This is a genomic window from Caulobacter sp. GW821-FHT12A07 (assembly GCF_058807655.1).
Genome location: NZ_JBXAQX010000016.1, coordinates 1 through 57,671, shown reverse-complemented (window position 1 = coordinate 57,671; position 57,671 = coordinate 1). Strand labels below are relative to the sequence as shown.

Annotated in this window: 45 protein-coding genes (1 of these 45 running past the window's edge); 14 read left to right on the top strand and 31 right to left on the bottom strand. The window is 69.6% G+C overall.

The genetic code is table 11. The features are described from left to right. Together AC1RRS_RS23615 and AC1RRS_RS23610 are read right to left on the bottom strand one after the other, a co-directional pair. Nucleotides 1–654, bottom strand: partial view of a glycoside hydrolase family 3 N-terminal domain-containing protein gene (locus AC1RRS_RS23615; RefSeq protein ID WP_492857325.1) — the 5' portion only. Its footprint begins 1,653 nt before the window's first position; only the first 654 of its 2,307 coding nucleotides appear in the window; it begins with the start codon at nt 652–654; its stop codon lies beyond the left edge, outside the window. Nucleotides 655–764: 110 nt separating this feature from the next. Continuing rightward, entirely contained in the window at nt 765–989 is a 225-nt protein-coding gene (locus AC1RRS_RS23610; RefSeq protein ID WP_492857323.1) for a hypothetical protein, read from the bottom strand. A 143-nt stretch (nt 990–1,132) separates the two neighbouring features. Between AC1RRS_RS23610 and AC1RRS_RS23605 the strand changes: the two genes are divergently transcribed. Beyond that, nucleotides 1,133–3,418, top strand: coding sequence for a glycoside hydrolase family 3 N-terminal domain-containing protein (locus AC1RRS_RS23605; RefSeq protein WP_492857322.1), 2,286 nt, complete (start codon nt 1,133–1,135; stop codon nt 3,416–3,418). Between the two features lie 62 nt (nt 3,419–3,480). Here the strand turns inward: AC1RRS_RS23605 and AC1RRS_RS23600 are convergent, their stop codons facing one another. Further along, a complete protein-coding gene (locus AC1RRS_RS23600) occupies nt 3,481–4,155 on the bottom strand; it encodes an aspartyl/asparaginyl beta-hydroxylase domain-containing protein (RefSeq protein WP_492857321.1) in 675 nt (224 codons plus the stop codon). A gap of 56 nt (nt 4,156–4,211) precedes the next feature. Between AC1RRS_RS23600 and AC1RRS_RS23595 the strand changes: the two genes are divergently transcribed. Next, nucleotides 4,212–5,381 carry an aspartyl beta-hydroxylase gene (locus AC1RRS_RS23595; protein WP_492857320.1) on the top strand — a complete coding sequence of 390 codons (1,170 nt, stop codon included), beginning with the start codon at nt 4,212–4,214 and terminating at the stop codon, nt 5,379–5,381. A gap of 105 nt (nt 5,382–5,486) precedes the next feature. Here AC1RRS_RS23595 and AC1RRS_RS23590 read toward each other — a convergent pair whose 3' ends face one another. The 3 genes from AC1RRS_RS23590 to AC1RRS_RS23580 are packed head-to-tail and all read right to left on the bottom strand — an operon-like array spanning nt 5,487 to nt 11,268. Beyond that, nucleotides 5,487–6,905, bottom strand: a complete 1,419-nt coding sequence (locus tag AC1RRS_RS23590; RefSeq protein ID WP_492857319.1) for an efflux transporter outer membrane subunit — start codon at nt 6,903–6,905, stop codon at nt 5,487–5,489. A 1-nt stretch (nt 6,906) separates the two neighbouring features. Next, the gene (locus AC1RRS_RS23585) at nt 6,907–10,101 is read right to left on the bottom strand and encodes an efflux RND transporter permease subunit (protein WP_492857318.1); all 3,195 of its coding nucleotides are present in this window, start codon (nt 10,099–10,101) and stop codon (nt 6,907–6,909) included. Nucleotides 10,102–10,113: 12 nt separating this feature from the next. Beyond that, a complete protein-coding gene (locus tag AC1RRS_RS23580; RefSeq protein WP_492857317.1) occupies nt 10,114–11,268 on the bottom strand; it encodes an efflux RND transporter periplasmic adaptor subunit in 1,155 nt (384 codons plus the stop codon). A gap of 190 nt (nt 11,269–11,458) precedes the next feature. Between AC1RRS_RS23580 and AC1RRS_RS23575 the strand changes: the two genes are divergently transcribed. Further along, nucleotides 11,459–12,055, top strand: a complete 597-nt coding sequence (locus AC1RRS_RS23575; RefSeq protein ID WP_110119296.1) for a TetR/AcrR family transcriptional regulator — start codon at nt 11,459–11,461, stop codon at nt 12,053–12,055. A 31-nt stretch (nt 12,056–12,086) separates the two neighbouring features. On the opposite strand, the gene AC1RRS_RS23570 is transcribed toward AC1RRS_RS23575, so the two are convergent. The 4 genes from AC1RRS_RS23570 to AC1RRS_RS23555 all read right to left on the bottom strand — a co-directional run bounded on the left by AC1RRS_RS23570 (nt 12,087) and on the right by AC1RRS_RS23555 (nt 17,131). Then, a complete protein-coding gene (locus AC1RRS_RS23570; protein WP_492857315.1) occupies nt 12,087–12,698 on the bottom strand; it encodes a hypothetical protein in 612 nt (203 codons plus the stop codon). 44 nt (nt 12,699–12,742) lie between these two features. Then, nucleotides 12,743–13,606: a rhamnogalacturonan acetylesterase gene (locus AC1RRS_RS23565; protein WP_492857314.1), complete on the bottom strand. Its 864-nt coding sequence runs from the start codon at nt 13,604–13,606 to the stop codon at nt 12,743–12,745. 135 nt (nt 13,607–13,741) lie between these two features. Beyond that, nucleotides 13,742–15,379 (bottom strand): family 43 glycosylhydrolase, encoded by a 1,638-nt coding sequence (locus AC1RRS_RS23560; RefSeq protein WP_492857313.1) that lies wholly within the window; start codon nt 15,377–15,379, stop codon nt 13,742–13,744. Between the two features lie 315 nt (nt 15,380–15,694). Then, on the bottom strand, nt 15,695–17,131 hold the full coding sequence (locus AC1RRS_RS23555) for a sugar porter family MFS transporter (protein WP_487292354.1): 1,437 nt from the start codon (nt 17,129–17,131) through the stop codon (nt 15,695–15,697). A gap of 401 nt (nt 17,132–17,532) precedes the next feature. Between AC1RRS_RS23555 and AC1RRS_RS23550 the strand changes: the two genes are divergently transcribed. Continuing rightward, nucleotides 17,533–19,689, top strand: a complete 2,157-nt coding sequence (locus tag AC1RRS_RS23550; RefSeq protein ID WP_492857312.1) for a TonB-dependent receptor domain-containing protein — start codon at nt 17,533–17,535, stop codon at nt 19,687–19,689. A gap of 125 nt (nt 19,690–19,814) precedes the next feature. Here AC1RRS_RS23550 and AC1RRS_RS23545 read toward each other — a convergent pair whose 3' ends face one another. Then, the gene (locus tag AC1RRS_RS23545; RefSeq protein WP_492857311.1) at nt 19,815–20,783 is read right to left on the bottom strand and encodes a magnesium and cobalt transport protein CorA; all 969 of its coding nucleotides are present in this window, start codon (nt 20,781–20,783) and stop codon (nt 19,815–19,817) included. Nucleotides 20,784–20,914: 131 nt separating this feature from the next. On the opposite strand from AC1RRS_RS23545, the gene AC1RRS_RS23540 reads away from it, so the two are divergent. Genes AC1RRS_RS23540 through AC1RRS_RS23525 form a run of 4 tightly spaced genes read left to right on the top strand, consistent with a single transcriptional unit; the run spans nt 20,915 to nt 22,903 of the window. Beyond that, nucleotides 20,915–21,208: a PadR family transcriptional regulator gene (locus AC1RRS_RS23540; protein WP_492857309.1), complete on the top strand. Its 294-nt coding sequence runs from the start codon at nt 20,915–20,917 to the stop codon at nt 21,206–21,208. Beyond that, nucleotides 21,208–21,771, top strand: coding sequence for a hypothetical protein (locus AC1RRS_RS23535; RefSeq protein WP_492857307.1), 564 nt, complete (start codon nt 21,208–21,210; stop codon nt 21,769–21,771). The genes AC1RRS_RS23540 and AC1RRS_RS23535 overlap by 1 nt, the downstream gene beginning before the upstream one ends. Next, nucleotides 21,768–22,340: a hypothetical protein gene (locus AC1RRS_RS23530; RefSeq protein ID WP_492857306.1), complete on the top strand. Its 573-nt coding sequence runs from the start codon at nt 21,768–21,770 to the stop codon at nt 22,338–22,340. The genes AC1RRS_RS23535 and AC1RRS_RS23530 overlap by 4 nt, the downstream gene beginning before the upstream one ends. Further along, nucleotides 22,337–22,903, top strand: coding sequence for a hypothetical protein (locus AC1RRS_RS23525; protein WP_492857305.1), 567 nt, complete (start codon nt 22,337–22,339; stop codon nt 22,901–22,903). Before AC1RRS_RS23530 ends, AC1RRS_RS23525 begins: the two co-directional genes overlap by 4 nt. Before the next feature lie 120 nt (nt 22,904–23,023). Here AC1RRS_RS23525 and AC1RRS_RS23520 read toward each other — a convergent pair whose 3' ends face one another. From AC1RRS_RS23520 to xylR, 6 genes are all read right to left on the bottom strand, one after another. Further along, entirely contained in the window at nt 23,024–24,592 is a 1,569-nt protein-coding gene (locus AC1RRS_RS23520) for a GH39 family glycosyl hydrolase (protein ID WP_492857304.1), read from the bottom strand. 146 nt (nt 24,593–24,738) lie between these two features. After that, on the bottom strand, nt 24,739–26,520 hold the full coding sequence (gene xylD, locus AC1RRS_RS23515) for a xylonate dehydratase XylD (protein WP_492857303.1): 1,782 nt from the start codon (nt 26,518–26,520) through the stop codon (nt 24,739–24,741). Then, nucleotides 26,507–27,376: an SMP-30/gluconolactonase/LRE family protein gene (locus tag AC1RRS_RS23510; protein WP_492857301.1), complete on the bottom strand. Its 870-nt coding sequence runs from the start codon at nt 27,374–27,376 to the stop codon at nt 26,507–26,509. Before AC1RRS_RS23510 ends, xylD begins: the two co-directional genes overlap by 14 nt. Before the next feature lie 144 nt (nt 27,377–27,520). Further along, nucleotides 27,521–28,267: a D-xylose 1-dehydrogenase gene (gene xylB, locus AC1RRS_RS23505; protein ID WP_492857299.1), complete on the bottom strand. Its 747-nt coding sequence runs from the start codon at nt 28,265–28,267 to the stop codon at nt 27,521–27,523. Between the two features lie 30 nt (nt 28,268–28,297). After that, nucleotides 28,298–29,452, bottom strand: coding sequence for a fumarylacetoacetate hydrolase family protein (locus AC1RRS_RS23500; RefSeq protein ID WP_492857297.1), 1,155 nt, complete (start codon nt 29,450–29,452; stop codon nt 28,298–28,300). A gap of 321 nt (nt 29,453–29,773) precedes the next feature. After that, entirely contained in the window at nt 29,774–30,829 is a 1,056-nt protein-coding gene (gene xylR / locus AC1RRS_RS23495) for a transcriptional regulatory XylR (protein ID WP_487292590.1), read from the bottom strand. A 102-nt stretch (nt 30,830–30,931) separates the two neighbouring features. Between xylR and mobA the strand changes: the two genes are divergently transcribed. Beyond that, nucleotides 30,932–31,456, top strand: coding sequence for a molybdenum cofactor guanylyltransferase (mobA, locus tag AC1RRS_RS23490; RefSeq protein ID WP_492857295.1), 525 nt, complete (start codon nt 30,932–30,934; stop codon nt 31,454–31,456). A 4-nt stretch (nt 31,457–31,460) separates the two neighbouring features. Here the strand turns inward: mobA and AC1RRS_RS23485 are convergent, their stop codons facing one another. The 5 genes from AC1RRS_RS23485 to AC1RRS_RS23465 all read right to left on the bottom strand — a co-directional run bounded on the left by AC1RRS_RS23485 (nt 31,461) and on the right by AC1RRS_RS23465 (nt 36,318). Beyond that, on the bottom strand, nt 31,461–33,011 hold the full coding sequence (locus tag AC1RRS_RS23485) for a flavodoxin domain-containing protein (RefSeq protein ID WP_492857294.1): 1,551 nt from the start codon (nt 33,009–33,011) through the stop codon (nt 31,461–31,463). Beyond that, nucleotides 33,008–34,012, bottom strand: a complete 1,005-nt coding sequence (locus AC1RRS_RS23480; protein ID WP_492857293.1) for an FAD:protein FMN transferase — start codon at nt 34,010–34,012, stop codon at nt 33,008–33,010. The genes AC1RRS_RS23485 and AC1RRS_RS23480 overlap by 4 nt, the downstream gene beginning before the upstream one ends. 167 nt (nt 34,013–34,179) lie before the next feature. After that, nucleotides 34,180–35,145, bottom strand: coding sequence for a DUF4198 domain-containing protein (locus tag AC1RRS_RS23475; protein WP_492857292.1), 966 nt, complete (start codon nt 35,143–35,145; stop codon nt 34,180–34,182). Nucleotides 35,146–35,159: 14 nt separating this feature from the next. Next, nucleotides 35,160–35,672: a DUF2271 domain-containing protein gene (locus AC1RRS_RS23470; protein WP_487291874.1), complete on the bottom strand. Its 513-nt coding sequence runs from the start codon at nt 35,670–35,672 to the stop codon at nt 35,160–35,162. 16 nt (nt 35,673–35,688) lie between these two features. Further along, entirely contained in the window at nt 35,689–36,318 is a 630-nt protein-coding gene (locus AC1RRS_RS23465; RefSeq protein WP_110119314.1) for a PepSY-associated TM helix domain-containing protein, read from the bottom strand. A gap of 357 nt (nt 36,319–36,675) precedes the next feature. Here AC1RRS_RS23465 and AC1RRS_RS23460 point away from each other — a divergent pair, with 357 nt between their 5' ends. From AC1RRS_RS23460 to AC1RRS_RS23440, 5 genes are all read left to right on the top strand, one after another. Then, complete coding sequence (locus tag AC1RRS_RS23460; protein ID WP_492857291.1) at nt 36,676–38,598, top strand: M61 family metallopeptidase; 1,923 nt, start codon at nt 36,676–36,678, stop codon at nt 38,596–38,598. Nucleotides 38,599–38,687: 89 nt separating this feature from the next. Next, nucleotides 38,688–40,487 carry a DUF885 domain-containing protein gene (locus AC1RRS_RS23455; RefSeq protein WP_492857290.1) on the top strand — a complete coding sequence of 600 codons (1,800 nt, stop codon included), beginning with the start codon at nt 38,688–38,690 and terminating at the stop codon, nt 40,485–40,487. 254 nt (nt 40,488–40,741) lie between these two features. Beyond that, a complete protein-coding gene (locus AC1RRS_RS23450; protein WP_492857289.1) occupies nt 40,742–43,153 on the top strand; it encodes a glycoside hydrolase family 3 N-terminal domain-containing protein in 2,412 nt (803 codons plus the stop codon). Nucleotides 43,154–43,308: 155 nt separating this feature from the next. Further along, nucleotides 43,309–45,228, top strand: coding sequence for a sialate O-acetylesterase (locus AC1RRS_RS23445; RefSeq protein ID WP_492857288.1), 1,920 nt, complete (start codon nt 43,309–43,311; stop codon nt 45,226–45,228). After that, nucleotides 45,225–48,065: a glycosyl hydrolase 115 family protein gene (locus AC1RRS_RS23440; protein WP_492857286.1), complete on the top strand. Its 2,841-nt coding sequence runs from the start codon at nt 45,225–45,227 to the stop codon at nt 48,063–48,065. The genes AC1RRS_RS23445 and AC1RRS_RS23440 overlap by 4 nt, the downstream gene beginning before the upstream one ends. Nucleotides 48,066–48,201: 136 nt before the next feature. Here the strand turns inward: AC1RRS_RS23440 and AC1RRS_RS23435 are convergent, their stop codons facing one another. The 9 genes from AC1RRS_RS23435 to AC1RRS_RS23395 form a co-directional block, all read right to left on the bottom strand. After that, nucleotides 48,202–48,915: an energy transducer TonB gene (locus tag AC1RRS_RS23435; protein WP_492857285.1), complete on the bottom strand. Its 714-nt coding sequence runs from the start codon at nt 48,913–48,915 to the stop codon at nt 48,202–48,204. Nucleotides 48,916–48,965: 50 nt separating this feature from the next. Continuing rightward, nucleotides 48,966–51,026, bottom strand: a complete 2,061-nt coding sequence (locus tag AC1RRS_RS23430; RefSeq protein ID WP_492857284.1) for a TonB-dependent receptor domain-containing protein — start codon at nt 51,024–51,026, stop codon at nt 48,966–48,968. Nucleotides 51,027–51,263: 237 nt separating this feature from the next. Continuing rightward, nucleotides 51,264–51,890: a peptide chain release factor H gene (gene prfH / locus AC1RRS_RS23425; RefSeq protein ID WP_492857283.1), complete on the bottom strand. Its 627-nt coding sequence runs from the start codon at nt 51,888–51,890 to the stop codon at nt 51,264–51,266. Continuing rightward, nucleotides 51,887–52,999 (bottom strand): RNA ligase RtcB family protein, encoded by a 1,113-nt coding sequence (locus tag AC1RRS_RS23420; RefSeq protein WP_492857282.1) that lies wholly within the window; start codon nt 52,997–52,999, stop codon nt 51,887–51,889. The genes prfH and AC1RRS_RS23420 overlap by 4 nt, the downstream gene beginning before the upstream one ends. After that, nucleotides 52,996–53,484: a hypothetical protein gene (locus tag AC1RRS_RS23415; protein ID WP_492857281.1), complete on the bottom strand. Its 489-nt coding sequence runs from the start codon at nt 53,482–53,484 to the stop codon at nt 52,996–52,998. Before AC1RRS_RS23415 ends, AC1RRS_RS23420 begins: the two co-directional genes overlap by 4 nt. 342 nt (nt 53,485–53,826) lie before the next feature. Next, nucleotides 53,827–53,973 carry a hypothetical protein gene (locus tag AC1RRS_RS23410; RefSeq protein WP_492857280.1) on the bottom strand — a complete coding sequence of 49 codons (147 nt, stop codon included), beginning with the start codon at nt 53,971–53,973 and terminating at the stop codon, nt 53,827–53,829. 41 nt (nt 53,974–54,014) lie between these two features. Then, nucleotides 54,015–55,811, bottom strand: coding sequence for a DUF885 domain-containing protein (locus AC1RRS_RS23405; RefSeq protein ID WP_492857279.1), 1,797 nt, complete (start codon nt 55,809–55,811; stop codon nt 54,015–54,017). Between the two features lie 102 nt (nt 55,812–55,913). After that, the gene (locus tag AC1RRS_RS23400; RefSeq protein ID WP_492857278.1) at nt 55,914–56,891 is read right to left on the bottom strand and encodes a zinc-binding dehydrogenase; all 978 of its coding nucleotides are present in this window, start codon (nt 56,889–56,891) and stop codon (nt 55,914–55,916) included. A 39-nt stretch (nt 56,892–56,930) separates the two neighbouring features. Next, on the bottom strand, nt 56,931–57,527 hold the full coding sequence (locus AC1RRS_RS23395) for a TetR/AcrR family transcriptional regulator (RefSeq protein ID WP_492857277.1): 597 nt from the start codon (nt 57,525–57,527) through the stop codon (nt 56,931–56,933). Nucleotides 57,528–57,671: the final 144 nt, after the last annotated feature.

The window sequence follows — 57,671 nt, the reverse complement described above, 5'->3', positions numbered from 1 at the left end:
CCCGAAGTGCTTGGCGCAGGCCAGGATGGAGTCCTTGCTCGACAGGCCTTCGCCCTGGAAGCCGCGCACCTGGGCCGTCGCCATCACCGAGCCGAGATAGGGGTCCTCGCCGGCCCCCTCGACGATGCGGCCCCAGCGCGGGTCGCGGGCGATGTCGACCATCGGGGCGAAGGTCCAGTGCAGGCCGCTGACCGCCGTCTCCACCGCCGCCATCCGCGCCGTCGCCCGCACGATCTCCGGATCGAAGGTCGCCGCCATGGCCAGGGGCACGGGGTAGAGGGTGCGAAAGCCGTGCACCACGTCGATGGCGAACAGCAGCGGAATCTTCAGCCGCGACTCCTCGACCGCCGTGCGTTGCAGCTCGCGCAGGAACGCCGCCCCGGCCACGTGCAGGTACGAGCCGACCCCGCCCTTGCGGACGAGGTCCAGCGCCGTGGCGTCGATCTTGGAATTGAGCGCCTTCTGCCGCCCGCCGGCCGGCTGGTGGGTCTGGCCGATCTTCTCGTCGAGGGTCATCTGCTTCAGCAGCGACCGGACGCGAGCCTCCTGGTCGGCGGCGAGGGCGGGGAGGGCGGGGGCGAGGCCCAGCGCGGCGGCGGCCAGCAGGGCGCGGCGGCTGGGTCCTTGGGCGCTGTTTGCCTGGGCGTCGTGCATGGGCCTCCCTCGATCGTCGAATGCGGTCGTTGGGCTGGGAGAGCACTATGCTTTGACAACGCTGTCAACGAAGTTGTGGCGACCGAGCGCCTCAACCCTTCGGCGACGCCTCAGGCCTCGCCCTGATGCTTGACGTGACCCTCGCTGACCTCGGTGCGGGAGAACACCTCTTCCTGGCCGTCGAGCAGCAGCTCCTCGGCGGCGACGTGGTCGCGTTCGGCCTCTTCGAGCACCTGGCGCAGGGCCTCGACCTCGGTGTCGGCCTCGACCAGCACGCTGCGCAGGGGGGCGTGGCCTTCGCCCAGTCGGATCTCGATGCGCCATTGGGCGGTCATGGTCGTGTCTCCCTTCAGCCAGACTGATAACGCAAGCGGACGGTTCAAGTTCGGAATGGGCTCGCCTGGCAGGTTGCGAGGCGTTGCGCGGCGGGCCGTCCTCGGCGAGGTTGCCCGCCGAAAGGTCAGTCGGAAGGGATTCTATGGATCGGCGTGAGGCGCGGCTTGAAGGGATCAGCCGTCGCGGACTGATGGCGGGCGGCGCCGGGATCGCGGGGCTGGCCCTGGCCGGCAAGGCGGCGGCGCAAGGCCGGGGCTCTGATCGCGTCGAGGCGCTGATCGCCCAGATGACCATCGAGGAGAAGGCCGGGCAGCTGTCCTGCTACGCCGACATGATCCGCCCGCCGGTGGGCGACATGAACCCGGCGGTGAACCTGCGCAACACCCAGCAGCTGCTGGCAGAGACCCGGGCGGGCAAGATCGGCACGCTGATGAACGGCGTCGGCGTCGAGGGCGCCCTGCTGGCCCAGACGGCGGCGGTGGAGCATTCGCGGCTGGGGATCCCGCTGCTGCTGGCGGCCGACGTCATCCACGGCTTCAAGACCGTCTATCCGATCCCGCTGGCCGAGGCGGCGTCCTTCGACCCGCCGCTGGCCGAGCGGACCGCCCGCGCGGCCGCGCAGGAGGCCACGGCCCACGGCCTGCATTGGACCTTCGCGCCGATGGTCGACGTGGCCCGCGACGAGCGCTGGGGCCGGGTGGCCGAGGGCTCGGGCGAGGATGTGTTCTTGGGCGAGGCGCTGGCCCAGGCCCGGGTGCGCGGCTTCCAGGGACCGGACCTGAAGTCGCCGGATTCGATGCTGGCCTGCGCCAAGCACTTCGCCGCCTACGGCGCGGTGGCCGCGGGCATGGACTACAACACCGTCGAGATCTCCGAGGCGACGCTGCGGGAGGTGCACCTGCCGCCGTTCCAGGCCGCCTTCGAGGCCGGGTGCCTGACGGCCATGTCGGCCTTCAACGACATCAACGGCGTGCCGGCCACGGCCAACAAGGCCCTGCTGACCGACCTGCTGCGCGGCGAGTGGAAGTTCCGCGGCGTGGTGATCTCCGACTACACCGCCGACCAGGAGCTGGTGGCCCACGGTTACGCCGCCGATGACCGCGACGCCGCGCGGCTGGCGATCCTGGCCGGCGTCGACATCAGCATGCAGAGCGGGCTCTACAGCCGCTACCTGCCCGAGCTGGTGGCCAGCGGCGCGGTGCCGATCGCGGTGGTCGACCAGGCCGTGCGCCGGGTGCTGATGCTGAAGGAGGCCATCGGCCTGTTCGATCAGCCGTTCCGCTCGATCGACCCCAAGGCCCAGGCCGCCCGCACGGCGACGCCGCAGATGCGCGCCCTCAGCCGCGAGGCCGGCGGCCGCTCGATCGTGCTGCTGAAGAACGACGGGAACCTCTTGCCGCTGCCGCGATCGGGCAAGCGCATCGCCCTGATCGGCCCCTTCGCCGAGGACCGCGACAACATCCTGGGACCGTGGGCCTTCTTCGGCGACAAGAGCCTGGGCGTGGATCTGGCCTCCGGCTTCCGCCAGGCGCTGGAGGATCCGAACCTCCTGCGCACCGCCAAGGGCTGCGAGGTCGAGGCCTCGATCCGCGGCGGGATCGAGGCGGCCGTGGCCGCGGCCCAGAGCGCCGACATCGTCGTGCTGGCGATCGGCGAGGGCCAGAACATGTCGGGCGAGGCCCAATCGCGCACCGACATCGGCGTTCCGCGACCCCAGATGCTGCTGGCCGAGGCCGTGGCCGCCGTCGGCAAGCCCACCGTCGTGCTGCTGCGTCACGGCCGGGCCCTGGTGCTGGACGGGGCGGTCAAGAACGCCCCGGCGATCCTGGCCACCTGGTTCCTGGGCACCGAGACCGGCCACGCCGTGGCCGACGTGGTGTTCGGGACGGTGAACCCCTCGGGCCGCCTGCCGGTCAGCTTTCCGTACGAGAGCGGCCAGCAGCCCTACGCCTACAATCACCGCACCACGGGTCGCCCCGCGCCCGCCGACAGCGAGATCCAGGAGTACAAGGCCCGCTGGCGGACGGTGAAGAACGAGGCGCTCTATCCGTTCGGCCACGGGCTTTCCTACACGACCTTCGCCCTGTCGGACCTGAAGCTGTCGACGACCAGCCTGGCCTGGAACGAGCCGCTGCGGATCACCGCCAAGGTGAAGAACACCGGCAAGCTGGCCGGGACCCACGTGGTGCAGCTCTATGTCCGCGACCGGGTGGCCAGCCGCACGCGGCCGGTGCGCGAGCTCAAGCGCTTCACGCGGGTGGACTTGAGGCCCGGCGAGACCCGGGAGGTGACCTTCGTCCTGCAGCGCGGGAGCCTGGCCTTCTACGGCGAGAACGGCTGGATCGCCGAGCCGGGGCTGTTCGACCTGTGGGTGGCCAACAGCTCGGTGGACGGGCTGAACGCGCAGTTCACGTTGCTGGGGGCGTAGCCAGGATCCTTCTTCCCTTGCGGGAGAAGGTGGCGACCGAAGGTCGACGGATGAGGGGTCTCTCAGACCTCGACGACCGCGCCTGGTCGGTCGGCTGTCGCAGCGGAGAGGGCTTTCGACCCCTCACCCGACCCGCTGCGCGGGCCACCCTCTCCCGCAAGGGGAGAGGGGAGCGGTTGCGCGAACAACCCCCGCACCCAGTCGTCGACCCGGCCGTCGATGACCAGGTGCACGCGGTCTTCCGTCCCGCGGTTGGCGACGCTGTGGGGGTCGGAGAGCTTGAGGTACCAGGCGCTGCCGGCTTCCATGACCACGCGGCGGTCGTTGAGGCGGAAGTCGACGTCGGGGTTGGTGACGACCGGCACGTGGAAGCGCACGTGGGTCGACTCGGCGTCGAGCTCGAGGTCGGTGTGGGTCTTGATCACCGAGCCGGCCGCCAGCTTCATCAGCCGGGCGCTGGTGACCGGCATCGGGAAGGCGGCGATCACCTCGCGGAAATAGGGGCAGGGGGCCAGGAACGGGGTGTCCTCGAACTCCGTGGCCTCGGGGTCGGAATAGATCATCATCACCGGATGGGTCGCGCCGGCCTTGCTGCGCAGGGGGATGACGCTCCAGTCGCCCTCGTAGTTCTGCTTCACGAAGTGGGCGATCCAGTCGGTGGAGGCGGCCAGGGTCTCGAGGTCCGCGCGCAGCCGGCCGGGATCGAAGGTCAGCGGCAGGCGAAGGCGGTCTGGCAATCTCATCGCCCGAGCCTATTGTGCCGCTTCTCAACCGACAAGGGCCGGGTCCAGGCGTGCAACTTCCAGAGGGCGAGGCCCTGATCGAGCGCCTGCTCAGCGAGCCGGGCGCCTGCGCGGACCTGGCGGGGCTGTTTCGCGATGCGGATTTCAGCGCGGCTTTGGAGAGGCTCGCCGCTGACTGGGGCCTGGCTTCGCCGGACGCCGTCGCCAGCGAGCGCCTGGAACAGCGGCTGTTCGTGCACCGCCCCGTCGCCCCGCCGGCCGGTTGGCTGCCGATCGCCGTCGCCCCGGGCGAGGACGCGGTCGACTGGGCCTTCTTCGGGGCGCGGCGGCTGACGGAGTCGTTCTTCGGCGAGAGCCTGCCGCCGGTGCGCTCCTCGCCCCTGAACCGCTTCCTGCGCCTGCGCACGCCGCTGGCGGCGCTGGAGGGACTGGCGGGACCGGCGCCGGACGGCCTCGTCTTCCACATGTCACGCTGCGGCTCGACCCTGGTGGGGCGGATGCTGGGCGCGGCGCAGGGCTCGACCGTGCTGTCGGAGGCCGCGCCGATCGACGCGGTGGTCCGTTCCGGGCTGCCGTGGGCGCGGCGGGTCGTGCTGTTGCGCGGCGTGGTCGCCGCCCTGGGGCGTCCGCGCGGCGCAGGCGATGCGCGGCTGTTCCTCAAGCTCGACTGCTGGCACGCGATGACGTTCGACCTGTTCCGCGAGGCCTTCCCGCGAACGCCGTGGGTCCACCTGCACCGCGCGCCGGAGGAGGTGCTGGTCTCGCATGCCCGGGACGTGGGCATGCAGATGGTCCCGCAGGTGGTGGCGCCGTCGGTGTTCGGCCTGGACGAGCCGGCCGTTCCCGACGCCGACTATCGCGCGCGGGTGCTGGCGGCGATCGGCGAGGCGATGCTGGCGGCCAAGGCGCGCGACGGGGCGGGGCTGCTGATCGGCTACGAGGCGCTGCCGGCGGCGGTGGCCGAGCGGATCCTGCCGCACTTTGGCTGGACGCCGACCAAGGAAGAGGCCGAGGCGATCGGCGCGGCCGCGGCGATCGACGCCAAGGCGGCCGGCCGGGTCTTCCGTCCTGACGGGGCGGGCAAGCGCGCGGAGGTGGATGTCGCGATCCGGACGGCCTGCGTCCGCTGGCTCGACAGCCTGCATGAGCGGCTGGAGGCAGGATCGATTGGAAATGAAGGGGAAGGGGTGGAAGGGGCGCGCCTGGGATTGGGGGGGTGACGCGCCCCTTCCTGGTCGCGACGTGTCCGGGGGTGGCCGCCGCGATCAACCCCGCACCGTCGCGCGGGGGTCTGGTGGGGGAGGGCCGAAGCCCTCCCCTTTGACTCAGGCCTTCGGAGCGCCGCTTTGGGGGGCGCCGCCGCCGAGGACCTTGTAGAGCGTGACCAGGTTGCTGGCGCGGGCCAGGCGCGCGTTGATCAGGCCCTGCTGGGCCGAATACTGCGTGCGCTGGGCGTCCAGCAGGGTCAGGGAGCTGTCCACGCCGCGGTCGTAGCGCAGCTTGGTCAGGCGCGCGGTGTCGGCGGCGGCGGCGGCCAGGCGTTCCTGGGCGGCCAGGCGGTCGCCGATGGTCGCCTGGGTCGCCAGGGCGTCGGCCACCTCGCGGAAGGCCGTCTGCACGGTCTTCTCGTAGGTCGCCACCGCGATCTTCTGGCTGGCCTTGGCGCCGTCCAGATTGGCCTTGTTGGCCCCGCCGGCGAAGATCGGCAGGGTGATGCTGGGCGCGAAGCTCCAGGCCTTGCCGCCGCTCTTGAACAGGTCGCCCAGGTCGGTGCTGGCGCTGCCGTACGAACCCGTCAGGCTGATCTGCGGGAAGAAGGCCGCGCGGGCCGCGCCGATGTTGGCTTCCGCCCCCATCAGGCTGTGCTCGGCCGACAGCACGTCCGGACGGCGGGTCAGCACGTCGGACGGCACGCCCGCCGGCAGATCGGGGAGGATCTGCGCGGTGATCAGGCCGCCGGCCGGCAGCAGGTCGGCCGGCACGTCGGTCCCGGCCAGCAGGCGCAGGGCGTTCTTGTCCTGCTCGACCTGGGCCGTGTAGGTCGCCACGTCCGAACGGGCGGTCTCGGCCAGGGTCTGCGAGGTGCGCAGGTCGATCTGCGAGACGGCGCCGGCGTCGAACTGGCGCTGGGTGAGGGCAAGGCTGTCCTCGCGGCTCTTCAGCGTGTCCTTGGCCAGGGCCAGCAGATCCTGGTCGGCGGCCAGGGTCAGCCAGGCGTTGGCCGTCTCGGCGATCAGGCTGATCTGGGTCGCGCGGGCGGTCTCGGCCGTCGACAGATAGCTCTGCAGGGCGACGTTCGACAGGCTGCGGACCCGGCCGAACAGGTCGACCTCGTAGGAGGTGACGCCGATGCCGGCCGAATAGGCCTCGACCTCGAGCGCCGAACCGGTCTGCGAGGTCGCCGCCGGGGTGTGGCTGCGGGTCTCGCTGAGCGAGGCGTTGACGCCCGGCAGCAGGTCGGCGCGCTGGACGCGGTAGGTCGCCCGGGCCTTGTCGATGTTGAGCACCGCGACCCGAAGGTCGCGGTTGTTGGCGAGCGCCAGCTCGATCGTCCCCGCCAGGCGGGGATCCTCGAAGACCTGTTTCCAGGCCAGGTCGCCGGCGCTCACGCTCGAACCGTTGGCCGAAGCCGTCGGCCAGGTGGTGGCGACCGGCAGGGCCGGACGCTCGTGCGGGGGAGCCAGGGTGCAGGCGGAAAGCGCGCTCGCCGCCAGCAGGGTGAGGGTCAGGTTACGAAGCAGCATCTCAGTGGCTCTCGGTCGGAGCAACGGGGGCCTCGTCGTGGTGACGGGGCTTGGGCTTGAAGATCCGTTCGACGATCACGAAGAACAGCGGGACGAAGAAGATCGCCAGGATGGTCGCCGACAGCATGCCGCCGATGACGCCGGTGCCGATCGCGTGCTGGCTCCCGGATCCAGCCCCGTTGGAGATCGCCAGCGGCAGAACGCCGAAGACGAAGGCCAGCGAGGTCATGATGATCGGACGCAGACGGATGCGGACGGCTTCCAGAGTGGCTTCCACCAGGTTTCCGGTGCGCTCGTAGATCTCCTTGGCGAACTCGACGATCAGGATGGCGTTCTTGGCCGCCAGGCCCATGGTCGTCAGCAGGCCCACCTGGAAGTAGATGTCGTTGGACAGGCCGCGCAGGGTGGTCGCCAGCAGGGCGCCGACGATGCCGAGCGGGATGACCATGATCACCGACAGCGGGATCGCCCAGCTCTCGTAGAGGGCGGCCAGCAGCAGGAACACCACCAGGATCGAGATGGCGTACAGGGCCGGAGCCTGGTTGCCCGCCTCGCGTTCCTGGGCCGACAGACCGGTCCATTCGAAGCTGATGCCGGCCGGCAGTTGGGCGGCGATCTTCTCCATGGCGTTCATCGCGTCGCCCGAGCTCTTGCCCGGGGCCGGCGAGCCCTGGATGTTCATCGACGACAGGCCGTTGTAGCGCTCCAGACGCGGCGAGCCGTAGATCCAGTGGGTCGTGGCGAAGGCCGAGAAGGGCACCATCTGGCCGGTGCTGTTGCGGACGTACCAGTTGTTGAGGTCTTCCGGCTTCATCCGGTACTGGGCGTCGGCCTGCAGATAGACCTTCTTGACCCGGCCGCGGTCGACGAAGTCGTTGATGTACGACCCGCCCCACGCGGCGCTGAGGGCCGCGTTGATGTCCGAGGTGGTCAGGCCCATCGCCCCGGCCTTGGCCTGGTCGATGTCGATCTTCAGCTGCGGGGTGTCTTCCTGGCCGTTGGGACGCACGCCGACCAGGTTGGGATCCTGGGCGGCCATGCCCAGAACCTGGTTGCGGGCGGCGGTGAGGGCGTCATGGCCCACGCCGCCGATGTCCTGCAGCTGGAAGTCGAAGCCCGACGAGGTGCCCAGTTCCGGCACCGCCGGCGGCACGACGGCGAACACCATCGCGTCGCGGATCTGGCCGAAGGCCCCCATGGCGCGACCGGCGACGGCCGCGGCCTTGAGGTTGGCGGCCTTGCGCTTGTCGAAGTCCTTCAGGCGGACGAAGGCGAGACCGGCGTTCTGGCCCGCGCCGCTGAAGCTGAAGCCCGAGACGGTGAACACCGACTGGACGGCGTCCTTCTCGCCTTCCAGGAAGTGGCTGCGGACCTGGTCCAGCACGCCCTGGGTGCGTTCCTCGGTGGCGCCCGGCGGCAGCTGGACGAGGGTGATCATGATCCCCTGGTCTTCTTCCGGCAGGAAGGCGCTGGGCAGGCGGACGAAGAGCAGGCCCATGACCAGGATGATCGCGCCGTAGATGGCCATCCAGCGGATGCTCTTGCCCAGGATGCCGCGGACGCTGTTCTGATAGCGGCCCGAGACGTCGTTGAAGCTGCGGTTGAACCAGTTGAAGAAGGTGTTGAAGACATTGACGATCGCGCCCAGCGGACCCTTGTGGTCGGTCTGGAGCGGCTCGCCGTGGCCGCGGCTCGACGGCTTCAGCATGGTGGCGCAGAGGGCCGGGGTCAGGATCAGGGCGACGATGACCGACAGGCCCATGGCCGAGACGATCGTGATCGAGAACTGACGGTAGATGACGCCCTGCGAGCCGCTGAAGAAGGCCATGGGCACGAACACCGCCGACAGCACCAGCGCGATGCCGATCAGGGCGCCGGTGATCTCGGTCATCGACTTGCGGGTCGCCTCGAGGGGCGAAAGCCCTTCCTCGCTCATCACCCGCTCGACGTTCTCGACCACGACGATGGCGTCGTCGACGAGCAGGCCGATGGCCAGCACCAGGCCGAACATGGTCAGGGTGTTGATGGAGTAGCCGAAGGCCGCGAGGATGCCGAAGGTGCCCAGCAGGACGACCGGAACGGCGATGGTCGGGATCAGGGTCGCGCGCCAGTTCTGCAGGAACAGGAACATGACGATGAAGACGAGGATGATCGCTTCGATCAGCGTCTTGATCACTTCGTGGATCGACAGCTCCACGAACGGCGTGGAGTCGTAGGGCACGACGTAGCGGTAGCTGGTCGGGAAGCTCTTCTCGAGCTGGGCCATGCGCTCCTTCACCGCCTTGGCGGTGTCGAGGGCGTTGGCGCCGGGGGCCAGCTTGATGGCCAGACCGGCGGCCGGCTTGCCGTTGAACTTGGCGTTCGAGACGTAGCTTTCGGCGCCCAGCTCGACGCGGGCGACGTCGCGCAGGTGGACGATGGCGCCGCCGGTGCTGTTCTTGACGATGATGTTCTCGAACTCTTCCGGCGTCTGCAGGCGCGACTGGGCCGTGATCGTGGCGTTCAGCGCGGTGCCCTGGACGTTGGGCGTGCCGCCCAGCTGACCGGCCGAGACCTGGGCGTTCTGCGCCGTGATGGCGCTCGAAACGTCGGCCGGGGTCAGGCTGTAGGAGGCCAGCTTGTTCGGGTCGAGCCAGATGCGCATGGCGTACTGGGCGCCGAACAGCTGCACGTCGCCCACGCCGTCGACGCGGCTCAGCGGGTCCTGGATGTTGGACGCGATGTAGTCGGCCAGGTCGGTGTTGGTGGTGCTGGCGTCCTCGGAATAGAGGCCGACGACCATCATGAAGTTACGGGCCGACTTGGCGACCGTCAGGCCTTGCTGCTGCACCTCTTGGGGAAGCAGGGCCTCGGCGCTCGACAGCTTGTTCTGCACCTGCACCTGGGCGATGTCGATGTCGGTGCCGGCCTTGAAGGTCAGGGTCGTGGTGGCCGAGCCGGAGCTGTCGCTGGTCGACGACATGTAGTCCAGCCCGTCCAGGCCCTTCATCTTCTGTTCGATGACCTGGGTGACGCTGTCTTCGACCGTCTTGGCCGAGGCGCCGGGATAGTTGGCGGAGACCGAGACCTGCGGCAGGGCGATCTCGGGATACTGGGCGATCGGCAGCGTGCGGATGGCGAGCGCCCCCGCCAGCATGATCACGATCGCGACGACCCACGCGAAGATGGGCCTGTCGATGAAGAAACGGGACAACATGACGGTCCGGCCTTAGCGTTGAGCGGTGATGACGGCGGCCTTCACGGGCGCGCCGGGACGGACCTTCTGCAGGCCTTCGACGATGACCTGGTCGCCGACCTTCAGGCCGGAGGTGACCAGCCACTTGTCGCCGACCGTCTGGCCGACGGTGATCGGACGGGTCTCGGCCGCGCCCTTGGCGTTGACGACGGTCACGGTGGCGGCGCCCTTCGGGTCGCGGCTGACGCCGGCCTGCGGGATCAGCACGCCGTTGGAGGCCACGCCCTTGCCCAGGGTGGCGCGCACGTACATGCCCGGCAGCAGGGTGCCGTTCGGGTTGTCGAAGGTGGCGCGCAGGCCGAACGAGCCGGTGGTCTGGTCGACGGTGACGTCGGCGAACTCCAGGCGGCCGGCGACCGGGTAGGTCGAGCCGTCTTCCAGCTTCAGGGTCACCTGGGCCGAGCCCGAGCGGCCGATCTGGCCGCCGGCCAGGTCGCGCTGCAATTGCAGCAGCTCGGCCGACGACTGGGTCAGGTCGACATAGATCTTGTCGAGGTTCTGGATGGTGGCCAGAGCCGTGGTCTGGCTGGCGGTGACCAGGGCGCCGGGGGTCACCGAGCTCTTGCCGATGCGGCCAGAGATCGGGGCGACCACGCGGGTCCAGCCGAGGTTGATGCGGGCGCTGTCGACGGCGGCCTTCTGGGCGGCGACGTTGGCGGCGGCTTGCTGAGCGGCGGCCTGCGCGTCGTCGTTGTCCTGCTTGGAGACGGCGTTGACGGCGACCAGCTCCTTGTAGCGGTCGGCCTTCAGCTTGGCGGCGGTGTAGGTCGCCTGGGCCTGGGCCAGGCCCGCCTGGGCGCTGTTGACCGCCGCCTGGAAGGTGGCCGGGTCGATCTGATAGAGCGGCTGGCCGGCGCGGACGTAGCCGCCTTCCTGGAACAGGCGGGCTTTCACGATGCCGCCGACCTGCGGACGCACTTCCGAGACCAGATAGGCCGAGGTGCGGCCCTGAAGTTCGCTGGTCAGGGTCACCGGCTCGGTCTTCACGACCACCACGCCCACGGGCGTCGGACCGCCCGCGCCCATGCCGCCCGCGGCTCCGCCCTTGCCTTGCCCGCAGGCGACGAGGGTGAGCGAGACAGCCGCCAGAAGAACCGCCGAAGCGGCGAGCGGACGTTTGATAGCCATGGATATCCCCGGAGCGTCAGAGCGCCGCAAGGAGGGAGGGACCCTTGACGACGCGCCTATGATGAACAATTTGAGAATGAACGTTCATTCTCAATTGCGCTGGACATAGGCCCGGGGTAAGGCGAAGTCAACACCCCGGCAGGCCGGCTCGGTTGACCTGACGGAAATGTAATGGAGAGCGAGACCCTCGATGGTCGACGTGAGTTCAAGCGCCAAGCCGACGCCCGAGGCGCGGCGGCAGCAGATTCTGGATGCGGCCTGCGACATCGTGCGTCGCTCGGGCTTCCATGGCGCCAGCATGGCCGAGATCGCCAAGGCCGCCGGCCTGAGCGTGGGGCAGATCTACCGCTATTTCGAGAACAAGGAAGCCATGGTCGCGGCGATCGTCGCCCAGGACCTGGCCGAGATGCGCGAGAAGTTCGCCGAGCTGGAAAGCCGGCCCGGCACGCTGCTCGACGCCATGCTCGAGCACATCGATGACGCCGTGGGCAAGTGCTACGACCCGCGCCGCGCGCCGCTGGTGCTCGAGGTGATGGCCGAGGCCTCGCGCAATCCCAAGGTCGCCGCCATCGTCCGCGCCGCCGACGAGCAGGAGCGCCTCCTGGCCCGCAGCATGCTGGAGCGCAGCCGCAAGCCCGAATGGAGCGACGAGGAGTTCGCTGCCCGCACCGAGATGATCGGCGCGATGTTCGACGGCCTGGTGATGCGCAGCGTCAACCACCCCGACCAGGACCGCACGGCCATCGCCCAGACGATGAAGGCGGTCCTCACCTGCCTGCTGGGGTAGGGGGTCCGTTTCCTGCGTCCTTCGAGACCTCCTAGGAGATCCACAGGCCCAGGCTGCCGACGATCCGCCAGTCGCCGTAGGGATCGCGCCGCATGAGGACGAGGCCGCCGAACCCCGCCAGCGGCGCTCCGGCGACGCCGGCATAGGCCAGGGCCTCGGTTCCGTCCGGCGAGACCACCGGCAGGCTCAGGCCGTAGATCAGGTGCGTATAGGGTCCCGTCGGCTTGGGGCCGGCGACGGCCTCGACGGTCGCGTCCAGGCGGGCGCCGCGCTTCCCGGCCTCGTCGCGCACGGCCGCGCAGTCGAGAGCGTTGGCGGGCGTCGCCGCCTTGAAGGCGCGGATGGTCGCCGCGGCGGGCGGCTTGACGATGTCGGGCCCGTCCTGCGCCGGACGCCAGCGGGAAGGCGGATAGGCGGCGATATCCAGCTGCGGATCGGCGACGAGGCGGCGGACGCTGTCGGCGGCGCCGTTGCTGAAGGCCGTCTTTCCCGGCGTAGACCGACGGAACACGTCCTCCACCAAGGTCCTGGCCGCCGCGCAGGCCTGGGCCTGTCGTGGCGAAGGCTTTTCGGCGGCCAGCGGCGGCGAGGCCAGGCCGAGGGCGAGCGTCAGGGCGGCGAGGGCGAGGCTGGGGCGGATCATGTGTGCAGATTACGCGCGTAACTGGAAAGCGCCAGCCCCTGTCGCTACGGCACCAGATACCGCCGCAGCGCCGGCACGGCGACGGCCAGTTCGTCGGTGACGATCTTCGAGAAGTAGTCGGCGCCGTCGCGGCCCAGGTGGGTGTAGTCGAACGACAGCTTGGCCTGGCCCATCGGCTCGACGGCGGCGTTGTTCTGGGCCTGGGCGGCGGGGGCCGCGCCGGGCGCCGGGGGAGCCGCCGGCTGGGCGCTGATGGTGGTGCCGGTGCGGGCGGCGGCCAGCACTTCGGCGGACGGCGGCTGCTGGGCGAAGCGCGTGGCTTCCGCCGCGCCCATGGCCTGGACGGCGGCGTAGGACTTGGCGTGGAGGTCCACCAGCGGCGTCCCGGTCTCGGCGGCGACCTTGCGGGTCGCCTCGGCCCAGGGGGCGAGATCGTCGATCAGCTTGCCGTCCTTGAACTGGCGCCGGGTCAGCGGCGTGACCAGCACCGGCTTGCCGCCGGCCGCGCGCACCTCCTCGACATAGCGCCTGAGGTTGGCCGGGAACTCGGTGGCGAGGTCCGTCGAGCGGCCCGGCTTGCCCGGCTGGTCGTTGTGGCCGAACTGGATCAGCACGTAGGTGTCGGTGAAGCCGCCCGAGCCGATCTCCTTCAGCGCCACGCGCCACGAGCCCTCGGCGCGGTAGTTGCCGCTGGAGCGGCCGCCGCGCGCCAGGTTGATGCAGGCGGCGAACGACGTCAGGTGCTGGCCGCAGAAGCTGGGACCCCAGCCGCCGATCACGGCGGTGGTGGAGTCGCCGACCAGCACGACCTTCACCGCGCGGAAGACGGGCGGCTCGGGTTCCTGGGCGTGGGCGGCGAGTGGAGCCGCAATGAGGGCGGCGGCGAGGAGGAGGGACTTCAGGCGCATGTCAGCTCCGAGGTCTGGGAGGGAAGATGCTCCCCCTCTGGGGGAGCTGTCGCGGAGCGACTGAGGGGGTCTAGCGCCGGCGCTGGCCCCCTCCGGCCCTCTGGGCCACCTCCCCCAGAGGGGGAGGATCTACGGTCAGGCCAGCGCCCGGTACTTGAAGTTCCGGAACCGCGCCGAGCCCTTGCCGGCCGCGTAGAGCCCCGGCTTCAGCATCAGGAAGCCGCCGCGCACATTGTGGTGGTAGCCGCTGACCTCCATGCCGCGGTCGAACCGCTTCCAGGTCGCCCCGCCGTCTCCCGAGGTGTGGAAGGCGACGATGTGGCGGGTGTTGCGCAGGCGCAGGAGCATCTTGCTCCCGTGCGGATTGGCGGGCCGGCCGCGCTCGATGCCGTACTGGTGGGTGACGAAGTTCTTCGTGTCGAACCCCAGGCCGCAATAGAGCTGGCGGTCGTAGAACAGGATCAGCCCCGCCCGGGTCTCCGGATCGACCTCGATCTCGCACTCGATCTCATAGGCCTGGTCGCCATTGACGAAGATCAGCGGCGAGCCCGTCGACGGGGCCTCGCCCGCGCCCTTCAGGGTCAGCACCCCGTTCGCGCGGCTGATGCGGTCCTGCTCGCCCGGTTTGGGATCGAAGAAGTTCCACTGCACGCCGTACTTGTCGGCGCTGAAGTCGTCCGACAGGGCCATGCCGTGCGGGCCGCTCTTGCCGCCCTTGGGTTTCTTGATGGGTTTGGCCAGATCGCCGCCGCCGATCTCGAACCAGCCGTCCTTGGTCCAGGTGACCGGGGCCAGCAGGGTCTGGCGGCCCAGGGTCCAGTAGCCGTTCTCGTAGCCGTGATAGACCGTCCACCAGTCGCCGGGCGTCGGACCCTCGACCAGGGTGGCGTGGCCGCGCGACCACCACTTCTCGGCGTTGTCGACGGTGCGGACCAGCGGGTTCTTCGGATGGTTCTCCCACGGGCCGGCCAGCGACCTGGCGCGGGCGGCGATGACCATGTGGCCGGTCGGCGGGCCGGCCGTGCCGCCCACGGCAGTGATCATGTAGAACCAGTCGCCGCGCTTCATCACCTTGGGGCCTTCGGGCGAGAAGCCCTCGACGTCCCAGTCGTCCGGATAGCGCCAGGGGTCGTAGACGTGTTCGGGCTTGCCGACGGTCGACAAGCCGTCCGGCGCCAGCTTGATGCGGTCGCCGCCGGACAGGAACAGCCAGCGCTCGCCGTTTTCGTCGACCACGTGGCCGGGGTCGATATAGCCGGGCAGCTTCAGGTCGATCGGCTCGGACCACGGGCCTTCGATCCTGTCGGCCCAGATCACGTAGCTGGTGTTGTTCTTGGGGAACTTGGCGGGGATGTAGAGGTAGTAGCGGCCCTTGTGCTTGCACAGCTCCGGCGCCCAGACCGAGCCGATGTTGGTCTTCAGGGTCGGCGCCACCGGCGTCCAGTTCACCAGGTCCTTGGAATGCCAGATCAGCAGTCCCGGATAGGCGTCGAACGACGAGTGGGTCATGTAGTAGTCGTCGCCGTCCTTGAGGATCGACGGGTCGGGATGGTCGCCGGCCAGGATGGGATTGAGGAAGGTCCCGTCGCCGAGGTCGGCCTTGCGCTGGCCTTCGATCCCCTTGGTCCAGGTCGGGCCGGTCGCGGTCTTGGCGGGCAGGGCGCCGACGCCTTGCGCCGAAGCCGCGGAGGGCAGGGCGGCGGCTGCCGCCGCTCCGGTCAGTAGGGAGCCCCCCGTTAGCATCAGGGCTCCGCGGCGGCTGAGGTCGGCCATGTGTTTCCTTCCCGAAGACTGGGCCGCGCATCCTGCGTCGCGCTGGCCTGTTACCGGTCACTTAAGCGGCGTGGAGCGGCTTTGTCTACCGGTGTCATAACCCATTTTCCGACGATAACGCTGTCACTGGCGAGGGCAAAAGAAAACGCCCGGGAGCGGGGCTCCCGGGCGTTTGTCTGTCGAGGAACCTCCCCCTGTGGGGGAGGTGTCGCCGAAGGCGACGGAAGGGGGACGTTTTCAGCCGCCGAGGCGCTGGCCTTCATCCCCCCACCGACCGCTTCGCGGTCGCCTCCCCCACAGGGGGAGGTTTTTGCCTCAACCCTCCATCGCCTCCAGCTCCTTGCCACGGGTCTCGTGGATGAGCTTCTGGACGAGGAAGAACGAGACCACGGCGCTGGCCGCGTAGAAGCCGTAGGTCGCCGACAGGCTCAGCTTCGCCATCGACGGGAAGCTGAACGAGATGGCGAAGTTGGCGATCCACTGGGCGAAGCCGGCGACGGCCAGGGCCGAGCCGCGCATCTGGTTGGGGAACATCTCGCCGAGCATGACCCACATGACCGGACCCCAGGAGAGGTTGAAGAAGATCACGTAGAGGTTGGCGGCGACCAGGGCGATCGGGCCGACCGAGGCGTCCAGGTGCAGGGCGCCGTTGACCGTGGTGGCGGTCGAGAAGCACCAAGTCAGCACGCCCAGGGTCACGGCCATGCCGGCCGAGCCGATCAGCAGCAGCGGCTTGCGGCCGATGCGGTCGATCAGGGCGATGGCGGCCAGACAGGCCACGATCGACAGGGCGCCCGACAGGATGTTGATCTTCAGGCTGTCGTCCTCGGTGAAGCCCACCGACTGCCACAGCACCGAGCCGTAGTAGAAGACGATGTTGATGCCGACGAACTGCTGGAAGATCGCCAGGACCAGGCCGGCCCACAGGATCGGACGGATCTTGCGGGTCGTGGGGTCGAGCAGGTCGGAGAACTTCGGCTTGTGGTCGGCGCTCAGTGAGGCGCGGATCTCGGCGACCTTGGCCGCGCCCGTGCCGGCCCCGAACAGGCGCGACAGGATGGCCTCGGCCTGGGCGTCCTTGCCCTTGGCGACCAGGAAGCGCGGGCTTTCCGGAATGGTCAGCAGGGCCAGGAAGAACACGCCGGCCGGGATGACCTGCATCCAGAACATCCAGCGCCAGGCGGGCAGGCCCAGCCAGAACTCGGCGGTCGAGCTGCCGGCGGTGTGGGCCAGCACGTAGTTGGCCACGAACGCGCCGGTCAGGCCGGTGATGATCATGATCTGCTGCACCGACGACAGGCGGCCGCGGATGTTGGCGGGTGTGACTTCCGAGATGTAGACCGGGCACAGCACGCTGGCCGCGCCGACGCCCAGGCCGCCGATCAGGCGGAAGATGACGAAGACGGTCGAGGTGTGGGCCGCGCCCGTGCCCAGGGCGCTGATCACGAACAGCAGGGCCGAGATGATCATCACCGTGCGACGGCCCCAGACGTCGGCCAGGCGGCCCGCCGCGAAGGCGCCGACGGCGCAGCCGATCAGGATGGCGGCGACGTTCAGGCCGGTGCCGAACTCGGTGAGCTTGAAGGCGCTGTTGAGGCCTTCCTGGGTGCCGTTGATGACGCCGCTGTCGTAGCCGAACATGAAGCCGCCGATGGTGGCCACGGCCACGATGGCGGCGACGAAGGCCATGTTCACCTTCGCGCCGTCGGCGCTCATGCCGGCGCTTGGTCCGGCGCTGGAAACTGATGCCACTGGAGTCCTCCCCGAACTGGCTCCCTCTAGGAGCCATGTTTGATCCCTAACGCGCCCCCGTAGGGACCTTAGTTGCCGGCGACCTTAGTGTTACCGGTATCAGCGCGCAAGCGGCCGTTTTTGCGGGATTCCGCTTCCGGCGCCGCCCTCGTCGCCGGGGGATAGTGTCAGGTCCGGCGCGCCTCGCAAGGGGCGATGGCAACGTTGTCATCCGGCGTCGGCCAGCAACGCGTTTGGGCAAGAATTTGCGAGGTGATCGCAAGTATCGTCTCCGCCGCGCAAGAACATTGCCGAAAAGAAATTTGCTCCGCGATCAAAGCCGCGCTTTACGGCTGGAGGTCGAGACCAGCGCGGAACGTCCGCTCGCGGCGCCTCGACCGACGACCTCGGGGGAGCGCGCCTTGCGCCTGAAGATCATCCTGCTTTCCGCCACCGCCATGATCGCGGCGCCGTGCCTGGCCCTGGCCCAGACCGCCGCCCCGGCCCCCGCGCCCGCCGCCCCGAAGGGCGCGGCCCCGGCCGCCGTCGAGGGCGTGACCGTCACCGGCGACAGCACCGCCATGCGCAGCTCGATCGACCGCCGCAGCTACAGCGTCGCCAACGACCTTTCCGCCCGCACCGGCTCAATCGCCGACGCCCTGCGCAACATCCCCTCGGTCGAGGTCGATGTGCAGGGCAATGTCAGTCTGCGCGGCGACAGCAGCGTCACCATCCTGATCGATGGCAAGCCCTCGGGCATGTTCAACGGCGACGGCCGCGGCGACGCCCTGCAGGCCATGCCGGCCGACCAGATCGACCGCGTCGAGGTGATGACCAACCCCTCGGCCGCCTTCCGTCCCGACGGTACGGCCGGGATCATCAACCTGGTCACCAAGAAGACCCGCAAGCCCGGCGGCACGGGCACGGTGCGCCTGAACGCCAGCACCGACGGCCGCTACAACGGCGGCGTCAGCGGCAACTACGTGAAGGACAAGCTGACCCTGTCGGGCGATGTCGGCCTGCGCCACGAGAAGCAGGAAGCCTGGCAGTCGATCCAGCGCCAGACCGCCGCCGGCGCCAGCAGCCAGGACGGCGCCTTCGAGAACAAGGGCGACATGGTCAATCTGCGCGGCGGCGTCGACTACGACGTCACGCCCAAGGACCGCCTGAGCGGCGAAGTCCGCTATCGCCGCATGAAGTTCGATACGACGGGCGAGGAGACCTACGACTATGTCGGTTCGGCCTCCGACTATGCGCGCTCGACCGACGCGGCCATGACGCGCGACAACGCCGGCGTCAGCGCCGACTGGCGTCGCCAGTTCAAGGGCGCCGAGCATCTGCTGACCGCCCACCTGGAGTACGAAGAGACCGAATTCTCGCGCGACTCCAGCGCCGTCAACGACTACGCCGCCGCCAGCGATCTCTACGAGCGGTTCGGCTTCGGGGCCAAGCAGAAGCGCACCAACTTCAAGACCGACTACGCCCAGCCCGGCGTCGGCGGCGGCACGCTGAAGACCGGCGTCGATTTCGAGTGGACCAAGAACGACTACGACAATCACGGCGAGACCGGCCCGTCCTGGAACGCCCTGACGGTCAGCGCCGCGCGCACCAACCGCTTCCTGTACGACCAGGACGTCTACGCCGGCTACGTCACCTACGAGCACGCCTTTGGCGACTTCACCGCCCAGGGCGGGCTGCGGGCCGAGCAGGTGCAGTTCGACGCCAACCAGGTGACCAGCGGCCAGAAGGTCTCGAACGACTACTTCAAGGTCTATCCCAGCCTGCACCTGGGCTACACGGTCAACGAGAACAACAGCTTCAAGGCCAGCTACAGCCGCCGCGTCCAGCGCCCGCAGGTGCAGGACCTGAACCCCTATCCGGTCTATCAGGACCCGCAGAACTACCGGGCCGGCAACCCCTTCCTGAAGCCGCAGGTCACCGACTCGTTCGAGCTGGGCTGGCAGTATCGCAAGGGTCCGGCCTACTACCTGGCCACGGCCTATTACCGCACCAGCGACGGGGTGGTGACCGACGTGGTCCGCGACCTGGGCAATGGCGTGCTGCTGACCACGCGCGAGAACCTCAGCCAGAGCCGCAACGGGGGGCTGGAGCTGGTGGCCAACGGCCGGCTGACGCCGAAGATCAGCTACAACGTCAGCGCCAACGCCTTCTGGAACGAGATCGACGCGACCAACCTGGGCTTCGCCGGCACGCGCTCGGCCACCACCCTGTCGGGCCGCGCCAACGTCAACTGGCAGGCCACGCCCAAGGACTTCTTCCAGATCAACGCCTTCAGCTCGGGCAAGCGCCTGACCCCGCAGGGCCACCGCGAGCCGTTCCAGATGGTCAATCTGGGCTACCGCCGGAAGGTCAACGACCGGCTGTCGCTGGTCGTGACGGTGCAGGACGCGCTGGACAGCTTCGAGGACAAGGTCGTCACCGACACCCCGACCCTGAAGGACGTGACCGTGCGCACCGCCAATGTGCGGGCGGCGTTCTTCGGCTTCACCTGGACCTTCGGCGGCGGCAAGCCCAAGCCCGAGCAGTTCGACTTCGGCTCGGGGGCCGTTGGGGGGTAACGATAGATCCTCCCCGTCTGGGGGAGGTGGCCCGAAGGGCCGGAGGGGGTAAGCGCGGCGCTGGCCCCCTCAGTCGGCTTCGCCGACAGCTCCCCCAGAGGGGGAGCATCTTCTCGCAGCGCCCCCTAAAGCCACCCCGCCTTCTTGAAGCGGCGGTAGAGCAGGGTGCAGACGATGGCGATCACGCCGACCGTCGCCGGATAGCCGAACGCCCACTTCAGCTCGGGCATGTGCTCGAAGTTCATGCCGTAGATCCCGGCCACCGCCGTCGGTACCGCCAGGATGGCGGCCCAGGCGGCCAGCTGGCGGGTGATCACGCCCTGGCGCTGCTGCTCCAGCAGCGAGCTGACCTCGAACACCGAATTGAGCACGTCGCCCAGGCTGCCGATCAGCAGGTCGATGCGGGCGATGTGGTCGCGCACGTCGCGGAAATAGGGCTTCACGTCGGCGTCGATGCACGGCGTGTCGTGGTGCTCCAGATAGCCGGCCACCTGGGCCATGGGCCCCAGCAGTCGCAGGAACTTGGTCAGCTCGCGCCGCAGGGTGAACAGGCGGGTGATCTCGGATCGGCTGAGGAAGGCGTCCAGCGCCCGGTGCTCCATCTGCGCCAGCTCTTCTTCCACCGCATCGACCACCGGCAGGTAGCCGTCGACGATGAAGTCGAGGATGGCGTGCAGCACGTAGTCGCCGCCCTTGGCCAGCAGGGCGGGCGTGGCCTCCAGGTGGGCGCGCAGCTCCAGGTGGGCGCGGGCCGAGCCGTGGCGCACGCTGATCAGGTGGTGGTCGCCGATGAAGATCTCGGTCTCGCCGAACACGACCCGGCCGGCCTCCAGCTGTGCGGTCTTGGCGACCACGAACAGCTGGTTGCCATAGAGATCGACCTTGGGCATCTGCCGGGCGTGCAGGGCGTCCTCGACGGCCAGCGGGTGCAGGTCGAAGCGTTCCTGCAGGATGCGCAGTTCGTCCTGCGTGGGCTCAACAAGCCCGATCCAGACGAACTCGCCCTTGCGCGGCGTCAGGCCGTCGGGGTCGTCGAGGCTGAGCTCGCGCACGCGCTTTCCATCGACATAGGCGTAGGCGGCGACGACGCTCATGCGGGCTCCTGCACTGTTGCTGCCGAAATGGCGTGAACGCGCAGCGGGGGCAAGGGCGCCGCTTGACGATCTTTGCAACATATGTAGAGTTTTGACCGACGCCCTGGCCGGCGTCGCAACGGAGCACGTTCATGCCCGCCGCCCCCCGCAAGCTTTCGCCCCAGTCCCTGGCCGTGCTCGAGGTCCTGCACGGACGCGAGTGGCTCTATGGCCTGGAGGTCTCGGCCGCCACGGGCCTGAAGTCGGGCAGCCTCTATCCGATCCTGATCCGGCTGGCCGATCGCGGCCTGCTGGAAAGCCGCTGGCTGGAGCCCGAGCGCCCCGGCCGGCCGGCCCGTCACGCCTATCGCATCACCGGCGCCGGCCGCTCGGCCCTGGCAGCGGCCCGCCGTCCGTCCACATCCTTGGCCCTTGGGGGAGCCTGATGACTGGAAACCGTAGAGACCTCGCCGCCTGGATCATGGATCGGGCGCTTCGCAAGCCGCCCGCGGGACGGGAGGATTGGGCGCAGGCCATGCAGGCCGAGTTCGCCGCGCTCGACAGGGACCGTCTGTCCTGGGCGGTCGGGTGCCTCGCCGCCACCGCGCGCTGGCGGGCGAGAGGGGAGGCGGCCTACATTGCGTCGCTGGCGGCGGGCGTCGCCTTCGTCGGGGGCTTGGCGCCTCTCGCATACTTCGGGGTGAGCGGCGCGGGGCTGGCCTCCAGGGCCGAGATGGCGCAGATCGTGATGCCGCTGATCGTCGCCGCCCTGGTGCTGGCCGGCTTCGTCATCGCTCTGAACTGGCCCGGCCGCCGGCTGGCGACCGCGGTGGCATTGGGCATCGGGCCCTCGCTGATCGGCAACGCCATGCTCCTGGTCGAGGGGCCGGGACTTCGTCCCATGGGGCCGCAGATGCTGATCGTCCTGCCCCTGGTGGGCCTGGCCTATCTCGGCGCCCTGGCGGGCTCTGCCTTGGGCCGGCGCCGTATGGCGAGGATCGCGCGATGACCGGCCGTGACCTGGCCGCCGCCATCATGGCGCTCGCGACCCGCAATCCGCCCGCCGCGCATGAGGAGTGGGCGCACGCCATGAAGGCCGAGTTCGCCGCGCTCGCGACGGGGCGGCTGTCCTGGGCGCTGGGCTGCCTGGCGACGAGCCTGCGCTGGCGGGCGGCCGGCGAGGCCGGCTATGCAGCGGCGCTGGCCGTCGGCCTGGTGATTGTCATGGCCGCGCTGCCGCTGGTGATCGCCGCCTCGGCCGCCGTCAGGCCAGGCGACCCGAAGGTGGTTTTCAAGCTTCTGCCCATGGTCATCGCCGGCGCGCCGCTGCTGGCCGGCCTCGTCGTCGGGACCTGGCGCGCCGACCGCAAGCTGCTGTCGGCCCTGGTGCTCGGCATGGGGCCGCAGGCGATCAACCTGGTCATGTTCGCCGCGCTGGGCTCGGCCATTGGGTCGAGCATCACCGACGCCTTCGTCGCCTATCTCTTCGTGGGAACCATGATGACGCTGATGAGCTTTGTCGGCCTGCTGACCGCCGCCGGCCTGCGTCGGTTGCGGACGGTGAGGATCGCGCGATGAACGGCCGGCGCGGGGATCTCGCCGACGCGCTCATGGCCCTGGCGACGCGCTATGCGCCCGCCGAGCGGCGCGACTGGGCCAAGGCCATGCAAGCCGAGTTCGCGGCGCTGGAGACTGGGCGGCTGTCCTGGGCCCTGGGCTGCCTGGCGACGGCGCTGCGCTGGCGGGCGCCGGGCGAGGCGGCCTATGGGGCGGCGCTGGCCGGGAGCGTCTATTTCCTCAGCACGACCATGTACTGGCTGCTCTGGCAGGTCATGGCGTCAGGCCTGGTGTCGTTCGACGTGCTGTTCGGGCGGCAGACGGAGCTCATCGCCGTCGTCCAGTTGGCGCTGAGCGGCCTGCTGGGCTTCCAGCGGCCCGACCGCCGCCTGGTCAGCGCCCTGGCCTTGGGCGTCGGCCCGATCCTGGTCGGACTCGCGCGCATCGACGGCTTCCGGCATCTGGACCAGGTGGATCCGGGCACGGCTTTGCAATGGGCCGGGATGCTGACGGTGCTGGGCCTGGGCTATGTCGCGGCGACGCTGGGCGCGGGTCTGCGCCGCCGGCGGCGGCTGGCGGCCTGAGATCCTCCCCCTATGGGGGAGGTGGCCCGGAGGGCCGGAGGGGGTAAGTGCGGCGCCGGCCCCCTCAGTCGGCTTGGCCGACAGCTCCCCCAGAGGGGGAGCATCGACGCCGTCCGATCGCTACGCCCGCTCCAGGGTCACCAGCACCAGGTCGTTCCGGCGCATCGCGAAGTCGATCGTCGCCACGCCGTCCTTGCCGACGGTGATGGTCTTCTCGACCTCCGGCTTGTCGGTCGTCAGGGCCTGGAGCTTGCCCACCTGATCGGCCGAAAGCTTCTGCGGCAGGCCCAGCTCGACATAGGCCGTGTAGGCGTCGTTGGCGCGGAAGCCGGTGCGCTGGGCCTTCAGGCGGTAGCGACCGGGCTTGAGGCCCGCGACGCTGAGCGCGGCGGCCGGGGCGTCGGTCGTCAGCTGGACCTTGGTGTAGAACGAGCGGTTGCTGGTCGGCTGCACCGGCTGGGTGAAGTCCCAGACCAGGGCCGCGACCTTGCCGCCGTCCACCGAGGCCAGAACGCTATTGTCCGTGGACGGAACTTCCTTGCCACGCAGGGCCGCCAGATACTTGTAGGCGAACCACGAGGGCTTGCGGATCCCCTCCGGGTTCATCAGGCCAAAGCCGCCCTGGAACGGCGCGGTGGGCGGGCCGGGCTCCTCGAAGAGGTCGCTGTAGGTCCAGTAGCTCATGCCCTGGACCACGCCTTTCACGCCCTTCAGCTTGGCCAGGATGTAGGCGGCGCTGTGATAGCTGTCGTGCACCGGGTCGCGCGGCGTGTAGCTGGTGCTCCATTCGGTGAAGTAGAGCGGCAGGCCCGGATAGGCCGAGGCCTCGATCTCGCGGCGCACCTTGCGCACGTCGCCGATGATGGCGTCGGGGGAGGGCGACAGCTTGGTGTCGTCCTTGCCGTTCTCGTCGAGGAAGCCGCCGTCGACGCCGTAGGTGTGGGTGGTGACGAAATCGACCGCCGCATTGTTGGCCTTGCAGTAGGCCAGGAACTCCGGAACCCAGGCCGCGCCGGCCGTCGACGGGCCTCCGACCCGCAAGGTCGGGTCGATCGCCTTGATGGTCTTGGCGGTCAGGGCGTAGAGGTCGAAATAGACCTTCTGGTCGGCCTTCTCCCAGAAGCCGTCGAGATTGGGCTCGTTCCAGACCTCGAAGAACCAGCTGCGGACCTCGGCCTCGCCATAGCGGCCGCGCAGGTGCTTGACGAAGGCGTCGATCAGGTGCGCCCAGGGCTCGAACTGGGGATGGGAGGTGTTGCCCTTCCACCAGAAGATCGTCAGGTCCGAGGTCTTCATGGCCTCGGGCGTGAAGCCAAGCTCGATGAAGGGCTTGAGGCCCATGGCCAGCAGGCGGTCGTAAAGCTGGTCGATCTTGGTCCAGTCGTAGACGATCTTGCCGTCGGGACCTTTCTTCACCGTGCCCAGCACGTCGTGGAAGATGGCGTGGAAGCGGATGTAGCGGAACTTCAGCTCGTCGGACGCCGTCTTCAGCTGGGCCAGGCTGTCGTCGCGCAGCAGGGTGCCGGGATAGTCCGAGCCGATGGAGAGGTCGAAGAACCGGTCGACCGGGCTCGTCGCCTTGGCGACGTCCAGCGCGATGACGCGCTTTTCGGAAGCGGCGAAGGCGGGCAGGACCGGCAGCGCTGTCAGGCTGGCGGCGGCGGCCATCAGGCGGCGGCGCGAGAACATGGCTTCGTTTCCTCTTCCCGATCGGTTTCTTGGGCGGCGTGAAAACCTTGTCCTTCGACAGGCTCAGGATGAGGTTTTCAGTCGAACCGCCGGAGCAGAAGGACCTCACCCTGAGCTTGTCGAAGGGCGAGGTCCGCAGTGCTGGCTCAGTGATTATGCCTGGGCAGCTTGGCCGCCAGGTCCTGGTACTTCACGGCGAATTCCAGCACCCCGCCGGTGTCGAGCTGGCCGGTGTGGGCGCGGTAGATCTCCTGCCAGGGGGTCATGGTCTCCGGCACGGCGGGGATGCCTTCCTTGCGACGCTCGGTGATCACGGCCTCGTCCACCAGGGCGTCGCAGCGGCCGGTGTTGATGTCGATGCGGATGGTGTCGCCGGTGCGCAGCCACGACAGCCCGCCGCCGATCGCGCTTTCGGGCGAGGCGTTGAGGATCGAGGGGCTGTCGGCGGTGCCCGACTGGCGGCCGTCGCCCAGGGTCGGCAGGCTCATGATCCCCTTCTTCAGCAGGTGATCGGGCGGCTGCATGTTGACCACCTCGGCCGAGCCGGGCCAGCCGATCGGACCCGCGCCGCGGATCACCAGGATGCAGCTCTCGTCGATGTTCAGGGCCGGGTCGTTGATGCGGGCGTGATAGTCGTCCGAGCCGTCGAAGACGATGGCCCGGGCCTCGAACACGCCTTCCTGGCCCGGCTTGGACAGGTAGCGCTCGCGGAAGTCGGCGCCGATGACGCTGGCTTTCATGATCGCGAAGTCGAACAGATTGCCGCGCAAAACGAGGAAACCCGCTTTTTCGGCCAAAGGCTGCGCGTAGGGGAAGATCACCTCGCGGTCGCCGGTTTCGCGGCCCTGCAGGTTCTCGCCCATCGTCTTGCCGGTGACGGTCAGGACGTCGCCGTGCAGGCGGCCCTGCTGCAGCAGTTCCCACAGCACCGCCGGCGCGCCGCCGGCCCGGTGGAAGCGCTCGCCGAGATACTTGCCGGCCGGCTGCATGTTGACGATCAGCGGGATGTCGTAGGCCGCCCGCCAGTCGTCGGCGGTGACTTCGAGCCCCGCATGCCGCGCCATGGCCGCGATGTGCGGCTGGGCGTTGGTCGAGCCGCCCGCCGCGGCCACCAGGGCGATGGCGTTCTCGAAGGCCTTCTTCGTCAGGATGTCCTTGGGCTTGATGTCCTCGTAGGCCAGGTCGACGATCCGCTGGCCGGTCTTGTAGGCCATCTGGCCGCGCTCGCGGTACGGGGCGGGGATCGCCGCGCAGCCGGTCAGCGACAGGCCCAGAGCCTCGGCCACCGCGTTCATGGTCGAGGCCGTGCCCATGGTGTTGCAGTGGCCGGCCGAGGGGGCCGAGGAGGCCGCGCGCTCGATGAACTCGGCCTCGTCGATCTCGCCGGCCGCCAGCTTGCGGCGCGAGCGCCAGATCACCGTGCCCGAACCGACCAGTTCGCCCTCGTGCCAGCCGTCCAGCATCGGTCCGCCGGACAGCACGATGGCCGGAATGTTGACCGTGGTGGCGGCCATGATGCCGGCCGGGGTGGTCTTGTCGCAGCCGGTGGTCAGCACCACGGCGTCGATCGGATAGCCGTGCAGGGTCTCCACGAGGCCCAGGTACGAGAGGTTCCGGTCCAGGGCCGCCGTCGGACGACGGCAGTTCTCGAAGATCGGGTGGACCGGGAATTCCATCGGAATGCCGCCGGCGTCGCGGATGCCGTCGCGGATCCGGGTGACCAGGTCCAGATGGATGCGGTTGCACGGCGAGATGTCGCTGCCGGTCTGGGCGATGCCGATGATCGGCTTGCCGCTGCGCAGCTCTTCCGGGGTGATCCCGTAGTTCATGAACCGCTCCAGATAGAGCGCGGTCATGTCGATATGGTCGGGATTGTCGAACCAGTCGCGCGAGCGGAACCGGCGGGGCGTGCGATTAGCGGAGGTCAAGGCGCACCTCGTATTGCGGCTGGCCGGCGACGTCGACGGGCAGGGCGAACAAGCCGCCGCACAGCGGGGCCGCGGCCAGCTGTTCGTCGCTGAGGCCCTTGCGGGCCGTGGTGAAATAGAGGGTCTTCAGGTCGGGGCCGCCAAAGCACGGCTTGGTGACGTTGATGGCGTCGAGCAGGACCCGGCGTTCGATCTCGCCGGTCCGCGTAATGCGCAGGGCGCCCTGACCGCCCCACAGGGCCGTCCAGACGTAGCCCTCGGCGTCGACCACCGAGCCGTCGGGCCAGGCGTTCTCGATCTCGAGGCGGAAGAACTCGCGCTTGTTGGAGAGCGCGCCTTCGGGCGTGACGTCGAAGGCCCAGATCACCTTTGCGAGGGTGTCGGTGTGGTAGAAGGTCTTGCCGTCGGGCGAGACCGCCGGACCATTGGTGATGCAGATCCCGGCGTCGTGCCGGGTCAGCGAACCGTCGGCTTCGAGCCGGTAGAGCGCGCCGCTGTCGGCCTCTTCGCCGTCGTGCATGGTGCCGAACCACAGGCGGCCTTCCGCGTCGACCGTGGAGTCGTTGGGGCGGTTGTCGAGGCCGGCGTCCTCGATTTCGGAAATGAAAGTGAAGCCCAGCTCGGGCGTGAAATGGTGCAGGCCGCTCTTCAGGCCCGCCACGAAGCCGCCGCCGACGCGCGGGGCGACGAAGGTCACCTGGTCGGGGGCGTCCCAGCTGGCGGTCTCGCCGGTGGCGGGGGTGTAGCGGTGGACCCGGTGGCCCTTGATGTCGACGAACCAGACGGCGTCGCCATGCCAGATCGGCCCTTCGCCGAGCGTGGCCTTCAGGTCCCAGACGCAGGTGGGGGCAGTCATAGCGCTTCGTCTCCTCCTACGGCGCTAGACCCCCTCAGTCGCTCCGCGACAGCTCCCCCAGAGGGGGAGCATCTAGCGCTTCAAATCCTCCCCCTCTGGGGGAGGTGGCCCGGAGGGCCGGAGGGGGTCCTTCGCCGACCTATCTTATCGCCAGCCGGCGTCGATCCAGTACTCGTGGCCCGTGCACAGGCTGCCGTCGTCCGAGGCCAGGAACAGCACCAGCGAGGCGACGTTGGCCGGCAGGATGCGGCCCTTGACGGCCTGGGCCTTGACGATCTCGGCCTCGCCTTCCGGGGTGTACCACTTCTCCTGGCGCTTGGTCTTGACGTTGCCCGGCACCACGCAGGTGACGCGGATGTCGTCGGGGCCCAGTTCGCGGGCCAGGGCGCGGGTCATGCCCTCGATGCCGGCCTTGGCGGTTTCGTAGAGGACCAGGTCCTCCAGGCCCAGGTGCCAGCTGATCGAGCCGAAATTGATGATCGCGCCGCCGCCGCGCGCCTTCATGCCCGGAGCCGCGGCCTGGGCGCAGAACAGCATGTGCCGCAGGTTCACGTTCATGCGGTTGTCCCAGTAGGCCGGGGTCACGTCGGCCAGGCTGTGACGGTCGTCGTTGCCGGCGTTGTTGACCAGCACGTCGATGGGACCGATCTCGGCGAAGAAGGCCTTCACGGCTTCCAGGTCGGTCAGGTCGACCTTCTTGAAGGCCGGCTTGATCGGGGCGTCGGCCAGGTCGGCGACCAGGGCCTCGGAATCCTCGACGGCGATGTCGACGAAGATCACTTCGGCGCCTTGCTTGGCGAAGGCGGTGGTGATGCCCGCGCCGATGCCGGAACCGCCGCCGGTGATGACGACGCGCTTGCCCTGGAGGCTGGGATAGATGGCGGAGGACATGCGCTTAAGCCTGGAAAGAGGAAACGAGGGTCACAGCAGGCCGCGGCCGGCCAGATTGCGGATCAGGGCCGAGATGCCGAAGGTCCAGGGCTTGGCCTGGTCGCAGGTGGTCACCTCGTTCTCGAGCACGCCCAGCTTGGGGGTCGAGACACGGACGCGGTCGCCGACTTTATGGGTGAAGCCCTGGCCGGCGGTGTCGCGGTCCTGGATCGGGGCGAACATGGTGCCCAGGAACAAGGCGAAGCCGTCCGGATACTGGTGCTGCCGGCTGTAGGCCTGGCTCGCCAGCACGGCGGGGTCGCGGCTGATCAGGCTCATGTTCGACTTGCCGTCGAGCACGAAGTTGTCGCGGCCGGTGATCTTCAGCTCGACCTCGGCGCCGCGCACGTCGTCGAGGCTGAACGAGGCGTCGAACAGGCGGAAGAACGGGCCGATCGAGCAGGAGGCGTTGTTGTCCTTGGCCTTGCTGAGCAGCAGGGCCGAGCGGCCCTCGAAGTCGCGCAGGTTGACGTCGTTGCCGAGCGAGGCGCCGCGGATCTCGCCCTGGCCGTCGCACAGCAGCACGACTTCCGGCTCGGGGTTGTTCCAGTGGCTGTCGGAACGGACGCCGACCTGGTCGCCCCAGCCCATCGACGACAGCGTCGGGCCCTTGGTGAAGATCTCGGCGTCGGGGCCGATGGCGACCTCGAGGTACTGCGACCACAGGCCGTCCTTGATCAGGGTCTGCTTCAGGCGCTCGGCGCCTTCGGATCCCGGGTTCACGCTGCGCAGGTCGCCGCCCATGCTTTCGGACAGCTGCTCGCGGATCTTCAGGGCGGCGGCGGCGTCGCCGCGGGCGCGCTCCTCGATCACCCGCTCCAGGGTCGAGACGGCGAAGGTGACGCCGGCGGCCTTGAGGCATTGCAGGTCGACGGGGGCCAGCAGCTTGGCGGCGGCGTTGCCTTCACGGTCGTCCCAGACCGGGCGCAGGTCGAGCTTTTCCAGCGGACCCTTGTCCTCGCCGCGCGGGATCGCGTCGCCCGGGGCGTAGGCGTTCATCAGGTCGGCGACGGTGGGGGCGATCTTGCTGACGTCCTCGACGTGGCCGCCGCGGATCAGGACGGGGGTCGGGCCCTGGCCGAAATCGATGCGGCCCAGAAGGGTCGCTTCCCGCCAGTCCTCGGGAAGGTATTGCGTCACGCCCACCGCGTTTTCTCCCTGTCGCGCGAGCGGATCTTTGCGAACGCCCGCTACGCTTCGTAACTCCCCGACTTGTTAGCGCTAACATGTGGAGGGGCGCAAGGGAGTTGTCTGACAACTCAAAACTCACGTCTGCCGGACGCTGTTCGCGCCGTACTGAGTCCACCTCTCCCATGGGGAGAGGGAGGGGCCCGCGCCGCAGGCGTGGGAGGGTGAGGGGGTAAGACGTTGGAGGTTTTGGCGAGGGGAAGGGCGGCCGGCCGCGTAACCCCTCACCCTCCCAGGCTATCGCCTGGGCCCCTCCCTCTCCCTCTGGGAGAGGTGTTTCTAGGTCGGCGCAGGCCCCGCCGAGTCCCGCACGATCAGCGTGTGCGGATGCATCAGCTGCCGGGGCTCGCCCGTGCCGTCGCGGTGGCGGCGGATCTCTTCCAGCACCAGGTCGACGGCGGCGCGGGCCATGGCGGCGATGGGCTGGTGGACGGTGGTCAGGGCCGGCCAGATGTTGGCGGCGATCGAGGTGTCGTCGAAGCCGACGATCGAGACGTCGCCCGGCACGTCCAGGCCCAGGCGGTGGGCCAGGCCGGCGGTGGCGGCGGCCATGTCGTCGTTGGCGGCGAAGATGGCGGTCGGCCGGTCCTTGACGTTCAGCAGCCGCTCGGCCGCCTCCAGGCCCGAGCGATAGGTGAAGTAGCCCTGCTCGATCCGGACGTCCTCCTGCGGGATGCCGGCGGCCTTGAGGGCGGTCATGAAGCCGTCCATCCGCTGCTGGCTGACCGTCTGGTTGGGGTGGCCCTTGATGAAGCCGAAGCGCTTGTGGCCCAGGCTCAGCAGGTGCTGGGTCAGCTCGAAGGCGGCGGCTTCGTTGTCGATGCGGATGGTGGCCATGTCGCTGCTGGCCATGCCGGGGGCGACGGCCACGGCGGCCGCGCCGGCGGCCTTCACCTCGGCCAGTACGGTCTGGGATTCGCAAAGGGGCGGGGGCAGGATCAGGCCATCGACGCCGGTCTTCAGCAGACGGGCCAGGGTTGCGCCGGCCAGCTCCGGCTCGGCGCACTTCTCGATGACGATCTGTGAGCCGGTGCGGCTGCTCTCGTCCAGCGCCCCGACCAGGAACTCCGACAGATAGCCGGTCGAGGGGTTGTCGTAGAGCAGGCCGATGCGGAACGGCGCGCTGCCCGCCAGACTGCGGGCGGCCGGGTTGGGGGCGTAGTTGAGCTCGGCGATGGCCGCTTCGACCAGGGCCCGGGTCTCTTCCTTGACGGTGGATTCGCGGTTGATGACCCGCGAGACGGTCATGGGCGACACCCCGGCCCGCGCGGCGACGTCGCGGATCGTGGCGCTCTGGCTGCTGCGGCGCCGCGTGCGCTCGGTGCGTTCGTTCATGACTGAGAAGTCCGTCCCTTTTGGGCGAGTCTAGACCGTTTCTCGCGCCATGGGGAAGCGCGGCCTTGGTAGCGGTCTCCGGGCGGGCGTAAGGAGGGCGTCATGACTGCGTTTGGCGCCATCATTCTCTGCGGCGGCGGCTCTGTCCGGATGGGGCGGGACAAGGCCTTGCTGGACTGGGACGGCGTGCGCGCCATCGACCGCGTCGCGGCCCTGGCCCGGGCGGCGGGGGCGGAGGCGGTGCTTACGGCTGGGCGCGACTACGGGATCGACTGGGTTCCCGATCCGGAGGACGGGGCGGGTCCGGTCGGCGGGGTGCTGGCCGGGGCCGAGGCGCTGCGGGCGCGGGGCTGCTCGCGGGCGCTGGTGCTGGCGGTCGATGCGCCGACCCTGACGGTGGACGACCTGGCGCCGCTGCTGGCGGCGGAGGCGGGCGCGACGTTCGACGTCTCGCCCGTGCCGATGGTGCTGCCGCTCGGGGCCGTGCCGGCAGGGGCGCTGCCGGGCTGGCCGCTGCGGCGGCTGGTCGAGCGGGCGGGGCTCGTGGTTTTGGAATGTCCGGAGGGCGCGCGGGCGCGAATCCTTGGGGCCAATACGCCGGAGGAGCGGGCGCGGCTGAAGCCGTAACCCCTCAGTAGACGTCCCGCCGATACCGTCCCTGGTCGGCCAGGTCCTCCAGCGCGGCCGCGCCGAGGATCTCGGCCAGGGCGGCATGCACCTCGCGCGACATGCCTTCCAGCGAGCCGCAGACATAGATCGCCGCCCCCCGCGCCACCCAGGCCCGGATTTCGTCGGCGCCCGCCCGCAGGCGGTGCTGGACGTAGACCTTGTCGGCCTGGTCGCGGGAGAAGGCGAGATCCAGCCGCGCCAGAACACCCGAGGCGACCCAGGCCTGGATTTCCTCCCGGTGGAAGAAGTCGTGGGCGGCCGAGCGCTCGCCGAACACCAGCCAATTGCGCTGGCGGCCCAGGGCGGCGCGGGCCTTCAGGTGGCTGCGCAGACCAGCCAGGCCCGTGCCGGCGCCGATCAGGATCATCGGCCGGTCGTCGGCCGGGGCATGGAAGCTGCGGTTGGAGCGCACGCGGCCGGCGATCTCGCCGCCGACGCTCGCATGCTCGACCAGCCAGCCTGAGCCGAGGCCCGGCTTGCCGTCGGCGCGACGCATCAGTCGCACGACCAGCTCGACCCCGCCGTCGGCCGGCAGCGAGGCGATGGAGTATTCGCGGTGGGGCAGGGCGGGCAGGGCGTCGACCAGGGCTTGGGGCGCGGCGCCGGCCAGCGCCCTGATGGCCGCCTCTTCGTGCGGCAGGCGGCGCCAGGACAGCACCTCGCCCAGAGTCTGGGCCTCGTCGGCCTTCACCGGTGCGTCAGCGGAAAGCGACAGGCGCGATAGCAGGTCGGCCACGTCGGCCGGTGCGTTGCGGGGGCCGATCTCGACGATGTCGCCGGCCTGCCAGGCGACGTCGCCGTCCAGCGGTTCCAGGCGCACATGGAAGGCGCCTTCGCCGGCCGAGCCGGGATTGAGCAGGCGGCGGTCGGCCAGTTTCCAGCGGCCATAGGCCGGGCGGCTCCAGTCGGGGGTGTCGGTCGGGCCGGTCAGCACCGAAAGCTGCGACTGCCAGTGGCGCAGGGCGGCGGCCTCGCCGTCGTCGACCTCGACGGTGTCGAACAGGCGCGCGCCGCCGTTGCGGGCCAGCCAGGCGTCCAGGCTGTGACCGAAGGCGCAGTAGTTGGCGTAGCTGCTGTCGCCCAGGGCCAGCACGGCGTAGGTCAGGCCCGACAGGTCCGGCTCGGTGGCCATGACGTCGCGGATGAAGCGGCGGGCGTTGTCGGGGGCGTCGCCTTCGCCGGTGGTGCTGACGATGAAGAGGGCGCGGCCGGTCAGGTCGGCCGGCTCGACGGCGGCCAGTTCGCGCAGGCGCACCGGCAAGCTTGCGGCTTGCAGGGCTTTCGCGGTGGCCAGGGCCAGTTCCTCGGCGAAACCGGTCTGGCTGGCGAAGGCCACGAGCACCGGCTCGCCGGCGCCGGCGGCCAGGGCCTTTTCCTCGCGGCGGGCCTTGGCCTTGCGCAGCGCGACCTTCAGGACGATCCCGGCGCACAGCAGCAGGTAGAGGCCGACGACGATCGCGGCCAGGACCAGGCGGCGCGAGCCCGGCGGCAGGCTGGAGAGCAGGTCGGTCATTCGTCGAGCATCGCCTGCAGGGCCGGCGACAGGCGCTCGCTGAGGCCGCCCGGACCACGCGTGACGATCAGGACCGGCAGGTCGCGCGCCGTGGCGAAGGCCTGGGCCGCGTCCGGACCCATCACGGTCAGGGCGGTGGCCAGGGCGTCGGCGGTCATGCACTCGGGATGCAGCACGGTGACGCTGACCACCCCGGCGTCGCACGGCGCGCCCGACGCGGGGTCCAGGGTGTGGGCGTAGCGCTTACCCGCATGGTCGAAGAAGCGGCGATAGTCGCCAGAGGTCGCCACCGACAGGCCGTGCAGGGCCAGCACCGTGCGCGGGGCGGCTTCGTCATTGGCCGAAGCGACCGGCGGGCGCTCCAACTCGACCCACCAGGGCTGTCCGTCGGGCTTGGCCCCCGTGCCGCGCAGCTCGCCGCCGACCTCGACGAGGTAGGAGCGCACGCCCGAGCGTTCGAGCGCGCGGGCGGCCTCGTCGACGCCGAAGCCCTTGGCGATGCCGTTGAGGTCGATGGACAGGCCGCCCGGCTGAAACAGCGCGTCGCCGTCCAGCGTCACGCGGCGCCAGCCCATGGGGGCGCGGGCGGCGTCGAGGGCGTCGGCGTTCGGCGGCTCGCCGGAGAAGGGGCGGGGGCCGAAGCCCCAGAGATCGGTGACCGCGCCCAGGGTCGGGTCGAAGGCGCCGTCGCTGTCGGCGGCGACCTCGATGGCGCGGCGCAGCACGGCGGCGAAGCCGGCGGGCAGGGCGGTCCAGGTTCCGGCGGCCGAGCGGTTGAAGCGCGAGAGCGCCGACATCGGGTCCCAGGCGCTCATCTGCGCGACCACCTGGTCGAGGGCGCGCTGGACCATGGCGGTCATGGCCGCAAGGTCGGTGGTCGCGGGCAGCACGGCCTTGACCGACCAGGTCGTGCCCATGGTCGCCCCGTCGAACCCGCGCACGACCCCGCCCACCGGCCGGGCCGGCGGTTCGGAGATCAGGGGGACGAGGACGCGGGTCATGGGGGAGGTCTTCCAAACTCCTCCCCCGCGCAGCGGGGGAGGGGGACCGCGAAGCGGTGGAGGGGGCGGCGGCGCGCACGGCGCTCTGTCACTCGCCCCCTCCGTCACGGCGCTGATAGCGCCGCGCCACCTCCCCCGTTGCACGGGGGAGGAGCTAGGCCGCTGCGCTACGGACGCTGGGCTTCGAACGTCGCGGTGTAGCTGGCGCTGAAGCCGTTGCCGGCCAGCGGGCCGGTCTGGCCGCCGCCGGGGCCGCCCGGACCACCCGGGCCGCCTTGGGGCGCGCCGCCGGGAGGACCGCCTTGCGGGCCGCCCTGACCACCGGGACCACCTTGGCCGCCCGGAGCGCCGCCGCCCGGGCCGCCCATGCCGCCGCCGCGGCCGGTCTCGCCGGTGCGGACGCTGGCGTTCAGCCAGTACATGCCGGCTTCCGGCAGGGTGAACTTCACCGCGCCGTCGGGGCCGGTCTTGACCTTGATCTCGCCCGGATTGGCGCGATAGCGCGAGTTGCCCGGCACGATCGTCACTTCCAGGTCGGCGGCGGGCTTGCCGTCGATCACGAACTTGAAGGTCGCGGCCTCGCCGGCCACCACGTCGTTGGGGTGGGTGACGGACACCAGTTCCAGGCCCTTGCCGGTCGGCTTCACAGCCGTCGGCGCGCCGCGGGTGACGAAGGTCTCGTTGCGGCTGAAGCTCTTGATGGTCTTCAGGTCGGCGGCGCCGGCCGGAACCTGGGCGGCGAACTCTTCCGGCGTGCCGCGGAAGCGCTTGACCTGGCCGTTCTCGGTCCAGCTGGCCACGATGTTGGCCGAGGCGGTGCCGATCCGGTAGGTGCCGGGCTTGGCCAGCTCGACATCGAACACCGAGCGGTACTGGCCGGTCGAGCCGTTCTTCAGCGGTTCGGTCGTGCCGTCCGGCGTGGTGATGACCACGGCGTCCAGGCGCATCGGGCGGTGGTCGGGGTAGAACAGCTCGTTCGAGACGGCCGCGTCGACCGTCACCCAGGCGCCGTCGCCCGACAGGACGGTGGCGGAGGGCACGATCCAGCCGCGGTGGGCGTTGGCGGCGAGAGGCAGGGCGGCCAGGGCCGCCGTGACGGCGGTGAGGGCCAGGAGGCGCTTGCGGATGTTCATGGCGTTATCCCCTCTTACTTGACGGTGACCGAGACGGCGCCGAGTTCGGCGGTCCCCTTGGCGGTGGCGGTCTTGCCGGGCTTGCCCCAGGTGAACGGGACGCGGACGGCCTCGTGGCCGCCGACTTCGCGGGCGGCCTCGACCACCAGCGTGTATTCGCCCGGCTTCAGCTTGGAGAGCTCGCTCTTGGCGCCGCTGAAGACCAGCTTCTGCGGGCCGGGGGCGCGGGTGGCGCTGGTGATGCCGTCGGCCGGGAAGCTCATGGCGCGGCCGGCCTTGCGCCACCACTGGCGCATGTCCTTCAGCCACTTCTGGCCTTTGTCCTCGCGGGAGTCGGCGTCGTACCAGACGGCCAGGGTCGCGGCGGCGCCGGCGTCGGGGCCTTCGACCCAGATGGCGACGTAGGGCTTGTGGTACTCGGCCACGGTCAGGCGCGGGATCTCGACGGTGACGTTGAGGTCGGCGGCCATCGCCGGAGCGCCGACGGCGGCGCCGGCGAAGGTCAGCAGGGAGACGGTGCGCTTCACGGAAGGCGGCCTTTCTCTAGAGGTGGACGAACAGGATCACGAGGAGAAGCGGTATGGCCAGCCCGGCGGCGGTCAGCGGCCAGGTCATCGGCCGCCCGCGGGCGTGGAATTGCAGCAGGATCAGGCCGGTGACCGTGAAGATCACGCAGGCCCCGGCGAAGATGTCGATGAACCAACCCCAGGCCTTGCCGGCGTTGCGGCCCTTGTGCAGGTCGTTGAGCAGGCTGACCGCGCCGCGGGTGGTCTTTTCGTGCTCGACGGCGCCGGTCTCGCGGTCGATGGCGATCCAGGCGTCGCCGCCGGGACGGGCCAGGGCCAGATAGACCTCGGCGTCGGACCATTCGCCCACGCGGCGGGCGATGTCGGCGTCGACGGCCTTGTCGAGCCAGGTCTCGACCTTGATCGGCAGCGGGCGCTTGCCCTCCACCGGCCCCTTGGCCAGCTCGGCCAGCAGGTCGGCGGGCAGGGTGGCCTTGCGGGTGACGACCTTGGGCTCGGCCTCGATCTGGCCGGCGTGGTTGAGGGTGAAGCCGGTGATCGCAAACAGCAGCATGCCCACCAGGCTGAGCGCCGCGCTGATCCAGTGCCACTGGTGCAACTGCTTCAGCCAGAAGGAGCGGCGGTTCTGTTCGGCGGCGGCTTTCACGGGATTCCAGGGCGGACGAGCTTTGGTGTCGCCGTCCATACTTGAGAGCGACTTGCAATTACAAGACCCGATATCGCTCCAGCGCCGCTTGGAAACAAAGCGCCCGTGATCGGTTCTGCGTACGGTCGGAAAGCAGGCGGTGCGGAACTCTGCATGCGGGGCCGTCGATCCTGCTGCGGAAAGGCGCATCCCTCTCGACGAAACAGGCGCCTCGCGCCGTCGCCCGGGCCGGGATCAGTTTGGGGCTATATTATAACAGCGTGCGGCCAACTTGGCCTCGACAAGCGGGGCTCAACAAAAGAAACATCCAGGCTTCCTGCCGCGAGGGGACTTCGCGGGCTGCATTGGGGTCGTTTCGTGAAAGCGCTTTTCTTCTCGGTTTCGCTTCTGTCGCTCGTGGGCGGCGCCGCTCTCGCCCAGGACTACCTGCCCCAGCCGGCCCCGCCGACCCCGCCGATCGCCGCCCCGCAGGACGTGGCCTATCCGGGCGTGCTGAAGCTCTACGTCGACGCCACCGACCTCGAGCGCAAGATCTTCGACATCAAGCTGACCCTGCCGGTGGCCAAGCCCGGCCCGCTGACCCTCTATTATCCGGAGTGGGTGCCGGGCGGCCACTCGCCGCGCAACGACATCGACAAGCTGGCGGGCCTGATGATCACCGCCAATGGCCAGGTGATCCCCTGGAAGCGTGACGTGGTCGAGGTCAACGCCTTCCACATCGACGTGCCGGCCGGCGTGAGCGAGCTGAACATCGCCTACAAGTTCCTGTCGCCGGTCGAGACCAAGGTCGGCCGCATGGTCATGACCCCGGACATGCTGAACCTGCAGTGGCTGCAGATGACCATGTATCCGGCCGGCCATTTCACCCGCCGCATCGCCGTCGAGCCGACCGTCAAGCTGCCGGAAGGCTTCCAGTTCGCCTCGGCCCTCGAGGTCGCCAAGACCGAGGGCCAGGCCACCGCCTTCAAGCCGACCACGGTCGAGACCCTGGTCGACTCGCCGATGTTCGCCGGCCGCTACTTCAAGTCGGTCGATCTGGATCCGGGCGCCAAGGTTCCGGTGCGCCTGAACATGATCGCCGACAAGCCCGAGCTTCTGGAGTTCAAGCCCGAGCAGATCCAGATCCACAAGAACCTGGTGCAGCAGGCCTACAAGCTCTACGGCTCGCACCACTACGACCACTATGACTTCCTGGTGGCCCTGTCGGACCAGCTGGGCGGCATCGGCCTGGAGCACCACCAGTCGAGCGAGAACCGCGTCGCGCCCAAGTACTTCACCGACTGGGACAAGGCCTATGTCGGCCGCGACCTGCTGGCCCACGAATACACCCACTCGTGGAACGGCAAGTTCCGCCGCGGGGCCGACCTGTGGACCCCGACCCTCAACACCCCGATGCGCGACAGCCTGATGTGGGTCTATGAGGGCCAGACCCAGTACTGGGGCTATGTCCTGTCGTCGCGCTCGGGCCTGCTCAACAAGGAGCAGACGCTGGACGCCATCGCCATGACGGCCGCCGCCTACGACAGCCGTCGCGGCCGTGACTGGCGCCCGGTGCAGGACACCACCAACGACCCGATCATCGCTAACCGCAAGCCGCTGTCCTGGCTCTCCTACCAGCGCAGCGAGGACTACTATTCGGAAGGCCAGCTGGTCTGGCTCGACGCCGACACGCTGATCCGCGAGAAGACCGGCGGCAAGAAGTCGCTCGACGACTTCGCCAAGGCCTTCTTCGGCGTGGCCGACGGCTCGTACGTCTCGCACACCTACACCTTCGACGACGTGGTCTCGGCGCTGAACGGCGTGGTGGCCTATGACTGGTCCACCTTCCTGAAGGACCGCATCGAGGGCGTGAACCCTAAGGCCCCGCTCGATGGCCTGACGCGCGGCGGCTACAAGCTGGTCTATACCGATGCGCCGACCGACTACTTCAAGGTCTCCGAGACGCGCGGCAAGGTCACCAACCTGGCCTATTCGATCGGCCTGACCGTCGGTTCGGACGGCGTGCTCAGCGACGTGCAGTGGGATGGTCCGGCCTTCAAGGCCGGCCTGACCCAGGGCCTGACCCTGGTGGCCGTCAACGGCGAGGCCTATGACGCCGACAAGCTGAAGGCCGCCGTCAAGGCCACGGCCAAGGGCGAACCGGTCGAGCTGCTGGTCAAGGAAGGCTCGCGCTACCGCACCGTGAAGCTCGACTACACCGGCGGCCTTCGCTACCCGCGCCTGGAGCGCGTGGCCGGGACCCCGGCGCGCCTGGACGACATCCTGGCCGCCCGCAAGTAAGCCCATAGAGCCGTCCGGCGCCCGGGGCCGCGAGGCGCCGGACGGCTTTGTCTTCCAGACGCGCGGCCGCGCCTGTCCTGGAAGCTCTCATGTCCGATTCCAACACTTTCGATCGTCGCCAGCTGCTGGCCGGGGCGACCGCCGCCGCCGTTTCCACGGCTCTGCCGGCCATGGCCGCCCCGGAGGACGAGCGCGGCAAGCTCTACGCCCTGTTCGACGCCTTCTTCGACGAGGACCTGACCGAGAGCCCCGAGCAGGCCACCAATCTGGGCCTCGACACCGGCGCCCACGCCGGCGCGCGCACGAAGCTGGGCGACCGCTCCATCGCCGGCTGGATCAAGGAGCGTCGCGAGCCGGCGGCTCGGCTCAAGCGCCTCAAGGCGATCGACCGCAAGGCGCTCTCCGGCGACGACGCCGTCAACTATGACACCGCCGCCTACTATTACGGCGCGCGCGACAAGGCCTCGGGCTTCGACTACGGCGCGGTGTCGCGGCCGTTCGTGGTGACCCAGTTCTATGGCGGCTATTCGTCGGTGCCGAGCTTCCTGGACAGCAAGCACGCGGTGGCCTCGGCGGCCGACGCCGACAGTTACCTGGCCCGCATGGCCGGCTTCGCCACGGTGCTCGACCAGGAAAGCGAGCGGGTGCGGGCCGACGCCGCCAAGGGCGTGATCCCGTCGGACTTCATCCTCGACAAGGCCATCGGCCAGCTGAAGCAGTTCCGTAGCCTGGCCCCGGAAAAGAACGTGCTGGTCGCCTCGCTGGCCCGCCGCGCCAAGGCCTATGGCGACTACGACGCCAAGGCCGCCGCCCTGCTGGCCAGCGCCATCCACCCGGCGCTGGACCGCCAGATCGAGACCCTGACCGCCGTCCGCGCCAAGGCCGTGCACGACGCCGGCATGAGCCGCTTCAAGGACGGCGAAGCCTTCTACGCGGCCCTGCTGCGCATCTACACCACGACCGAAAAGACCCCCGACGAGGTTCACCGCCTGGGCCTGGACGAGGGCGCGCAGATCCAGGCGCGGATGGACGAGATCCTGAAGAAACGCGGCTTCACGCAAGGGTCGGTCGGCCAGCGCATGGCGGCGCTGAAGGACCTGCCGGGCGAGGCCTATCCCAACACGGACGAAGGCCGCGCCCAGATCCTGGCCTACTGCAACCGGCTGATCGCCGAGATGCAGCCGAAGCTGCCGCAATGGTTCGGGATCACCCCGAAGATCCCGGTCGAGGTGCGCCGCATCCCGCCCTACACCGAGGCCGGCTCGTCGGGCGGCTATTACGAGCGGCCGCCGCTGGACGGCTCGCGGCCCGGGGCCTTCTACATCAACCTGCGCGACACGGCCGAGCGTCCGCGCTACGCCCTGCCGACCCTGACCTATCACGAGGCCGCGCCGGGCCATCACTTCCAGCTGGCCCTGACCGCCGAGGGCAGCCTGCCGCGCTTGCGCCAAAACATGTTCTTTTCGGCCAACACCGAGGGCTGGGCGCTCTACGCCGAGCAGGTGGCCATGGAGATGGGCCTCTACGAGAACGACGACCTGGGCCTCTTGGGCATGTACCAGGCGCGCCTCTTCCGGGCCTCGCGCTGCGTGGTCGACACCGGCATCCACGCCAAGGGCTGGAGCCGCGAGAGGGCCATCGCCTACATGGTCGAGACCGGCGGCGACGACGAAGGCCGCATCATCCGCGAAGTCGAGCGCTACTGCGCCAACCCCGCCCAGGCCTGCTCCTACAAGGTCGGCCACACCGTCTGGGCGGCCCTGCGCGAGCGGACCAAGGCGCGGCTCGGCGCCAGGTTCGACATCCGCCGCTACCACGACACGGCGCTGCTCGTGGGGCCGACGCCGCTGACCGTGCTGGAGGGGGTGGTGGACGCCTGGTCGGGGTGACGAAAAGACGCCTCTCCCATGGGGAGAGGAGGGGACCCGCCGCTTGCGGCGGGGAGGTGAGGGGGTACGCCGTCGGCCGTCTAAACCCCTCACCCTCCCACGCCTGACGGCGCGGGCCCCTCCCTCTCCCTCAAGGAGAGGGGTAAACGAAAGTGACCGGTAACATTTGGGCTTGAGTGGTCTGACAAGCTCTCCCATAGTGTCAGGCAAGACGGCGCGAAGCCGCCGTGACGAAATGCTGGGGAAACGCAAGGATGACCACCACCCTTACCCGCCGCACGCTGGGCGTCAGCCTGGCGGCTCTCGGCGCCGCCATGGCCCCGGTGGTCCGCGCCGCGCCGAAGGCTGTAGGCGACAAGCCGCTCTACAAGGACCCCGCCCAGCCGGTCGAGGCGCGGGTCAAGGACCTGCTGGGGCGCATGACCCTGGAGGAGAAGGCCGCCCAGCTGATCGGCATCTGGCTGACCAAGGCCGCCATCCAGACGCCGGAAGGCGACTTCTCGCCCGAGACCGCGTCGAAGAACTTCCCCAATGGCCTGGGCCAGATCTCGCGTCCGACCGACCGCAAGGGCCTGAAGCCCACGAAGGAGGTCAACGCCGCCGCCGGGGCCGACGACGGCTCGGTTGGCCGCAACGCGCCACAGACCGCCCGCTACGTCAACGCCGCCCAGAAGTGGGCGGTGGAGAAGACCCGCCTGGGCATCCCGATGCTGATGCACGACGAGGCCCTGCACGGCTACGTCGCCCGCGATGCGACCAGCTTCCCCCAGGCCATCGCCCTGGCCTCGACCTTCGATCCGGAGTTGGTGGAGAAGGTGTTCTCGACCGCCGCCAAGGAGATGCGCGCCCGCGGCTCCAACATCGCGCTCGCGCCCGTCGTCGACGTGGCCCGCGACCCGCGCTGGGGCCGCATCGAGGAGACCTATGGCGAGGACCCGCACATCTGCGCCGAGATGGGCCTGGCCGCCATCCGCGGCTTCCAGGGCAAGACCCTGCCGCTGGCCCCCGACAAGGTGTTCGTCACCCTAAAGCACATGACCGGTCACGGCCAGCCCGAGAACGGCACCAATGTCGGCCCGGCCCAGATCGCCGAGCGCACCCTGCGCGAGAACTTCTTCCCGCCGTTCGAACGGGCGGTGAAGGAGCTGCCCGTGCGCTCGGTCATGCCCAGCTACAACGAGATCGACGGCGTGCCCTCGCACGCCAACCGCTGGCTGCTGACCGACGTGCTGCGCGGCGAATGGGGCTATCAGGGCTCGGTGCAGAGCGACTACTTCGCCATCAAGGAGCTGATCAGCCGCCATAAGCTGACCGACCAGGTCGCCGATACGGCGGTGATGGCCATGCACGCCGGCGTCGATGTCGAACTGCCGGACGGCGAGGCCTATGTGCTGCTGCCGCAGCTGGTGCGGGCCGGCCGTATCCCCGAAGCCGAGGTCGACGCGGCCGTGGCGCGGGTGCTGCGGATCAAGTTCGAAGGCGGCTTCTTCGAAAATCCGTATGCGGATGAAAAGACCGCCGACGCCAAGACCGCGACGCCGCAGGCCGTCGCCCTGGCCCGCGAAGCCGCCCGCAAGGCGGTGGTGCTGCTGAAGAACGACAAGGGCCTGCTGCCGCTCGACGGCAAGAAGATCAAGCGCCTGGCCCTGCTGGGCACGCACGCCAAGGACACCCCGATCGGCGGCTATTCCGACGAGCCACGCCACGTGGTCTCGGTGCTGGAGGGCCTGACCGCCGAGGCCAAGGCCCAGGGCTTCGCCCTCGACTACGCCGAGGCCGTGCGGATCACCGAAAAGCGCGTCTGGGCCGCCGACGAGGTCAAGCTGGTCGATCCGGCGGTGAACGCCAAACTCATCGCCGAAGCCGTCGAGGTGGCCAAGAAGGCCGACGTCGTCGTCCTGGTGCTGGGCGACAACGAGCAGACCAGCCGCGAAGCCTGGGCCGACCATCACCTGGGCGACCGCGACAGCCTGGATCTCGTCGGTCAGCAGAACGACCTGGCCCAGGCGATCTTCGCCCTGGGCAAGCCGACCGTGGTGTTCCTGCTCAACGGCCGGCCGCTGTCGGTGAACCTTCTGGCGCAGAAGGCCGACGCCCTGGTCGAGGGCTGGTACCTGGGCCAGGAGACCGGCAATGCGGCGGCCGACGTGCTGTTCGGCCGGGCCAATCCGGGCGGCAAGCTGCCGGTCAGCATCGCCCGCGACGTCGGCCAGTTGCCGATCTACTACAACCGCAAGCCCACGGCCCGGCGCGGCTATCTGTTCGACCGCGAGACCAGCCCGCTCTATCCGTTCGGCTTCGGGCTTTCGTACACGAGCTTCGACATCGCCGCCCCGCGCCTCTCCAAGGCCAGCATCGGCCAGGGCGAGAGCACGACGGTGTCGGTCGACGTGACCAACACCGGCAAGGTCGCAGGCGACGAGGTGGTGCAGCTCTACATCCACGACGAGGCCGCCTCGGTGACCCGTCCGGTGCTGGAGCTGAAGCACTTCAAGCGCGTGACCCTGGCGCCGGGCGAGAAGAAGACGGTGACCTTCGAGGTGGGGCCGTCGGATCTCTGGATGTGGAACCTGGCGATGAAGCGGGTGGTCGAGCCGGGGGACTTCTCGATCCTCGTGGGGCCGAACTCGGTGGACCTGAAGGCGACGAAGCTGACGGTGGTTTAGGGAATAGATGCTCCCCCTCTGGGGGAGCTGTCGGCGAAGCCGACTGAGGGGGTAAGCGCCGCGCAGACCCCCTCCGGCCCTCTGGGCCACCTCCCCCAGAGGGGGAGGATCTATAACGAACGAGCCGCCTCAGGCGGCCGCGAGGGAGTATCCGCATGCGCCGTGTCGCGCCGATCCTGCTGGCCGCCGTGATGGCCACGCCCGCCGCCGCTCAAGGCCCGCTGCTCAACGGCCTGTTCGCCGACCATGCGGTGGTGCAGCGCGACCGGCCGCTGCCGGTGTTCGGCCGCGCCAAGCCGGGCGAGGCGGTGACGATCACCCTCGGCGACAAGACCGCGACCGCCACGGCCGGCCCGGACGGCGCCTGGCGCGCCGACCTGCCGGCCTTCGCGGCGGGCGGTCCCTACACGCTGCAGGCAAAGACCGCCTCGGGCGCGGCCCAGACGGTCAGCGACCTGCTGGTCGGCGACGTCTGGCTGTGCTCGGGCCAGTCGAACATGGAGCTGCCGGTCGAGCGCGGGAACAACTCGTGGTCGGAGATCCGCTCGGCCAACGACGATGGCCTGCGCATGGCCTATGTCGACCACGTCGACAGCCGCACGCCGCTTTCCGCCTTCTCCAAGCCGTCGACCTGGAAGGCCGCCAAGCCCGAGGCCGTCGGGTCGTTCTCGGCGGCCTGCTACTACATGGCCCGCGAACTGCGGAAGACCGACAAGACGCCGCTGGGCCTGGTCCACGCCTCGTGGGGCGGCTCGGCGATCGAGGCCTGGATGAGCCCGGCCGCCCTGCGCAAGGCCGGGAACTACGAGGACGGCCTGACCACCCTGGAGCTGTCGCTGAAGGACCGTCCGGCCGCCGACCGCCGCTGGGGCGAGACGATCAAGGCCTGGTGGAGCCTGCGCCACAACGGCGCGGACGGCGGCCCCTGGCTCGGCGACGGCGCCTGGACGCCCGCGCCCAAGGGCCTTGGCGTCTGGGAAAGCTGGGGCGTGCCGGCCCTGGCCGCCTTCGACGGGATCGTTTGGTTCGAGACATCGGTGACGCTCACCGCCGCCCAGGCGAAAGGCGCGGCCAGCCTCGAGATCGGCATGGTCGACGAGGTCGACACCACCTTCGTCAACGGCGTCGGCATCGGCTCGACCTCCGGTGCGGGCACGGTGCGCGTCTATCCGCTTGCGGCCGGACGCCTGAAGGCCGGCGCCAACCGCATCGTCGTCTCGGCCTTCGACAGCTACGCCAACGGCGGCATGTACGGCGACGCGCCCCGCGCCCTCGTCCTGGCCGACGGGACGCGGATCCCGCTGGCCGACTGGCGCTACCAGATCGAGCCCAAGACCAGCGGCGAGCCGCCGCGCGCGCCGTGGGACACGCTGTCGGGCCTGTCGACCCTCTACAACGGCATGCTGGCGCCGATGGGGCCGTGGGCCTTCAAGGGTCTGGCCTGGTACCAGGGCGAGACCAACGCCGGGCGGCCGCAGACCTATCAGGCTTTGCTGACGCAGTTCCTGGCCGAGCGCCGCGCCGGCCAGCCCGCAGACATGCCGGCCCTGGTGGTGCAACTGGCCAACTACGGCAAGCCGCAACTGACGCCGGAAGACTCCTGGTGGGCCCAGCTGCGCGAGGGGCAGCGCCTGGCCGTGGCCAAGGACGGCCACGCCGCCATCGCCGTGATCACCGACATCGGCGATCCGTCCGACATTCACCCCACCAACAAGCAGGACGTCGGCAGGCGCCTGGCGCGGGGCGCGCGCCGCCTGGCCGGCCAAGCTGTCACCAACGGCCCGTCGCCGGTCTCGGCCCGTCGGGTCGGGGAGACGGTCGAGGTGAAGTTCGAACAGGTCGCCGACCGGTTGGCGGCGCGGGGCTCGGACCGCGCCATCGGCTTCGAATTGTGCGACGCCGCCGCCTGCCGCTTCGCCGACGCCCGGGTCGAGGGCGACAAGGCGGTGGTCGCTGTCCCGGCCGGCCTGACCCCGACCAGGGTGCGCTTCGCCTGGGCCGACGCCCCCACCTTCAACGTCTTCGACCTGTCGGGCCTGCCGCTGGGGCCGTTCGAGCTGGCGGTGACGCAATGAACCTCGCGGGACTTCGCGCGGCCGGCTCCGCCCTGGCCCTGGCCGCCGCCGTGGCGCTGGCGGCGCCCGTCGCCGCCCAGGCCGCCCAGCCGGCCGCCGTCTCGGCGACGCCCGTGGCCGGCGGCTTTGCCCTGATTGAAGGCGGCAAGCCCGCGCGGGTCGAGGCCGACGTCACCGACTGGCCCGGCGTGCTGCGCGCGGTGCAGGGCCTGCGCGGCGACCTGTCCAAGCTCTCCGGCGGCGGCCAGCCGGCCAAGGACGCGCCGCTGGTCATCGTCGGCACCCTGGGTAGGAGCGCCCAGATCGACGCCCTGGTGGCGGCCGGCAAGCTCGACGTCTCCAGCCTGAAGGGCCGCTGGGAAGGCTTCGTCCAGCAGGTGGTGGAGAACCCGCGTCCGGGCGTCGCCCGCGCCCTGGTCATCGTCGGGGCCGACAAGCGCGGGACGATCTTCGGCGCCTACGACCTGTCCGAACGGGCCGGCGTCTCGCCCTGGACCTGGTGGGCCGACGTGCCAGTTCCGGTGCGCCGCGAGCTCTCCGTCGCGCCGGGCGCCAACCTGCAGGCGCCGAAGGTCAAGTACCGGGGCATCTTCCTCAACGACGAGAACCCGGCCCTCTACGGCTGGGCCAACACCACCTTCGGCGGCTTCAACCACGCCTTCTACGAGCGGGTCTACGAGCTGATCCTGCGGCTGAAGGGCGACTATCTGTGGCCGGCCATGTGGGGCAAGTCGCTCTATGACGACGACCCGCTGAACGCCGTGCTGGCCGATGAGATGGGCGTGGTGATCGGCGCCTCGCACCACGAGCCGATGATGCGCTACCACGTCGAATGGGAGCGCTACGGCCAGGGGCCGTGGGACTATTCCAAGAACCCCGAGGTCCTGCGCCGCTTCTGGCGCGAGGGAATCGAGCGGATGGGCGCCAACGAGAGCCTGGTCACGGTGGGCATGCGCGGCGACGGCGACGAGCCGATGACGCAAGGCACCGCCACTCGCCTGCTGGAGACCATCGTCGCCGACCAGCGCAAGATCATCGGCGAGGTCACCGGCAAGGACCCCTCCGCCACGCCGCAGGTCTGGGCTCTCTACAAGGAGGTGCAGGACTATTACGACGCCGGCATGCGGGTTCCTGACGACGTGACCCTGCTGTTCGCCGACGACAACTGGGGCAACATCCGGCGGCTGCCCAAGCCCGGTGAAAAGCGCCCCGGCGGCTACGGCGTCTACTACCACTTCGACTATGTGGGCGGGCCGCGGAACTACAAGTGGCTCAACACCAACCAGGTCGAGCGGACCTGGGAGCAGATGCGGCGCGCCAATGATGCCGGCGCCGACCGGCTGTGGATCGTCAATGTCGGCGACCTCAAGCCGATGGAGCTGCCGACCGAGTTCTTCCTCGACATGGCCTGGGATCCCGACGCCATGCCGGTCGAGAAACTGGCGACCTACACCCGCGACTGGGCGGCGGCGCAGTTCGGGGCCGAGCGGGCCGGCGAGATCGCCGCCCTGCTGGACGGCTACACCAAGCTCAACGCGCGGCGGAAGCCCGAGCTGATCGACGGGTCGACCTTCAGCCTGGTGAACTTCCGCGAGGCCGAGCGGGTGGAGGCCGAGTGGAGCGAGCTGGAGCGCCGGGCCGAGGCCGTGCGCAAGGCCCTGCCCAAGGCCCAGGACGACGCCTTCTTCCAGCTGGTCTGGTTCCCGATCGCGGCCTCGGCCAACTTCAACCGGCTCTATATCGCCGTCGGTCGCAACCGGCTCTACGCCGAGCAGGGGCGCAGCGCGGCGGTCGCGCAGGCCGACAAGGTCGAGGCCCTGTTCGCGCGCGACGCCGAGCTGACGCGCCAGCACGACGCCATCGCCGGCGGCAAGTGGGTCCACATGATGGACCAGACCCACATCGGCTACACCGGCTGGCAGCAGCCCGACCGCAACATCCTGCCGGAGTTGGCGCGCCCTGCCGTGCCGCACGCGGCGGTGACGGGCGTCGCCGTCGAGGGGCGCGAAGCGTCGGTGGACGGTGCGGCCGACCTGCCGCCGCTGAGCCGTTGGGGCGCGGCCTCGCGCTGGATCGACGTGTTCAATCGCGGTCCGGCCCAGATCTCGTTCGAGGCGACGTCCGGCGCGTCCTGGCTGAAGGTCGCGCGCGGCCCGGTCGGGCTCGGGGGCGATACGCGGCTGGAGGTGTCGGTCGACTGGGACAAGGCCCCCACGGGTCGCCATCGCGTGCCGATCACCGTGAAGGGGACGGCCGCCGAGGCTGTCGTGATCACCGCCGTGGTCGACAATCTCGCCCGCAAGCCGGCCAAGGGCGCTTTCGTCGAGGCCGGCCAGCCGCTGGCCATCGAGGCCGCGCACCACGCCAGGGCGACGGCGGTGGGCGGCGTCGGCTGGACGGTGATCCCCAATCTCGGCCGCACGCTTTCGGGGGTCACCACCTCGCCGACCACGGCCCCGGCCAGTGAACCCGGCAAGGGGCCTGTGCTGGACTATCTGGTGGATTTCGAGGCGGCGGGGCCGGTGGACCTGTCGGTCCTCGTCTCGCCGGGCCTGGACGTCACGGGCGGCGGCGGACCGCGCTTCGCCGTGTCGATCGACGACGGCGCGCCGGTGGTGGTCAACACCATTCCTGACCCGTCGGAGAAGGCGTGGGACAAGGCGGTGGCGGATAATATCCGTGTACTGACGACATCGCTGGGCGTCCCGTCGGCGGGCGCACATCGGGTGCGGCTGTGGCGGGTGGATCCGGGCGTGGTGTTCCAGCGGCTGGTGATTTCGCGCGGGCCGGCGCCGGGGAGCTATCTCGGGCCGGTGGAGGGGACGCGGGCGAACTAGCAAGGAACCTCCCCCTGTGGGGGAGGTGATCGCGAAGCGATCGGTGGGGGGAGCGGCTGCGAGCTCGGCCGACGCCTCGAAAGCTGAAAACGTCCCCCCACCGGCCTTCGGCCGCCTCCCCCACAGGGGGAGGTTCCTAGTTCGCCAGCGAAAACTCCACCGGCGCGTCCATCTCGATCCGGTCGCCCTTCACCGTATGCGGCGGCGCGGGGAACGGGTCGGACCGGGCGACCATGGCGCGGACCTCGGCGTCGAGCAGGGCGTGGCCGGTGGGGCCGGTGAGGCGGCATTCCAGCACGTGGCCGGCGCGGTCGATGACGAAGGTCACCTGGGCTGTGCCCTGCTGCTTCCGCATGCGGGCGGCCTTGGGATAGGTCTTGTGGGCCTCCAGCCAGGCGCGGACACGGGCGGCGTAGCTGCTGGAAGAGCCGACATGGGCCTGGACGCTGTCGGCGTCGCGCTGGCCGGCCGGCGGCTTGGCGGCCGAGGCTTCCATGGCGCGGGCGGCGGCGGGCACGGCGGCCTGGGCCGCTGCGGGGGCGGTCTGGCGTGGGGCCTCTGAAGGCGGTGTAGGGGAGGGCGGCGCCGGTTTCGGCGCGGCGGCCGTCAACCAGCCGTCGGGACGCGGCGGCAGCGGCTTGGGCGTCGGCTTTTCCGGCTGGGCCGGCTGCGGCGGCGTGGGTTCGCTTATCGGCGTCGGGGCGGGATCGGCGTCGGGCGAGGCCGCGTTGTCGGTCTGGTCGAGGGCCGGGTCGCCCAGCGAGATCAGCATGGCCGTCTCGTCCATCGCGGCGAGGACCGGCTTCTGCTCCCACTGGATCACGGCAAGGCCAAGGGCGCCGTTGATCATCAACGACGCCCCCGTCGCCCAGGCTCGAACGTGCCAGGGCGTCTTCATTTTCAGAACGTCTTGCCGAGGGTCAGCTTGAACGTCCGGCCTTCGGCGTCCAGCGACAGCAGGTGCCGCTGGAAGGTCTTGTCGAACAGGTTGTCGACGCCGGCCTGGACCTCGAGCCCTTGCAGCAGGCCGTCCTGCGGCTTCCAGGTCACGAACAGGTTGTGGACGGCGTAGCCCGGCGTGGCCAGCGAGGTGGAGGTCACGTGGTTCTGGGCGTCGGCGAACTCGCCGCGCCAGCCGGCCGTCAGGTTCTGGGTCGGGAAGACATAGCCCAGGGTCAGGTTCAGGGTGTCGGCCGGGATGGTGTTGAGATAGGCGCCGGTCAGACGGTTCTCGCCGTCGATCACCGACACCGAGCCGCGGGCGAAGAACTGCTTGGCGCCGTATTCGGCCTCGACCTCGACGCCCGAATAGCGCGCCTCGCCGACATTGACGAAGTAGCTGGAGGTGGAGGTGCCGCGCGTGATCAGGTTCTTCACGTCGTTGCGGAACACGGTCGTCTTGAACCGGAACTGGTCGCCCTGGCCGAACAGGTCGCGGAACTGCAGCGTGCCGCCGACCTCGATGTTGTCTGACTCCTCGGGCTTGAGGTTCAGGCTGTAGTTGGTCGAGGCCGTGGCGGTGCGGCTGTAGATCTCGTCCAGCACCGGCATGCGCACGGTGTGGGCGACCGAACCGAACACCGAGGCCCATTCGGTCAGGCTGTAGAGGGCGGCGATCTTGGGCGAGACGCCGTTGTCCTTGACCACCGTGGTGGTGGTGACGCCTTCGCCCGGTTGCAGCTTGGTCCAGTCGACGCGGACGCCCGGGATCAGGGTCAGCTTGCCGAGCACGACCTCGCCCTGGGCGAACAGGCCGTACTTCTCCATGTCGCCTTCGGGGTGGGTGGCCGCGCCATGGTTCGTGCCGGTGGCGGTGCGGCGCGGGTTGCGGCGCTCCTGCTTGTAGGCCTGGGCGCCGACGGTCAGGAAGGCGACGTTGTCGCCGCCGAGGCTGAACTTCGAGACGTTCTGGGTGCGGGCCTGCAGGGTCTTGTACGAGAACTCCGACTCCAACACGCCCGAAAGGAAGGTCGTGTCGGTCTGGTTGACCTTGGTGTTGGCGTAGGAGACCTGGGCGGCGACGTCGAAGAGGTCGCTGCCATTGAAGTCGTTGTTGTAGCCGATCACGGCCGTGTCGTCGGTGGTCTTGCGGCGCACCGGCGTCGTGGCCAGGGCTTCGGACTGGTCATAGATCTGGGTGCTGTCGTTCTTCCAGTTCTGGTACGAGGCCCAGACGTTGTGGCCCTTGGCCCCGCCGATGAAGTAGCGGCCCTTGATCAGGTAGCTGTCGGAGCTGGCCTCCGAGGCCGCGACCTCGACGCCGTCGCCGTTCTCGTAATTGTCGCTGCGACGGCTGGTGTACATGCCCAGCAGCTCGGTGTTGGCGGTCGGCTTCAGGGCCAGGATGCCCGAGCCGAAGCGGGCGTTGGCGTTGCTCTCGACGCCGCCGCGCAGGCGCACGGCGAAGCGGTCGCCGTCCTTCAGGAAGTCGCCGGCGTCCTTGCTGGTGAAGTTGACCACGCCGGCCAGGGCGCCCGCGCCGTAGAGGGTGGACGAGGCCGGGCCGCGCAGCACTTCGACGCGCTTGTAGAGCTCGGGATCGCTGAAGAACGAGCCCATCCGGTACTGCTCGTAGAATTTCGTGACGCCGTCGATCTGCATCAGGATGCGGCTGTCGCTGTCGGCCAGGCCCGTGCCCATGCCGCGGATGTTGAAGCCTTGGCCCAGGGCGCCGACGCCGCCCATGGTGTTGACGCCGGGGATGCCGGCCAGCAGGTCGCCGATGGTCGAGGCCTGGGCGTTGTCGATGGCTTCCTGGTCGATCGTGGTCACCGCCTGCGGCGTATCGATCGCCACCTTCTCCTGGCCGGCCGAGACGACGACCTTGCCCAGCGACAGCTTGCTGGCGGTCGCGGTGGTGGTGGCCTCTTCGGAGGTTTCAGCGGTCTGGCCGTGGGCGAGGCCCGCGAGGGCGAGGTTGGCGACGCCGGCCAGCAACAGGCCGCGCGTCCGCTTGGACATGCGCATGGAATATCCCCAAAATAAGCGAATAAGAATCATTCGCAGACTATGGGCGAGCGACTCCCGACAGAGCGCCTCGCCGAACGGCGACGCTTCTGGCCCCCTTTTCGCTTAAATGCAAGTGACTCTCAATAACGGGTGGTGGCGGGGCGGGAATGTTGGGGGAGGGGGCGGAAGCGGCGCCGGTTGAAGGCGGGGCGAAATCCGCAAGATTCCGCCCCGCCCGTTTTTTGGAGTTCAACCCGGGGGTTTCGGCGAGAAGCGGACCCCCGTGTAGGTTCTGACAGGATTGCCGCGCTCGAGCTGCTGGTTGAGGCTCCATTGCGATCGGCGGGTCTTGTCGCGCGACGCGCTCCGCTGCTCTTCGATCATCATGGCGAGCTTCAGCCGCGCCAACTTGCGGTTGGCGTGCTGCGAGCGCTGTTCCTGCGCGGTGGCGACCAGACCGGTGGGGCGGTGTGTGGCCCGAACGGCGCTGTCGGTCTTGTTGACATGCTGACCGCCTGGGCCGCTGGCGCGCAGGGTCTGGTAGTCGATGTCTTCAGCCTTCAGATCTGGGACAAGGTCAGGCTCCGGCGCAAGGGCGACGCCCACGAACCAGTTCCTGCGATTGTGGCCAGGCCGGAAGGGACTGTCGCCGATCCACAGGACCGTGCCGATCCGCCCGGCGACGAACGCCGGCGCCTCGTCGCCGCTGACGCGCATCAGCAGCGACGAGGGAAGATCCTCGAAGCCATCCAGGGCCTCGCAGACGACGCCGTCAGCCTTGGCCTCGCGGGCGTAGGCGGCCGCCAGTTGGGCGACCACCCACCGACATTCCTGCGGTCCCTGTCCGGACGTCAGGTGCAAGATGACCTCGCTCATGATCCCGCCCTCGTCTTGTAGCTGAGCAAGGGGCGCAGGCGCGCGATGACACGCACCAGGCCGGCGTGCTCCAGGTCCGCCACGACCCGCTGGATGTCCTTGTAGGCCTGTGGCGCTTCCTCGTAGATCAACCGGCGGTCCTCGCAGATGACATGGCTGCCCAGCGCCGTCCGCTGCAGATCGGCGACGCGGAAACGCGGGGACAGCCTTGCGTGCGCGTCCGAGCGGCTCCACCTGCGACCGGCGCCGTGGGCTAGCGACCAAAGGGCCTGGTCGGCGCCGTCGGCGATGGGTTCGACCAGGTAGCTGAAGTCGCCGCGCGATCCCGGAATGGCGACCAGTCCACGATCGGCCGGGGCGGCGCCCTTGCGGTGCAGCCATCCGCCAAGGTGGGGCGTCACGCAGTTGTGGCAGATGTCGAGCACGGGCCGCCCCTCGGCGCCGATGGCGTCGCAGAAGCGTTGCGCGATGATCCGCCGGTTCAGCACAGCCCAGGCCTGGGCCTGATCATGCTCGGCCAGATAGGCCTGTCCCGCCAGACTGGCTGCGAGCATTCCGGCGCCGACGGGGTCCGTCTTGTGCGCCTGAAGAACAGCTTGCCCCAATCCCCGCGATCCGCTGTGAACCATCATCCACACGCGATCCGCCTGCAGGCCCAGCCCATCGAACCGGTCGCCGTCGACGACCTCTTCGATCCGCTGGAACTCCACGAAGTGGTTGCCGCCGCCGATCGTGCCCAGCGTCGGACCGGCCAGATGCGATGGCAGACCGAAACCCGTCACGGCGGCCAGGGTGTCGCCCGACCAGGCCTCGTCGAGGCCTTGAAGCTTGCGCTCCACGGACCCCAGTCTGAACTTGCGCACCGGGCTGCCCAGTTCCCACAGGCCTATGCCGCAACCGATGTCGCCGCCCACAAGATGCGGCCAGATCCGATCCGGCGACCAGAATGCGGCGCCCACCGCGATCCCGGCGCCGACATGCAGATCGGGCAGGCCGACGACGCGCTCGATCCCCTCATAGCGGGCCGACGCCTCAAGCTGGTCGACGGCGGCTGGATCCAGGCGGGAGGGCTCCGCCGAGATCAGCGTAACTTTGGGAGACTGGCTCACAGCGCACCGCCTTTCCCGCCGCAGTTGGCTGCGGGCAGGTATTGGGCGAGGCCCTCGATGTCCTTGAGGATCCCGTCACGCGGATCGACGAAGAACGCCCGGCGGCGACGCCATCGGTTCTCGTGCCCGAGCACCTGCCCCTCATGCATCCACTCGCCGCGCCGGCCGACCGAGATGCGCGTCAGGACGTAGTCGTCGATGTGCTCGCGCACATGCATCTTGATCGTGCTGCCGGTGTCGAGGGTGGCGCAGATCTCGCTGAACACGTCGTCCCACGGCCGCCCTCTCCGGCTTCGCAAAAACCGCACGAGCGGCGCGAGGTTTTCGTTGAGCGATTTCGAATAGCGCGCGGCGATGTACGCGTGGCGTTTCAGGCCAATGAACTGGATGTGCGGATCGGGTGTCCTTTTCAGTTTCGGTGACGGCGCATGCCCAGCGCCCCACCGCGGTCGCTCGACGATGACTTTGAACATGTCAGCGCGCATGGCGGCCCTCCCGAGAAACGGAGGCCGACGAAGCCGGGCTGAACAGCGGATTTCTGATGAAACGGCGAGGTGCTTTCACCCAGCCGAAAGGGATCAGGCGACTGACGTCGCCCGACAGCAAATTGCCCATGCAATCTGTTCCTGAAGAGTCTGGAATACGAGGAGGTTTTCTTGACGGGCTGAAGTCGCTCGCATGATTTTCTCCTTTCCAGTTTCAGAAACAGGCCGAGCTTGGCTGCGACGCTCAATATGGCATCTTAAAGTCGAATTCAAGCTGTTGGCTTCCGTGGGGCGAGCTTCCGTCCTGGGGCGACGTCGCCTTTCAGGCCGAGGCTCCTCCGCCTACGACTTCCTGCCGCCGAACTTGAAGATCCCCACGCCCAGGGCGATGCCCAGCAGGATCCCGATCGCCATGTTGTGGATGATGGCCCCGAAGATCACGCCGACGATCAGCCCCATGGGCAGGCCCAGCACACCGGTCTTGTTCATCGTAGATCCTTCGAAAGTCGTTCAAGTCGCCAGGGCGGGCGTCAGGCGCCGGGCCATTCGTCGAGCATGTCGGCAAGCACGTCGAGCGGCATGGTGCCGGCGGTCAGGCCGGCGTCGTGGAAGCCCTTGAGGCTGAACCTGGAGCCCAGGCGCTTTTCGGCGCGGGCGCGGCTGTCGGTCCAGGTGCGCCAGCCCAGCATGTAGCTCGACGCCTGGCCAGGCTGGACGCAGTAGCGCTCGACCTCGCGGGTGACCGAGGTCTCGGCGTCGCCCAGGGTCTGCGACATGTAGGCGATGGCCTGCTCGCGGCTCCAGCGCTTGGCGTGGATGCCGGAGTCGAGCACCAGGCGGCTGGCGCGAAACAGCATCGAGGCGATGTAACCCAGCTGGCCCAGCGGGTCGTCGCGATAGGCGCCCATCTCGTCGGCCAGCTGCTCGGCATAGAGCGCCCAGCCCTCGGAATAGCCCGAGAAGATCGGCAGGCGGCGCAGGGTGGGGATGCCCGGCGCCTCCATCATCAGGGCGTTCTGCAGGTGGTGGCCGGGGATCGCCTCGTGGAACACCAGGGTCGGCAGGTCGAAGCGCGGCTGCTCGGCCATGTCGCGCAGATTGATCGAGAACAGGCCGGGCCGCGAGCCGTCCAGGCTGGGCGGGGTGTAGTAGGCGCCGGGCGCGCCGGCCTCGATCGACGGCGGGATGCGCTGGATCTTCACCCCGGCCTTGGGCAGGTGGCCGAAGTAAGCGGGGAGCCGCTCGCGCATGGCCGCGACCTTGGTCTCCAGATCGGCCAGCAGGGCGGCGCGCCCGGCGTCGTCGTTGGGATAGAGGTTGGCCGGGTCGCGGCGCAGGGCGGCGATGCGGGCGCCGACCGAGCCCTTGGTCAGGCCGCGGGCCTTGAGGATGGCGTCGGCGCGGGCCGAGAAGCGGGCGACGAGCTCCAGGCCTAGACGATGGATCTCGTCGCCGGCCAGGTCGGTGGTCGTCGCCGCGCGTACGGCGAAGCGGTAATAGGCCTCGCCGTCGGGCAGCCGCCAGACGCCCGCGTCGTGGGTCGCGGTCGGCAGGGCGGCGTTCAGCAGCTGCGCCTGGCGGCGCAGGGCGGGATAGACCTCGGCCTCGACGATCCTGGCGGCGCGGGCCTCCCAGTCGCCGGCGATCGCCTTGGCGCTGGTGCGCCGGGTCAGGCCGACGACCAGTTCCGAACTGGCCGGGGCGGGGGCGAGCATGGCTTGGAATTGCGAGAGGGTGGTGCGCAGCACGAAGTCCGGCGGCGTCGCGCCCCGGGCGAAGTCGGCGCGGGCCCGGGCGGTCTCCTGGTCGAGCAGCACGGCGAAGGCCGACAGGCGCGACAGATAGGCCTGCGCGTCGGCCGCGTCATTGACCGGATGGGTGTCGGCCAGGAAGCCCGGCACGCTGCGATAGGCGCCGGTCAGCTGCGAGATCACATAGGGCGCGGCCACCCCGACGTCGGGATTGCCGTACGGCGTATCGAAGCTCCGCAGGGTGGTGTCGGCCATGTAGGCGGCCGAGCGCAGGTTGACCCGGTCCATGCCGGTCAGGGCCTTGGCGTCGAAGGTCGCCAGGTCCTTGCGCAGGTCTTCGAAGATCTGGCGGGTGCGCAGCAGGCCGGCCGGCGAGCGGTCGTCGAGCTTGCCGCGGGCGGCGGCGTTGGGGCCGGCGTCCAGGCCGGTCAGGGTCATCAGTTGCGGCGAGTCGAGCATCGCCCGCTGGATCAGCCGTTCGAGCACGGCGGTCAGGCGCTCGCCTTCAGTCTGCTTGGCGGTCTCGCGCGCCAGGGCGGGCAGGGGCGCCGCGACGAGGGCGGCTGCGGACAGCATGAAGGAACGACGGTTCGCCATGCTCCGGTTGTAGCGCGCCTTGCGCTTCGCGCCAGGGGTGAAGCTCGGGAAGGCGGCCGTGGGGCCGCCTTCCCGGTCGCCTTACGGCCGCAGCAGCACCTTGCCGGTCTTGCCCGGGGTCAGCGAGGCCTTCACGGCGTCGGACACCTGGTCCAGGCCGTAGACGCCGTCGGTCGGCAGCTTCAGCTTGCCGGTCGCCACCTGGGTCAGCAGCTCGCCGATCAGCTTGCGGCGCAGGTCCGGCGCCATGGTGGCCGAGACGGTCGAGCCCCAGAAGCCCTTCACGGTAAGCTGCTTGAAGATCACCGCGCCCGACGAGATCTGCATCGGCTCGCCGGTCATCGAGCCGAACGAGACCAGCAGGCCGTTCTCGCCCAGCAGGTCGGCCATGTCGCCCGAGGCGGTTCCGCCGATCGAGTCCACAGCCGCCTTGATCGGTGCGCCGCCGGTCAGTTCTGCGACCTTGGCTTTCCAGTCGGCGTCGGCGGTGGAGACGGCTTTGTCGATGCCCAACTCGGCCAGCTCGGCCACGCCGGCGTCGCGGCGCACCAGGTTGACGACATTGACGCCGCGGGCCTTGGCCAGCATGGCCAGGGTCTTGCCGACCGCGCCGTTGGCGGTGTTCTGAGCGACCCAGTCGCCTTCTGCGACGCCGAGCGACTCAAGGAGCGTGATGGCGCTGAACGGCATGGCGATCAGCTGGGCGGCGGCTTCGTCTGGAATGGCGGCGGGCACGGGCACCAGGCCGGCGGCCGAGGCGATGAAGTATTCGGCCCAGCTGCCGTGCACCCCGGCCACGGCGAAGCGCTGGCCGACCAGGGCGGCGTCGACGCCGTCGCCCACGGCGTCGACGACGCCGACCGCCTCGCTGCCGCCGATGGCGGGCAGGGCGGGCTTGTAGCCGTAGTTGCCGCGCACGGTCCAAAGGTCGTGGTTGTGGATCGGCGACAGCAGGGTGCGGATGCGGACCTTGCCGGGGCCGGGCTCGGGGATCGGGCTGTCGGCCAGGGCCAGGACTTCGGCCGGGTCGCCGAACACGTCGTGGATCGCGCTGCGCATGGGGTCTTCCTTCTTGTTGCTTGTTGTGGGGGATGCGGCTCAGGCGGCCGCGAGCATGGTCTCGGTGGTGGTCAGGGCCTCGCGCAGCGGACCCTGGTCCTTGGAAAGCTTGGCCAGGATGGCCGCGCCCAGCCACAGGGCGTACATCGCCCGGGCCGTGGCGACCGGGTCGCCGGACCCGGGCAGGGAGCCGTCGTCGCGGCCCTCGACGATGACGGCGGCGATGCGGCGCACCAGTCGCTCGACGCCGGTGTTGAGGATCAGCCGCATGTCTTCCGACAGGTCGGAAATCTCGGCCGCCAGCTTCACCACCAGGCAGCGGTCGGCCATGCCGCAGGCCGCGTCGGTGTCCAGCCAGACGGCCCAATAGGCCATCAGCTTGTCGCGGCCGCTGGCGCCGGTGTCGAACAGGCCGGCGAGCTTGACGCCGTATTCGGCGCAGTAGTCGTCCAGCAGGGCGCAGCCGAACGCCTCCTTGGATGCGAAGTAGTAATAGAACGAGCCCTTCGGCACGCCGCTGGCGTCCAGCAGCTCCTTCAGCCCCATGCCGCCGAAGCCCTGGCGCAGCACGAGCTCGCGGCCGGTGGCGAGGATGTGTTCGCGGGTGAGCTCGGACTTCTTGCGGGCGGCGGTCATGAGGGCTGTATGGCAGATAATAGACCGGTCGTCTAGTTTTGTGTTTTGAACCTGAGTTTCCTTCTCCTCCCCCGCTTGCGGGGGAGGGGGACCACGAAGTGGTGGAGGGGGCGAGGCTGGGCTCGGCGCTGGCCCCCTCCGGCC

Coding starts and splice junctions, on each gene's coding strand:
- AC1RRS_RS23530 (WP_492857306.1), top strand. CDS start 21,768: ATGACCGGCCGTGACCTGGCCGCCGCCATCATGGCGCTCGCGACCCGC.
- AC1RRS_RS23590 (WP_492857319.1), bottom strand. CDS start 6,905: ATGCTGCTTCGTAACCTGACCCTCACCCTGCTGGCGGCGAGCGCGCTT.
- AC1RRS_RS23540 (WP_492857309.1), top strand. CDS start 20,915: ATGCCCGCCGCCCCCCGCAAGCTTTCGCCCCAGTCCCTGGCCGTGCTC.
- AC1RRS_RS23610 (WP_492857323.1), bottom strand. CDS start 989: ATGACCGCCCAATGGCGCATCGAGATCCGACTGGGCGAAGGCCACGCC.
- AC1RRS_RS23580 (WP_492857317.1), bottom strand. CDS start 11,268: ATGGCTATCAAACGTCCGCTCGCCGCTTCGGCGGTTCTTCTGGCGGCT.
- AC1RRS_RS23520 (WP_492857304.1), bottom strand. CDS start 24,592: ATGTTCTCGCGCCGCCGCCTGATGGCCGCCGCCGCCAGCCTGACAGCG.
- AC1RRS_RS23585 (WP_492857318.1), bottom strand. CDS start 10,101: ATGTTGTCCCGTTTCTTCATCGACAGGCCCATCTTCGCGTGGGTCGTC.
- AC1RRS_RS23400 (WP_492857278.1), bottom strand. CDS start 56,891: ATGCGCAGCGCGATCCACGACGTGTTCGGCGACCCGGCCGAAGTCCTG.
- AC1RRS_RS23415 (WP_492857281.1), bottom strand. CDS start 53,484: ATGCGCGCTGACATGTTCAAAGTCATCGTCGAGCGACCGCGGTGGGGC.
- AC1RRS_RS23475 (WP_492857292.1), bottom strand. CDS start 35,145: ATGAACATCCGCAAGCGCCTCCTGGCCCTCACCGCCGTCACGGCGGCC.
- AC1RRS_RS23440 (WP_492857286.1), top strand. CDS start 45,225: ATGAACCTCGCGGGACTTCGCGCGGCCGGCTCCGCCCTGGCCCTGGCC.
- AC1RRS_RS23525 (WP_492857305.1), top strand. CDS start 22,337: ATGAACGGCCGGCGCGGGGATCTCGCCGACGCGCTCATGGCCCTGGCG.
- AC1RRS_RS23450 (WP_492857289.1), top strand. CDS start 40,742: ATGACCACCACCCTTACCCGCCGCACGCTGGGCGTCAGCCTGGCGGCT.
- AC1RRS_RS23445 (WP_492857288.1), top strand. CDS start 43,309: ATGCGCCGTGTCGCGCCGATCCTGCTGGCCGCCGTGATGGCCACGCCC.
- AC1RRS_RS23605 (WP_492857322.1), top strand. CDS start 1,133: ATGGATCGGCGTGAGGCGCGGCTTGAAGGGATCAGCCGTCGCGGACTG.
- AC1RRS_RS23455 (WP_492857290.1), top strand. CDS start 38,688: ATGTCCGATTCCAACACTTTCGATCGTCGCCAGCTGCTGGCCGGGGCG.
- AC1RRS_RS23545 (WP_492857311.1), bottom strand. CDS start 20,783: ATGAGCGTCGTCGCCGCCTACGCCTATGTCGATGGAAAGCGCGTGCGC.
- mobA (WP_492857295.1), top strand. CDS start 30,932: ATGACTGCGTTTGGCGCCATCATTCTCTGCGGCGGCGGCTCTGTCCGG.
- AC1RRS_RS23510 (WP_492857301.1), bottom strand. CDS start 27,376: ATGACTGCCCCCACCTGCGTCTGGGACCTGAAGGCCACGCTCGGCGAA.
- AC1RRS_RS23480 (WP_492857293.1), bottom strand. CDS start 34,012: ATGACCCGCGTCCTCGTCCCCCTGATCTCCGAACCGCCGGCCCGGCCG.
- xylR (WP_487292590.1), bottom strand. CDS start 30,829: ATGAACGAACGCACCGAGCGCACGCGGCGCCGCAGCAGCCAGAGCGCC.
- AC1RRS_RS23430 (WP_492857284.1), bottom strand. CDS start 51,026: ATGTCCAAGCGGACGCGCGGCCTGTTGCTGGCCGGCGTCGCCAACCTC.
- prfH (WP_492857283.1), bottom strand. CDS start 51,890: ATGAGCGAGGTCATCTTGCACCTGACGTCCGGACAGGGACCGCAGGAA.
- xylB (WP_492857299.1), bottom strand. CDS start 28,267: ATGTCCTCCGCCATCTATCCCAGCCTCCAGGGCAAGCGCGTCGTCATC.
- AC1RRS_RS23565 (WP_492857314.1), bottom strand. CDS start 13,606: ATGCGCCTGAAGTCCCTCCTCCTCGCCGCCGCCCTCATTGCGGCTCCA.
- AC1RRS_RS23395 (WP_492857277.1), bottom strand. CDS start 57,527: ATGACCGCCGCCCGCAAGAAGTCCGAGCTCACCCGCGAACACATCCTC.
- AC1RRS_RS23405 (WP_492857279.1), bottom strand. CDS start 55,811: ATGCTGTCCGCAGCCGCCCTCGTCGCGGCGCCCCTGCCCGCCCTGGCG.
- AC1RRS_RS23435 (WP_492857285.1), bottom strand. CDS start 48,915: ATGATCAACGGCGCCCTTGGCCTTGCCGTGATCCAGTGGGAGCAGAAG.
- AC1RRS_RS23485 (WP_492857294.1), bottom strand. CDS start 33,011: ATGACCGACCTGCTCTCCAGCCTGCCGCCGGGCTCGCGCCGCCTGGTC.
- AC1RRS_RS23410 (WP_492857280.1), bottom strand. CDS start 53,973: ATGAACAAGACCGGTGTGCTGGGCCTGCCCATGGGGCTGATCGTCGGC.
- AC1RRS_RS23560 (WP_492857313.1), bottom strand. CDS start 15,379: ATGGCCGACCTCAGCCGCCGCGGAGCCCTGATGCTAACGGGGGGCTCC.
- AC1RRS_RS23535 (WP_492857307.1), top strand. CDS start 21,208: ATGACTGGAAACCGTAGAGACCTCGCCGCCTGGATCATGGATCGGGCG.
- AC1RRS_RS23575 (WP_110119296.1), top strand. CDS start 11,459: ATGGTCGACGTGAGTTCAAGCGCCAAGCCGACGCCCGAGGCGCGGCGG.
- AC1RRS_RS23570 (WP_492857315.1), bottom strand. CDS start 12,698: ATGATCCGCCCCAGCCTCGCCCTCGCCGCCCTGACGCTCGCCCTCGGC.